Raw genomic sequence first — 57,671 nt, forward strand, 5'->3', positions numbered from 1 at the left:
CAAGGTGTGGTAATGGTGACTATCGGTTCATTAATGTGCTGGTGGGTAACCAGAGAAAAGGCCAGTGATAAGAGCAGTCTGACTACCAACGAATCTCAATAGGCGTTCCAACCTTAACCAGTTTGAGTAACTCATCCATCTCTTGGTTGGTTATTGCAATACAGCCATCCGTCCAGTCGAAACTTTGAATATACTTCGCTGGGCGGGTCTCACCATTCTTAAGCCCATGGATCTTGATGTTCCCACCTGGACTGACGTTAAGTTTGTCAGCATAGGCGACGTCATTTGGATTCGGGTAGCTGATATGAATTGAACGGTAAAAATCCGAGCTATCCATAACAAAATCCAAATAGTAGCGTCCTTCTGGAGTACGTTGGTCACCTTCATAGACCTTATGGCCTTTCGGACGTTTACCAAGTGCGATCCTAAACTCTTTGATAACTTGATTATTGTCGATGAGATACATACGACGTTTCGATTTATCGACTTCGATCAAATCGACACTTGCCCATGTGGGCAGAGTGAAAAAGAGACTAAATAGGCATAACCAACGCGTCAAACTACATATCCTTTAAATCTTGGGGGCGGTATCGACTCAACTAATGAGTGATTCTTATCTTAGTTATTATAGCGATAGTTACTACGATGCAAAATATGGAAACAACATCAACAAAATGTAGCGAGTATCATATCTGCACATATTGCTTTTGGTGATTTGCGAGTCAGTTAACAAGCGATCGCAAATACATTTGATTGCATATTTCTAGCTGTTACTTTTTTAATCGAACTACAATAATAACTCGATTCAGGCTAGGGCTATGTTTCCAAGGGTACTACTAAAAGATATTCTCTCGGCTAGAAACCATCGCTTTCTGGCTAATGCGCTATTTCAGTATTTAGATGAACTACTGGAACCACAGAATATTGGTGTCTTTCTAGAACCGAAAAGCGGCACTGAACTAAACTTTTTGTTTAGTCATGGCAACCCTGCTTCACTATTAAATTACCCGAATACTTTCTGGACTTGGGTTTCGCAATTTGATTCTTCAGATGGTCTTATCCCTTTAGTGCTAAATACTTGTAAGTGGAATTATTCGGAGATTATGGCCGAAGACAGTTATGTGTTTATGCTTGATAATCACCCCAAAAGACGCGCTTATTTGGTGATAGAGAATGCGTCTGCGGAAAAGATAAGTGAGCTAAATCAGCTAAATCAATTGGATGCCTTGCAGATTATTGCTTCTCGTTGGCAGTGTGTTCGTGCCGAGACCGAAGCAGCGAAAGAGTTTAAGCAGCGAGACATCAAAGAAGCTAAGTACCTCGATGTGATCAAGCAGCGCGAGTTGTTTATTGACAACATGAAACTTGTCCAAGAAGTATCGGCGGAGATCGCCAATCCAAAAAACCTTGATGAATTGTATCGCATGGCGGTAGAGGTCATCCGTGAAAAGCTTGGATTTGACCGTGCAGTTTTCATGCTGCTTGATATTAAAAAGCGTTGCTTTAGCGGTACATACGGTACTGATGAGCAGGGCAACACAGTCAGTGAGCATCATACCCAATACGACCTTCATCAACTAGAAGAAACCTACATTGATGCGTTGTTTGAAGGTAAAGCGAATCTGATAGTTGTCGAAGAAGCGCCTTTGTATACGGCAGGGAGTGTTATCGGCCAGGGTTGGAACGGTATGCTGGTTTTGCGTGATGGCGATGAGATCATCGGCTGGATAGCCATGGATAACTATATCCACCGCACGCCTATCACTTCATATCAACGCCAAATGCTTGAATCATTTGGAACCTTGTTGTCACAGATCTATATCCGTAAGCGCCAAGAGCAGAACGTGCGTATGCTACATGCAAGCATGGTTGAGTTATCTCGTTGCATGACCATTAGTGAAGTGTGTAAGTCTGCTGTGACGTTTGCGATTAATCGTTTAGGTATTGACCGTTTTGCCGTTTTCCTCACGGATGAATCTTGTACTTATATGCAAGGGACTTGGGGGACCGACATTCAGGGTAATGTAGTCGATGAGTCCTACTATCGTTCTGAAACCATTAATCGCTCCATTGTTAATGCTGCGCGCGCCAACCCCAACGAAGTGGTGTTTGAAGAGTCCGTACCGATTTACCATGATTTCAATATTGTCGGCTTTGGCTGGACAGCTATGACCATGTTGGTTAGTAACAGTGGCGAACCGATAGCCTTCATTGCGGCAGATAACTTAATTAAACGCTCACCTTTGACTCACCAACTGCGTGAAGTGATCCGTATGTTTGCGTCAAACCTAACTGAAGTCCTGCTTAGAACGCGAGCGCAAGAGGCGATTCATGAGCTGAACAATAACCTTGAGAAAGAGGTGAAGACCAGAACACGAGAGCTGCAAAATGCCAATGAACAGCTTGAAACTATGTCAAAGCTCGATCCTCTGACACGTTTAGGTAACAGGAGAATGCTCGAAGCGTTGTTAGAAGATATCTGCCGTAACACGAATTCGGGCTCTCAATGCTATGGGCTGATTATTGTCGATATTGACTACTTCGGCCTCTACAACAACCAGTATGGACATATGCAGGGTGACATTGCCTTGATGCGAGTCGGTAGCATATTGCAACAGCACACTAAGTCGGATAGTGAAGTCTTTTGTCGTATCGGTGGAGAAGAGTTTGCTTTGTTGATAACCACTCAAAATGCAGAGAGAGTCGAACAGTTAGCAGAGAGTATCCGCCGTAGCATTGAGCTTGAATCCATTCCTCATGAACAGAGCTCGGTGAAAGAGACGCTGACGGTGTCTGTTGGGTATTCGGTTATGGAGCTGAAGCAAAGCGAATTTAGCTTCGACAAACTGTATAGCGCGGCTGACCAATCTCTCTATCAAGCGAAAGATAACGGACGTAACAGCGTGGTTGGTTCGACGCTGATGTTGGTTAACGCCTAATAAAAAAGCCTTGAGATGAAACATCGCAAGGCTTTTACTGTTTATCGTTTAAAGAGGAGGTAAGGGCTCTTTAGCCGTTTTTGTTGAACCTTGGCTCTTGTTTGCTTTCTTAATCAGCTTGATAAGCTTTGCCGCCTTCCAATGGTTACCTTCACTGCCATATTGGCTCTGGTTCATGGCCGTTTGTTCTGCGCGAACTTCTAACACCAAGTTTGGGTCCATTCCTATATTGCTGTCTAACCAATGTTTGATTAGATAGTTGGCTTTGACTTTGTCATCTTGCTTCAGCGCAGTTAGGATCTGTTCGACTTCACTCGTTGTGGATGCAGAGGTGACTTTTGTCGTTTTACGGCTACGCGAGAGAATTAACATGACCAGAGTCGCTAGCCATAACAGCGCAAACAGTGCGGTTAGGTATGGCCATATTCCTCGCTCATACACTGTCACCGTTTCAGGCTTACTGATGTTAGCGGCTGGTGTGGCTAAAGGCTCATTACTTAACCCGCTGCCAGCTGCGATCTGGATATCTAACCCTGGCAAAGTCGCTGTCTTAGTGACACTGTTGCTTGTGTCCCACCAGTTAAGCGATACATCACTCAGGTGAACCTCTCCTTGCTGCTGAGCAATCAACACCTGTTTGACTGTCATCCTTGTTTTACCATTGCCTAAATCTTGAAACTGAGGCTTCTCTTGGTAAACGCGAATGCTCGCAGGGTAGTTCACTTTCAAATTAGGGATATGTTCAGAGGCAAGCCCTTCGACATCTAGGGTAATTTCGCGAGTAAGAGACTCTCCTACGGCGGTTTGATAGCTATCTGTCGAAATGGTGTTACCTGTAGAGTCACCCCAGTGTTGAGTCAAACTTAGGCTTGCTGCAGGTAGCCACTCACCTTGATATTGGCTTGGAATTGGAGATACATGAATTTTGAATTGTTTCGCTGGTGTATTAGCCGAGACTAGCTTAGTAGTACCGCTACGGTTATCGCCATAAACGACGCTACCTTTAAAGCCAATGCCGTTAAGGGTGTAATCGCCTGCTTGATTGGCCGTAACACGGTAGTTTTGGTCAACCACAGTGACTTCAACGCCATCTAACACACTTTGGTACTGATTGGGCTCACCCAAAGCTTCAAGAGATAGCCCAGACTGAGTGTCGCCGATAATCGCAGGTGGCAGGATATTCGGGTTTTGCAGTCGGCGCGGGTCGGCTTTCACGATCAAACGCGTGGTAAGTGTAGCGCTCTCTTTCGGGTAAAGCTCAGATTTGCTCAGTGCACTTTGCAGTTCGACCAAATCGGAAACTTTAGGTTGGTCGGTATCGGCAGAGACTTGAATTGTAATCGGCTGTGATGAGGCGCCATCTACGGTAAATGCAGGGATCGACGTTAGGCCTAATCGTTGAGCCGCTAATGAAATATTCCATTCACTACGCGTCGTACGGTCACCATTGATGATGTTAATCGATGAGCCAAAGCTTGGTCTACCGACATAAAAGTCTTGGTTTAGCGCTGAAAAATCAATGGCATCCGATGAGACTTTTTTGTCCACCACGACTCTGAGTTGGAATACTTCGTTCTTAACGACTTTATTCTTGCTCACCGTCACCTGAATGTTAGTCGCGAAGGCAGCAGGACTGATTAAGACAAACAGTAGTGCGCATAGGCTGGCGAAAAAGAGTTTAGCTTGTTTCTTCATTACCATTTTTTACCTGTATCTTGTGGTGGTTGTTTTTGCTGGGCTTGCAAGATCATTTGCGCTCGTAGTAATCGACTCGGGTCGCGGGCGTTTTCTACTTGCTGCAGCTTTCTTAGTTCAGGGTCGATAGCCTGTTGGTTATCTTGTTGCTGCGCTGACTGCATCTGTTGCTGGGAATCGCTCTCTTCTTTTTGCTCATTGCTCGATTCTTGCTTGGTATTTGTGCTTGCTTGTTCATCAGACTGAGATTGTTGATCTTTCGGTTGTTGATTTTCTTCAGGCTGCGGCTGATTTTTCTGCTCGCTTTGAGAGGATTTGTTTTCTTGGGACGGACTTGACTCTTGCTCTGAGCTCTTATCATTTTGAGAGTCCTGAGAGTCCTGAGAGTCTTGAGACTTGTTATCGTTTTGCTCTTGATTAGACTCGTCTTGCTGTTGCTGTTGCTGTTGCTGTTGCTGTTGCTGTTGCTGTTGCTGTTGCTGTTGCTGTTGCTGTTGCTGTTGCTGTTGGGCTTGTTTCACCACGTCCAAGTTGTGCTTTGCATCTTGATGCTGCGGGTCTTGTTTGAGGATCTCTTGGTAGATCTCCGCCGCTTCATCCAACTGACCATTTTGGGCATAGGCATTGGCTAAGTTGTATCGACCATCAAGGCTTTGTTCATTTTTAAGCGTTTCAATCGCATCTGAGTAGTTCTGATTTTGATACTGAGAAATCCCTTTCCATTGCTGGTCAGTAAACTGCTCGGCAGCATCTGCGAACTTGCCTTGATCAAACATCTGCTTTGCTTGCTGATCGTTATTTATCCAAGGACTAGCCATGGCTGGTTTAGGACTAATTAATGGCAGCCCTAGCAACAACACACTCAAAAACAACCCGCGTCTGAATAGCAGTAAGGCGGGAATGATCAATAAAGGCAGTAACCAAAAACCTTGATTGACTCGCTCTGCGATCTTCTGTCCGCTGTTTTGTTCATTGGTACTATCTAGGTGAGAAGTAATTTGCGTAATTCGTTCCACGTCGCTGTTGGTGACTTGGACTGGGATAAAATCACCATTCAAGGCTGCTGTAAGCGCACGCATGTTATCGAAGTTAGATTTCGCGACCACTGGCTGACCATTTGCGTGGGTCATTAAGGTACCGTCATTGAGTTGGATCGGCGCACCTGAACGGGTGCCCACTCCTAAAATAGACAGTCGCCAGTCAGTACCATTTAGCTGTTTCTCAATCGCTGAGCGCTCCGTATCGTCGATATCATCTGTGATTAACACGATATCTCCAGTCGCAAGACCAGTATTGGTCATCATATTGATAGCCAGCTCAATCCCTTTACTTGCGTCTGCTCCAGGGTAGGGCATGAGTTCAGGGGAGAGATTGGGCAACAAATTGGTAATGGTTTGGCTGTCGCTTGTCATTGGGCTAATTTGGTAGGCATCACCCGCGTAAGCAACCAGTCCCGTCGAACCTTCTTTCCAGTTAGCCAGTAAATCAATTGCTTTGTAACGGGCTTGGGTTAGGCGATTAGGCTTAATGTCGTTGGCGTACATCGACATCGACATATCCATCACCAGTACTCTTGCACTGCTGTTGGCATAACTTGGCAGCTCTTGGGTTTTAAAGCTTGGTCCGGCAAGTGCAACAATCGCAATCAAGCCACTTAATGCCATGACTGACAGCCAGCCTGAGTGACTTTTTTTGGCTTGTACTCCCATCACTTTCGCGAGGTGTGGGGCGATCAAGGTGTGTGAACTCGCCCGTTTTGATAGCCAGATAATAAAGGCGAACCAAGGCAAGCTGGCAATTAACCAGTAAGGGGAGAGGAAAACAAAATCAGACATAATTCCTCCGGACAATCAGTAATAAAGAAAAACACAGCAGCGAAAGAGTAAGCGGCAGTGGGAACCATTCGGTTTGAGGTCTCGACGTTTGCGTTGCTTGGCTAATTGGCTCTAGGCTGTTGATGGTGTCGTAGATGGTTGCCAACTCATCTGCGTTGCGAGCTCGGAAGTATTGCCCGCCGGTGAGTTCGGCAATCTGCTGCAGAGTCTTTTCATCAAGATCTTTGGCGGTGTTGACTTTGCGAGTCATGAAAAACTCTTTGACCATCATTTCACCCGCGCCAACGCCGATGGTGTAAATCGTCGCATTGTATTTTTTAGCAATTTTGGCGGCTTCCAGTGGCTCCAAAACGCCAGAGGTATTGCTACCGTCACTGAGCAGCACCATCACTCTTTGGGGAGCTTCACTATCAACAAAGGTTTTTGTCGCCAGGCCTATACCTTCACCTATGGCGGTTTTATCACCAATAAGGCGTAGTACTAGAGAGTTGACCTGGTCAGCGATGGTTTGTCGATCTAGGGTTAATGGCGTTTGTAGATAAGCGTGGTCGGCAAACAGGACGAGGCCTAAGCGATCGCCTTCACGCTGCTGAACGAAATCACTGACGACGTTTTTTACCGCAGAGAGTCGATCGATATATTGATCGCCGTCTTGCATATCTTCTTGGCTCATTGAATAGGAGAGATCGAGCACTAACATTAAGTCGCGGTGTTTAGGTTGAGTTGTCACCGGATCGCCATACCAAACCGGGCGCGCGAGTGCGGCGACGAGAGCAATCCAAGTGATAGCAACCAGCACTCGTGCTAGCGTGTTGGTTGGTGCAACTGCCGCACCTGATTCAGGTAAGTATGGAAGGCGGACAGGAGCGGTTTGTTTTAAGGGTGGAGCGAAGTAGTAAACGAGCAAAGGCAGTGGAAGTAATAGCCACATCCACCACCACACGAAGCTGATATTAGCCACGAGAAACTTTTCCTTTTTTGGGAGGCAGAGCCTGCTCAACCCATTCATTACAATGTTGAATAAGTTGCTCTGCATTTGGTACTGCCTGATTAGTGTATAGCGCTTGCTGCCACAGGTCGTAGTTGTCGCTAAAGCGAGGAGTCGCTAGTTGGCTATCAAGAAATGAATACCACTCTTTACCTGTGAGCTGAGCAATTTGCTCTCTTGGGAAATAGCACAGCGCCGCTTGTCTCACGAGTTCAATGGCTTCAGAAGGTCGGTTGCCATTCGCAAGTAAGCGTAGTGCGGTTCGTTTTGGAGCCAAGCGCTTTTTGCGCCAGCGAAGGAACATACAGATGATAAGGATAGTCAGCAAAACACTCGCAATCACTGCCCACCAACCCCAAGAGAGTGGTAACCATGACGGAGGCTCAGGTAGGTGCATTGGGTTTAGGGGAAGCGGAGATGTTTGAGTTTCATTACTCATGTTTATAATCCGTGTAACTGTTGAGTAAGAGCTTGCTCACTAGAGAGTGAAGAAAAGCTGATGCCCATCTTTTGAGTGAGTTGTATTAGGTGCTGTTGCTGCTCTGAGAACGCGCGCTCAATACCTTGGCGTGTTTTGTGTGACGAAAAGTCTAACCAACGAGTATCATTTTGATTTGAGACTTGTTCTGTACCACGAAAACGGGTTTGCCCACGTTCTAGAGGATCGCTGATTTGCACCATACGAACGCGATTATGTTGGCAAAGGCGGCTGAGTTTAGGCTCATGTTGGGTCGTTAGGCGAGAAAAATCACTCAATAAAATGATCTCGCTCCCTTTTGGACATAAACGCGCCAGAGCTTGAAGCGCATGGCTAATATCTTGGTCGTTACGAGATGGCTGGTTAATCAAGCTTTGGTGACAAGTGACTAGCGTCTGTAATAGTGCCAGAGCCCCGCGATTTCTCGCCGTTGGCTTCAACTCAATCAACTCGTTTCCCGTATCAATCACTGCTCCAATACGATCTTGTTGCGTGACGCTTAACCAAGCAATTAAGCTCGCCATATGGGCCATTTGTACAGACTTCAATAGTAACTGAGAGCCAAACGCCATGCTGGATGAAAAGTCGAGGTAAAGTACAACGGGCTTTTCGCGCTCTTCGGAAAATAGCTTGGTATGGGGCTTACCCGTGCGAGCCGTGACACGCCAATCAATCGCTCGAATATCGTCACCGGGTTGGTATTGGCGCACTTCGCTAAAATCCATCCCGCGACCCAACTGACGACTTTGGTGCTGGCCAAGCATTTGTGACCACAGACTCTTTGCTGGTGGCATCCATTTGATGCACTGCTGTTTGTAGTAGAGCAACTCGTCTAAGCACAGGTTGACACCATCACTATATGGCGGCAGCTTTTGTTCCATATCATTTAACCCTAAGCACTACCGACTAGAGAAAGAAGCTTGTTGATGACTTGATTAGGATGAACACCTTCAGCCTGCGCTTGGTAGCTCAGCAGTAAGCGGTGTCTAAGTACAGGAAACGCCATAGCTTGAACATCTTCGGGTGAGACAAAGTCGCGTCCATTTAGCCATGCGTGGGCACGGGCACAGCGGTCAAGTGCGATAGTGGCACGAGGGCTCACTCCCATTTCTAGCCATTGCGCGAGTGTGTCGTCATAGTTGCTAGGATTACGAGTCGCGATGATAAGTCGAATGATGTATTGCTCGATAGTGTCAGCCATGTGGACATTGAGCACAGACTGGCGCGCAGCAAAAATATCGGCTTGAGTCAGGGTTGGTGGCGTCGGGGCCTTGTCGCCTTTTGCTTCACCACGGTTAAGGCGCAAAATCTCAAGTTCACTTTGTGCGTCTGGGTAGTTTACATCAAGGTGAATTAAGAAGCGGTCCAATTGCGCTTCTGGCAGAGGATAGGTCCCTTCTTGTTCAATCGGGTTTTGCGTAGCCATCACTAAGAAGAGATCAGGTAGTGCATAAGTATTGCGACCTGCGGTGATCTGCTTTTCTGCCATGGCTTCGAGCATCGCTGCTTGAACTTTAGCCGGTGCACGGTTGATTTCATCGGCTAGTACCAATGAATTGAAAATAGGTCCAGATTGGAAGGTGAATTCGCCTGTTTCCGGACGGAATATATCAGTACCGGTTAAGTCTGCTGGCAATAAGTCAGGGGTAAATTGAATACGGTGAAAGTCGCCTTCAATGCAATCAGCCAATGATTTTACGGCACGTGTTTTAGCAAGCCCTGGGGGGCCTTCAACCAAAATGTGGCCATCGGCAAGTAGTGCGATGAGCAATTGGTTCACCAGTTCGCTCTGGCCAATAACTTGGCTGTTTAAATATTCGCGTAGGTGTTTTAGAGCGTCAGAATTCATGATCGTGTGTCTCCCTATTTTTCACTTAGTATCTGGTGAACGAAAAAAGTTCCACGTTTGAAGTGAGCGGTTAACTGGTTGATGGAAAAATCAACAGTTATTCGATGGGGGCTGTTGATAAATTCCATAGATTCAATTGTTTATGAATTGCGACCCAAAAATCAAGCACGAAATTTACCGCTAAGAGAAATCTTACTTTTCAGTTAATCAATTAGTCAGTGAACTATTTAGTAAAGAAATGTTTGTTTTGTCCGATATAATATATTGGCTGGAAGGTCTATCAAAAGGACGGCACAACTCTTATGTGTCACTGACCACTTATTACCCTTTACGAATCCTAATGCTTGGAAAGGCAGAAGACATGAAACTAACTTCAATTAGCATAAAACAAAAGGTCGTTGCAGGTATCACCTTTGCGGTACTGGCTTCCACGATTATTGTCGGTGTGATGGCTCAACGACAGGCGCGAGCGGTATTAGAACACCGTCTCATTGATATCGAGCTTCCACTGATGCTGGAGCAAATTAATAGCCAAATCGACCGCGATGTTAGCCAACTTTTATCGGCGGCTCACCAGCTTGCCAACAACGAATTTATTAAACAAGCGGTAGACACAACAGACATTGATTCTGAGACAGAACGCCTGCTTATCAAGCAACTTAACAACGTTCGTAGTCAATATCAGCTAAATGACGCGTCAGTAGCTAATCGCGATACAGCATACTACTGGAACCAGAACGGCTTTTTACGTCAACTGAATCAACAGCAAGACGGTTGGTTCTTTGGTTTTACTCAATCAGGTAAAGATACCTCAGTGAGTATTTTCCAAGAAGCCAATGGTGACGTGAAAATGTTCACTAACTACCAACAGCTGAATGGTCACACGATGGCTGGTTTGTCGAAATCGATGGACGATATGGTTTCATTGCTGAACAGTTTCCGTATTCAAGACACCGGTTTTGTATTCCTAGCAGACGCTAACGGTGATATCCAAATTCACCGCGAATCGAACAAAGCGAAATCGACACTATCGAATTTATACGGTTCGGATTCGTCACAGCTGCTTGGGAAATCGGGCTTTAACCTAATCCAAGCCGACTATGAAGGGAAACAAGTATTTGTCGCAAGTACTTATATTCCGACGATGGACTGGTTTGTGGTTGGTGTAGTACCTGTTGATGAAGTCTTTGCTGATCTCAATGCCGTAGCTAAACAGATGATGGTGACGACAGTTGTGGTAGCTGCCCTGTTTATTTTCATGGGGATCTTCTTAGCGAATAGTATCGCTCGTCCAATTCGTGCTATTTCAGCTCGCTTTGCTGACTTAGGTAAAGGTGATGGCGATTTATCTCAGCGCATTGAAGTTAAAGGTAATGATGAGATTGGTCAGCTATCAGAAGGCTTTAATGGTTTTATTGAAAAGATTCATCAATCAATGAAGGAAGTGGCAGAAACAAGTAGTGCGCTTCAGTCAGCGGCTGACGGTGTTTCAAATAAAGCCCATATTACCCATGACAACAGTCAGGCTCAACGTGATCAAACCATCCAAGTGGTGACCGCGATTAACCAAATGGGTGCAACCATCAGTGAAATCGCAAGCAATGCAGCGACGGCGGCAGAAACGGCGTCAGAAGCATCGAGCAACACCCAAATGGGACAAGACGTTGTGAACAAAGCCAAAGATGCGATTAGTCGTTTGGCGGCGGACATTGAGAGCACGGGTCAGGTTGTTGGACAGCTAGCATCAACCACGCAAGATATTGGTTCTATTCTGGGGGTTATACGTGATATTTCAGAGCAGACTAACTTGCTGGCGCTCAACGCGGCGATTGAAGCAGCGCGTGCGGGTGAGCAAGGGCGTGGTTTTGCTGTGGTAGCCGACGAGGTACGTAATCTAGCAAGTCGTACCGCGGATTCGACTGAAGAGATCCAGAAGATGATCAACCAGCTGCAAAGCGACGCTAAAGATGCGGTAACCGCAATGGAAGCAGGTAAGGCGGTAACGGGCGAGGGTGTGTCTGCGTCTGATGAGGCGGTGCAAGTACTGATCAGCATTTCTGAGCGTATTCACGACATTTCAGACAGAAACACTCAAGTTGCTACTGCAACGGAAGAGCAGTCGACCGTGGTACATACCATTAATCAAAACATTGAAGAGATCAATGCGGTCAACGAAGTCACGACAGGTACAGCGGAAGAGCTTGCAGAAGCAAGTGCAGAGCTTAAGGAACTGTCGGTACGTCTAGACAGAATGGTAGGCAGCTTTAAGCTGTAGTGACTGGAATAACTGAGGCTAAATCGGTAAACTTAGCCTCAGTTATTATTTTAAAGGTAAGTGGGATCATGAGTGATTTCGAGAAAGAACTAGAGCAAATGTCTCAAGAGATGGGTGATGAGCCAGAAGTAGCACTGCCATCTTTAGAAGAGCAGCAAGCTATCGCAGCTGAGCTTAAAAAGCTAGAAGCGGAAGGTAAGCTGACACCGGAAGTTCTAGAGCAGTATTTTGGTCAGTTCTACGCGAAGACAGACGCACCAATTCACTAATGCTCGATATGAATTTTAAAAAGCCGCCTTGTGCGGCTTTTTTACTTTTATCTCTTTAACTAAGCGCTTGAGCAGCTTACCACTTGATTGAAATCGAGAGTTAGGTCATTCTGACGGCCATTTTGTAAACTTGATGCCTTACTATGTTTATTCTTTTTCGACTACTAAAGCTTGCGGTTATCTGTGTGGTGTTTTTCACTATTTATGATTTGATTGCGTTTGGTGAAATAACCTGGGTTAGTCGACTTTTTGCTCAGTTTTAACTAACTGGATGGGAAAAGTTTGCTCTCGGGACTAGAGATAACTCTTTGTAAAGACTAGGCTAATAATATCAACCTAATTACATAGAGACAGATAATGGAACAGAAGCTCTATTACTGGCTACACCGAGTTTATATGTGGTGCTTAAAGGTCGCCGCTAAAGTATTACCTATCTCTAAGCCAACACTTTTTCTTGGTAAAGAAGCGCTTAAGCAGCTTTGCCATAGTGTGTCCATTATGGACATCAATAAAGTCTTAATAGTGACAGATAGTGGCCTTGTGAAGCTTAGATTAGCTAAAAAGCTAATTTTTGAGTTTGAACGTGTAGGGGTTCACTGCGAAATCTATGATGGAGTCGAGCCGGACCCAACATATCGCCATGTAGAAGATGGTTTATCTCTTTACCGCCAGCACAGGTGCCAAGCGGTCGTCGCCTTGGGGGGAGGATCCTCAATTGATTGTGCTAAAGTGATTGCGGCGTGTGCTACCAATGATAAGCCCGTTCGACGCTTGGTTGGCTTGCTCAAAGTGTGGAAAGCACCGGCACCGATTTTTGTTATCCCTACTACTGCAGGGACTGGCTCTGAAGTGACGGTGGCCGCTGTTGTTTCGGACCCTGCTACTCACCAGAAAACACCGATAATTGATCCTAAGCTTGTTCCGATTGCCGCGGCATTGGACCCGAGTTTGATGTTAGCGTTACCAGCTCATATCACGGCTCAGACAGGTATGGATGCGCTAACCCATGCCATAGAAGCTTATCTGTCAGATAATGCGACACCAGAAACGGATCGTTACGCGTTAGCCGCCTTTAGCCTCATTGATGATAATTTAGAGAAGGCCGTCAAGTTTGGTCAAAACGCGACCGCTCGGCAAAATATGGCTTTGGCTTCATACTACGCTGGTCTTGCCTTTACCAAAGCTAGCCTTGGCTACGTTCATGCTATTGCGCATACCTTGGGGGCGAAATATGGAACGCCGCATGGATTGGCGAATGCTGTGGTGTTGCCTCATGTTTTAGAGTTTTCAAAGTCTGAGACGAAAGGAAGAATGGCGAAATTGGCCGATACATTAAAACTAACGGATAGTCATGTTTCAGACTCTATCAAAGCTCAGGCTTTTATCGATTACATTAAACGGCTACAGAAAAATCTCGATTTACCGTCTTATTTTGACCATATTCTGCAAGAGCATATTACTGAACTCGCCAAGCAGTCGCTACATGAAGCAAGGTGGAATTACCCAGTGCCGAAATATATGCAGCAAGAAGAATGTGAGCGGTTACTGTTAGCGGTATCGATAGACAAATAAAAAGCCCTTAAGCGGAGACTTAAGGGCTGATTTATTACTTGTGGAAGAGGCTTACTTCACTTTCCATGCGATCGTTTCGCCCGCGCGAATTGGCACAACAATGTCGTTGCCAAATGGCATGCTTTCAGCAACAGGCCATTCTTCTTTCACTAGCGTTACTGTATCTGCGTTGCGCGGTACACCGTAAAAATCAGGGCCATTGTGGCTTGCGAACCCTTCTAGGTTTTCTAGTTTACCTTCTTGGTCGAATACTTCCGCGTATAACTCTAGCGCTGCGTGTGCAGTGTACGAACCCGCACAGCCACAAGCGGCTTCTTTCATGCCTTTAGCATGTGGAGCAGAGTCAGTGCCTAAGAAGAACTTCTTGCTGCCGCTTGTTGCCGCTTCGATTAGCGCAGTTTGGTGGGTGTTGCGCTTCAAAATTGGCAAGCAGTAGAAGTGAGGCTTAATGCCGCCAACTAGCATGTGGTTGCGGTTGTATAGTAGGTGATGCGCAGTAATTGTTGCTGCTACGTTCTCGTTAGCGTTCTTCACAAAGTTAGCTGCATCGGCAGTCGTGATGTGCTCAAGAACAATCTTAAGGTTCGGGAAGTCATTCACGATTGGCGCTAACACTGTGTCTAAGAACTGTTTCTCACGGTCGAAGATATCGACATCGTGGTGAGTCACTTCACCGTGTACCAATAGCAACATACCCACTTCTTGCATTGCTTCAAGAACGTGATAGATGTTCTTTGCCGATGTTACGCCTGAATCAGAGTTGGTTGTTGCGCCCGCTGGGTATAGCTTAGCGGCTACTGCGGCACCAGACTCTTTTGCTTTACGAATTTCTTCTGGAGTGGTGTTGTCTGTTAGGTATAACGCCATTAGCGGTTCGAATTGCTCGCTTGGCTTTTCTGCCATGATGCGCTCGCGGTAAGCAAGAGCCATTTCAGTGTTAGTTACAGGTGGGATGGTATTTGGCATGATTAGCGCGCGACCGTTGTAGCGGCTAATGTCTCGCACGGTATCCTTTAGCACTTCGCCATCGCGTAGGTGAACGTGCCAGTCGTCAGGACGTGTGATCGTAAGTGTTGTCATTTTTGCTCCCACCATATTTTAGGTTGTCTGATTGGAGCCTAAACGCAGCGAAAACTGTGAAAGCAAACGCTTACGCTTAGGCGACAGGATGATAGAGCAATCTGCTCAGTATTTCATCCTCTTTTTCAATGGGAGACTTTAGTTGCCTAAATTATAGGCAATCTTTCACTTACTTTAGTGTCAACCAAAGTGCGTGAATTGATCCTGGTAGGAAGAAGAAGAAAGTCAAAATAAGGTTTATAACAAAGTCTTTGTTTAAACCTTTATCGATAAATACTGCTAATGGTGGAAGAAAGATACATAGCAGGATCATTACTAATTTATTCATATGAACTCCTTTGTGTTAGTTCCCTAATTACAACGATTTTGTGATGTCCATTATCTAGAGCTCGCATCGAAAGTCCAACGCGATAACGTCTAAAGCTTTGATGTTTGCGGAATTCTGACAAATGTCATGTTTCTGAGATAGAACCCTGACATTTACAATACGTTGTTTCAAATTCAAGTCAAGACAGCGTAATGCAGTTGGGTATAATAACTGCACAATAAACCTAGCTTAGGATAAGCAATGTCAGCTCCAGTTCTTTCTCAAATCAACGTGTTTCCTGTTAAATCTGTCGGCGGCCTTTCTGTTTCTACTTCTTGGGTAGAAAAGCAGGGATTGATGTTTGATCGACGTTTTATGCTAGCGCTTTCTGACGGCTCAATGGTCACCGCGAGAAAGTATCCGCAGATGGTAAAGGTGAAGTCTTGCTTAACTCAGGATGGTCTGATTTTTACTGCACAAGGACATTCAGCACTAAGAATTCGTTACAGCGAGTTCAAAATGCAAGAAGCCCCAGCTCAGGTTTGGAAAGATAACTTTGTTGCCTATACCACCACGGATGAAGCGGATGATTGGTTTAGCCAAGTGCTAGGTCAGCGAGTTGAATTATTGTTTACTGGTGAGCAATCAAACCGCGTGCGTGAAAAACTAGGGCACAACGTCAGTTTTGCGGATGGTTACCCAGTGTTAGTGATCAGCGAAGCCTCGCTATCAGAGCTTAACCGTCGTAGCCCAGAAAAACATTCAATGGAGCAGTTTCGAACTAACCTAGTGGTGTCTGGTACTAAGCCGTTTGAAGAAGATAGCTGGAAACGAATTCGAATCGGCGAAGTGGAATTTGAAGCCGTTAAGCCGTGCGAGCGCTGTATTTTGACGACAGTAGACGTCGAGAAAGGGGCGTTTCGTGGTAGTAAAGAGCCACTCAATACTCTATCTCAGTTCCGCGCCAATGAACGTGGCGGTGTCTTCTTTGGTCAAAACCTTGTTGCCCTTAATGAAGGGGTGATTAATCAACACGATACGGTAGAAGTCCTAGAGTACAAAGATAAAGAGTTTTATCCAGATAACGGCAAGAAAACACTAATCATGACTTGCGTTGAGCGTGAAGAAATAGCGCGTGATTTCGTGACGTTCTGGTTGGAGCCTCCTCATGGAGAGCTACCGGTTTATCAGCCGGGTCAACATTTACCAATTACAGTCCCTATCGATTATGAATCTGTGGGGCGCCGCTACACCTTATCTTCGAGCCCTTCACGCCCAGGCCGTTTAGCCATTTCCGTTAAGAGAATTGATGGTGGCCGAGTGTCGAATTGGTTAATCGATAATCTGAATATTGGTGACGAGCTTGTTTGCGAAGAGCCTGATGGCAGTTTTCATTTAGGTGACAAGCATGACCAGCCGTTATTACTGCTGTCAGCTGGCAGCGGCGTCACTCCTATGCTATCGATGCTGCGTTACTTAGCGGATCATTATCAGATGGATGACGTTGTGTTCTACCATCAGTGTCGAAGTGTTGAAGATATTCCGTGTAAAGATGAGCTTGATTCACTGCGTAGCCAATATCCAGGGCTAACGGTACTTATCTCATTGTCACAAGCACCTGCAGATTGGTTCGGCTTAAAAGGGCGTTTAACGCTATCGCACTTGAAACAAATTAAAGATGTTGAGCAGCGTCAGGTGTTTGTTTGCGGCCCAGATGGGTTTATGCAAAAAGCGAAAAATTTATTACTGAAGAAAGGCTTGCCAGAAGAGCACTATCACCAAGAAGCGTTTGGCGTGAGTCAAGTTTCAGCTCAACCACTGAAAGAGCTGACTTTGAGTGTTAATGGCCATGTGTTTGTTGGCGACAATCAAAAAACGCTTTTAGAGCAGGCTGAAGATGCTGGAGCACCAATCGCCAATAGTTGCCGTGCTGGCTTATGTGGAGCCTGTAAGGTGACGGTAGAGTCAGGCAAGGTGCACCAACCGGATGTACCAGCGCTGCAAGATCATGAACGAAATATGGGTATTGTTCTCGCGTGCTGCAGTACACCTGAAACCGATGTTGAAGTTATTAGCTAAATATTAAACATCACCAAATAAAAAAGCCCACCGAGTGGGCTTTTTTGATCTACATGAATACTTAAAGCTGCTTGGCTTTCTCGTACGTTGGCTGCACTTTTTTCGGTTGTTTAAGCTGAGAAAGAATTACCCCAGAAATGACCAATAGACCGCCGACAACATGGTAGTTGTAAACCGCTTCGCCAAGCATTGTAGCGGCTAGCGTAATGGCGACAACAGGCATCAAGTTCATAAACATCGCGCTAGAGTCAGCACCAATAAGATCAATCGCCTTCACCCACATCCAAGGCGCGGCAATCGATGCCGCGAGACCTGCGTAAGCAATCAATGGCATCGCCTCTTTACTTGGTAGCAGCTCATTACTCGTCAACCAAAGTGGGGTTAGCATGATTAAAGCGAGTGCGCCTTGCATATAAACCATGGTCCAGTTAGAGAGCGGCATCTTCCAGCGTTTAAGTAGCACACAGTATGCGCCGTAACAGATAGAGGCAATAACCATGATACCGTCACCTGGTGTTACATCCTGATGAAGGAAAAACAGCACATCCCCTTTACCTAGCATGAACGCAAGGCCCGAAAGCGCGAGCACTGCGCCGACAATACTCAATGCAGAAATAGGTTTCCCGAGCAGAGGGACACTCATAAAGATCGCAATCAATGGCACTAGTGAGGTAATCATTGCCATATTTGACGCGGTTGTGGTCAGCCCTGCGTAATAAGAAAGTGACTGATTGAGTACCATGCCTAACATGGCTAAAAATGCCAGCTTGGCTAAATATGGGCGGATCGTTGCCCAGCGTTTGATCACCTTAGGTAAGCAAAAGGGAGAGAGCAATAAGATCGCCAGAAACCATCGATAGAAACTCATTGCGCTAGGTTCTATTGTCGCTGCAGCCATTTTATTTACGATTGCATTTCCGCCCCAAATACAAACGGTAAAGAGGGGAAGTAGATAGACCATGTGAACACCATCGCAATATTATCGGGAGAACATAGTTTGACAGGTCTATATAATTATATATATCGTTATAAAGACATATTGAGTCATAGGAAGACAAGTTTGAGAAAATCGGTAAAACATCGTCACCCATCCTTATCAATTGATAAAGCACCATCAGATGTGTTTATGAATTTTGAGGCGTTTCTTTCCAATACTGAAACGAGAATGCATAGCCACCCATGGGGTCAGGTGCAACTTATAAGTGGCGGTATCTTGGAAATGGAAGCGGAAGATACTCGTTTTCTGGCGCCTCCTCACTTAGCGATTTGGGTACCTGCTGGCGTTATGCACACCAGTTTTAACCGTAAGCCGATCTCATACTGCTCTCTCAACATTGCGCAAGATTTAACTCAACACTTCCCGGACTGTACCAGCTTGATCAAAGTGACCCCAATCGTATCGGCGATTGTGGATGATTTTCGTCAGCGAGATATCAATGTGGCTCAAAGTGAACAAGACAAACGACTGGTTCAAGTGCTACTAGACCAACTCGCTACGCGAGACACCCAGCATCATTTCCTGCCTTCTACGGATAATAAGTATCTCGCTAAGATCTTAGCGTCGGTAGAAGAGAATCCAATCGATAACACCAGTTTGTCCCAATGGGCTGAGCGAGTACACACTACCGAGCGGACTTTAGCACGTCACTGCCAATCAGAATTAGGCATGAGCTTTACAGAGTGGCGCTTAAGAGTCCGTTATCTGTATTCAATGGATTTGCTTAGAAAAGGACACTCAGTAAAAGAGGTTGCCTTGACGCTTGGTTACAATCAGGCCAGCCCGTTTATTGCGATGTTTAAGAAATACTCCGGGCAAACCCCGGAGCAATATAAAAGTAGGCTGCTTTAGTTTCACAATCACGCCACAATGGATTTCGTTAATGGGCTCCATGGAAGTCGTCATAGGTTTTGGTCTTTCACCAAGTTTGCTAGTAGCTGATTAAGCCAGCTAACGATAGGCTTATTCGCATTCTTATAAGCAACGCTGATCACGACATTTGCATTTGGAACATGTGCCCCAGTTAAGGCTAGTTTTAATGGGACTAAGCCAGTATATCCTGTGTTCATTTGTGCAGACGCAGGTAGGAGCATATTGCTAGTTCGAGCGACTTGCATTGCTAAATTTAAACTGTCTGTTTGCAAGCGAATCTTAGGGGAACGATCCGTATCATTAAAGATTCTATTTAAGTGCGTGTTCTTTTCATCCCACCCCGGCAAAGTCAGAGAAATAAACCCATAGTCCAGCGCATCGTCAACAGAGACGCTGTTAAGTTGAGAAAGTGGGTGATTCTCGGAAGCCAGCATGACAAATTGATCTTTTGCTACCACTTTTTGTGTGATTGATTTTGGGAAATGATCGCTATAATAGTTAACACCCATCAGTACTCGCCCGTCTAAAATTTGTTCTACGGCGTTTGATTCCCAGCTTTTCAAGTACCAAGTGGCGTTTGGTGCCTCTGCCGATAAGCGATTGAATAATTCGGCGCCGAAACGAGATTGGATCGGACGGTTGATACAGATCTGAATTTTACCCTTAAGGTGAGCAGGGTCGAACTTTTGGTTAGCACTGACAGCATAATCAATCTCATCAATGATGGTTGGCAAGCGAGATAACAAATGCTCAGCAAAGCTTGTTGGTTGCAGTTTACCCGCAGAGCGAACAAAAATAGGGTCATTGAGAGTGGTGCGGCATTTACTCAACATACGAGCCACAGCTGATTGTGACAGATCGAGTCGCTCTGCAGTCACATATGTGTTGCGAGTTTCATTCAGGTCAATGAGCATTCTCATTGCTTTAAGGTCAATATTATCAATCATAATGGCCCTATAATATAGTAAGTGAACTGGGGTATGAGAATGGAAATTTTCTTAATGAGACCAGAGTCCTTTCTGGTTTCAATAAAAATATCTACCTAGAAGCGCCAGTCAAAGCCGATAGACATTTTGGTTTCTTCTCCTCTTAAGTGGTCTTTAGCACCACCAGTATTAATATCAGTAACCTTAATGTTGGTATATTTTGCTTCTAGATAAATATTGAAAATAGCATCGCCTACTTTGGTGCGTGTGCCTTGGAGCAATACCAAATCAACCATTTGCATTTCAACACCACCATAACTAGAACCGCCGAAAGCTTGGAACACAGTGTAAAACGTTTCATTCCATGGTTGAAGGCCATAAAGGTTAACAGAAGCCAAGTGTGCATTGTCATCACCGAGAGCATCTTTGACAGAATTTCCATTTATCGCCATTAAGGCAGTCTGACCAGTGCCTGTTGTATATCCACTCATTGAATTTGGAACAAGAGTGCCTTGGATATTTTGCGCGATTTGATCAGTATCAAAATCAACATATGAGTAGTTAACAGACGGGAAAAACATAGTTTTACCATTTGTTGCAGTCAGTGGGAGCATGTATCCCGCAGTGTACATATTAGTGGTATCAGTAAAATAATTATCTAGATATACGCCACCAAAACGAGAATCAAAGTTAGCCAGGCGTAAACGGAAATTTTCTGATTGAGTAAAGTATTCACCAACAACAATGGTTTGAGTTTCAATACCGTCACCACCATATAGGTTATTGAATCCGCCACCAGCAACCAGTTTCACCTCTCCATTGTGATCGGACGCAATACCACCACGCCAAGCAGTGTTACGAGGGTCTGCGTCATGTACTTCTTTTTCGGCGGCAATGGCTGAGTTAGAAAGAGCAAGTGCTGCAATTACACTGAGACTGATGATGGAAAGTTTGTAGTTAGTCATTTTATGTCCTTAGTCGCCAATAAGTTAGCTTGAGTCGATTTTCGTTGTGGAGCTGATTATTCATGACAATTCGACTTGAATTAATAGCCTAAACCGAGTTGTTATGAGTTGATTTTCGACTTGAAGTTGGTGCTTGGAAGGTGGGAAAGTAAATTAAATATAAATCTATCAGTGAGTTATGTTTTTTTTGAGGTTGAAATTATGGATGTCTAAAAAATTAGGAAGAGTCTATATTCCACTTGAAATGTGACTTGGAGCAATTGTCAGTAAGATCAGGTATAGGCTGTTATGAATTAGCGACAGTGGCAGATGTTTGTCTGCCATTGCCCGATATGAATAGATCCAGTTATTTTTGTCGTTTTGCGATTAATGTGAATCGGTAATCGTTAGATGTGAAGTAGTTACGACTGTACTCAAATACTGTGTTATTAGCTAAGTACCCACGAGTACGTTTTTCAATAATCGGTTGAGCAGGATCGATCCCTAACTGATGAGCCACATCTTCTGGTGGAAGGATCGGTACCAGTTCTTGCTCACTTCTATCAATCACCATGCCTTTGGTGTTTTCAATAAAGTCATATTTTGATGTTTGCATCACTTGATACGTAAGATCTGGGAACAGAGCAACAGGCAACCAGGTTTCTTCAACCGTAATTGGGTTGTTGTCGATGAAACGGACACGCTTTACGTAGAAAACCAATTCGCCTTCTTTGATATCTAAGTGCTCAGACATCGCTAAAGAACAGGGCTTCATTTCAAAAGCCAGAACCTCACTGTGGGTAACCACATCCAAATGCGCCCACTTTTCCTGAAAGCTAGATTGCTTATAGATGTCGTAATTGATTTTGTTCTCTTTAACGTAAGTGCCGCTGCCTTGCACGCTTTCAAGTTCATCATTTTCGATCAGTAGCTTCAGCGCTTGTCTAACCGTTACGCGGCTGACAGAAAATACTTCGCGTAACTGCGCTTCTGTTGGAAGTGCTTCTCCAACCTTATATTCACCAGAACTGATCTTTTCTCGTATTGCATCTGCGATTTGGCGATACATTGGGAGTCTTGCCATTTTTGCCTCATTTGTGCGCTAGAACAACTAGACTTTGTTTAACAACCTGTACCTTAAATACGTAAATTTGCTCTATATAAGTCTTGTTCTCAAGGTTAGTGTGAGCGTCGTATCGGTGTTTTGTAGTACATATAATACAAATTAAACGATACATAACAAGCTTTCTTAAAGGATTTACCAATATGATTCAAATACAAATTAAATACAAATGTGTATTGATGAGATCGTGATCACGGATTAAATGTCTTAAAGTTGTATTATTCCTATCGTCGACAGGGACGACTGTCGTACTAATCCGTGACTATGGGACAAAAGGTTATGAAACTTACTACTCTAACGAATAAGTCGCTCGTAAATCTGCAAACTACATTTAGTAGTCGAGAGGAAGCGATTTACGCACTTGCTGACCAACTGGATCAGCAAGGCAAACTGTATAACAAGCAAGAGTATCTTGATGCAGTATTTGCTCGTGAAGATCAAGGCCCGACAGCGCTTGGCGAAGGACTAGCAGTACCGCACGGCAAGACTGACGCGGTTAAAGAAGCTGGCTTCGCTGTAGCAACACTAAAAGAAGACATGAAATGGCAAGGCTTAGATGAAGACGAAGATGTGAATCTTATCTTCCTTATCGCTATTCCAAATGCAGAAGCCGGTTCTACCCACATGCACCTGTTGACCGAACTGACAACCACACTAGTTGATGACGATGTTCGTGAAGCAGTATTAAAAGCAACAACTGCTGATGAAATCTTCGCACTTCTTGATGGCGATAATCATCAAGAAAATAAACAAGACAACCTAGATACAAATGCACCAACAATTGTATGTGTTACTGCTTGCCCTGCAGGCATTGCTCACACTTATATGGCAGCTGAGTATCTAGAAAAAGCGGGTAAAAAGCTGGGTTACAACGTTCATGTTGAAAAGCAGGGCGCTAATGGTATTGAAGATCGCTTAACCGCTGACCAACTTAACAATGCTGTTGCTTGTGTCTTCGCTGCTGAAGTCGCAATCAAAGAGCTAGAGCGTTTTAACGGTATCCCTCGAGTAGAAACTCCCGTCGCAGAACCGATTAAGCACGCCGAGCGTATTCTTAATGAAGCAATTGAAGAATCGAAAAAAGGAAACACTAGCGAGCGAACGGTTGTTACTGATAATCAGCCTAAAAAGCTACCATTAAAAACTGAGCTTAAACAAGCGTTGCTTTCTGGCATCTCTTATGCCGTTCCTCTTATTGTCGCTGGTGGTACTGTTCTTGCGGTCGCTGTTCTTATCGCTCAAATTTTTGACCTTCAAGAGCTGTACGCAACCAAAGACTCTTGGCTATGGATGTACCGTAAGTTAGGTGGTGGCTTGCTAGGTACATTAATGGTGCCTGTACTGGCGGCTTACACAGCGTATTCCCTTGCAGATAAACCCGCACTAGGTCCAGGTTTTGCAGCAGGTATTGCGGCTAACCTTATTGGTTCAGGTTTCCTTGGCGGTGTTGTTGGTGGCTTGATTGCTGGTTATGTCATGCGTTGGGTGAAAGATAACGTTCGTCTTAGCCCTGCGTTTAATGGCTTTTTGACTTTCTACTTATACCCGGTTATAGGCACATTGGTGGCAGGTTCTTTGATGCTGTTTGTTATCGGCAAACCTGTAGCCATGATAAACCAAGGCCTAACGGATTGGTTAAACGGAATGTCGGGTACTAACGCTCTGTTACTTGGCGCAATCATCGGTCTATTTGTATCGTTCGACTTGGGCGGTCCTGTAAACAAAGCGGCTTACGCATTTTGTCTAGGTGCAATGGCAAACGGTGTTTATGGTCCATACGCAATTTTCGGCTCTGTTAAAATGGTATCGGCGTTCACGGTAACGGCTTCAACCATGATTGCCCCTCGCTTGTTCAAAGACTTTGAGATTGAAACGGGTAAATCGACTTGGCTTCTGGGCCTCGCGGGTATCACAGAAGGTGCAATCCCAATGGCGATTGAAGATCCAATCCGTGTTATCGGTTCGTTTCTACTCGGTTCTGTGGTGACAGGTGCGATGATTGGTGCTGCAGGTATTGGCCTATCAACTCCGGGAGCAGGTATTTTCTCTATTTTCCTACTTCATGACGGTGGCTTAGGTGCTTTCTCTGCCGCAGCAATTTGGTTCGGCGCAGCACTAATCGGTACGATTATTTCAACGATTACTCTACTGGTTTGGCGAGGCCACGCGGTAAAAAAGGGTAAGTTTGAAGTGCAAACAGCAGCACAAAACTAACTAAATTCTGAGTTAACTTCATAACTCACTCAATAAATACAACGAACAACTGGCTGTCCTAATTTCTGTGCTCCTAACGTTTTATTTACACTGAGTCTGGGCGTGGATTCTTGCGCCCTGAATTTAGCGGTGGCCAGATTTAACTCCTTGAAAATATTTGATTTAGTCGTGTTTGGGTTTGAACCTTAGTTCTATCTTAGTTCTACTTGAGGCGACACATTTAGGTAAATGATTATGACTACATCACGCGTACATATTACTCCACACATGCATTGGGATCGTGAATGGTATTTCACAACAGAAGAGTCTCGTATTCTTCTAGTGAACAACATGGAAGAAATCATGAACCGTCTGGAGAGCGATCCAGAATACAAATACTACGTTCTAGATGGTCAAACAGCTGTTCTAGAAGATTACTTCGCGATCAAACCAGAGAACACAGAACGCGTAAAAGCATTGGTTGAAGCGGGCAAACTTATTATTGGCCCTTGGTACTCTCAAACCGACACAATGCAAGTTTCTGGCGAGTCGATTGTACGCAACATGATGTATGGCATTCGCGACTGTATGAAATTTGGCGACGCGATGAAGATTGGTTACCTACCAGATTCATTCAGTATGAGTTCTCAGCTACCGATGATCTACAACGGTTTCGATATCATGCGTGCAATGTTCTGGCGTGGTTGTTCAGAACGCCACGGCACCAATAAAACAGAATTCTTATGGCAGTCTAATGACGGCAGTGAAGTGACTGCACAGGTGCTTCCGCTGGGTTACGCGATTGGTAAGTACCTTCCGCAAGATGAAGAAGGTCTGCGTGACCGTTTAGATAAGTACTTCCCAGTGCTAGAAAAACCATCGGTAACCAAAGACATCCTACTGCCTAATGGTCACGACCAAATGCCGATTCAAAAAGACATCTTTGAAGTGATGGACAAGCTTCGCGAAATCTACCCAGATCGTGAATTTTCAATGAGCCGTTACGAAGACGTATTCGAGAAAGTAGAAGCAGCACGCTACCAACTCGACATAATCAAAGGCGAATTTAACGACGGTAAATACATGCGTGTTCACCGTACTATCTCTTCTACACGCATGGATATCAAACTGATCCATGCGGAAATCGAAAACAAGATTGTAAACATCCTAGAACCTCTAGCATCTATCGCTTGGACATTAGGTTTCGAATACCACCACGGTTTGATTGAGAAGATGTGGAAAGAGAGCATGAAGAACCACGCTCATGACTCTATTGGTTGCTGTTGCTCAGACAAAGTACACGCTGAGATCCTAAACCGCTATATCCTAGCGGACGATATGGCGACAAACTTAATTAACTTTTATAAGCGTAAGATCGTCGACCATATGCCAGATCGCGAAGGTTGTGATAAGCTGGCGATGTTCAACCTTTCTCCGTACGAGCTTGAAGAAGTGGTGAACACAACCATCACTATCCGTGCTCAAGAATTTTCTATCTTTGATGAAAACGAAAACCCTGTAGAGTACTTCATTCAAGACAAGCGCCAAATCGACCCAGGTAAAGTAGACCGTCAAATTGTTCACTACGGTAACTACGACCCATTCATGGAGTTTGATATTCAGATTAAACGCACTGTGCCTGCGATGGGCTTCACCACGTTACACATCCAAGGCAACGAGAAGGGCGCAGTTAAAGTCGCTGAACAGAAAGACTACTTGCTAGAGAACGAATACTACCGAATCAATGTAAACGACAACGGTACTCTGACTATTATCGATAAAGAGACAGGGCAAGTGTTCGATCAAGTACTTCGTTTAGAAGACGGTTCTGATGACGGCGATGAGTACGATTACTCACCATCTCGTCAAGAGTGGCTGTTGTACTCAGACGAATTCCCGGTAGAAACATCGATTGACCACCAAGGCTTTCAATCGGTAGCGAACATCGCGTTCCGTATGAACGTGCCAGCAAACCTAGCAGAGCGTGAAGAGCGAACGGGTCAAAATGGTTTTGTTGAAGCGCAATGCCAAGTGGTACTGAAACAAGGCTCTCGCCGTATTGAAGTCCGTATGGAGCTTGATAACCAAGCCGACGACCACCGTGTACGTGTGCTAGTACCAACGCCATTCGTTTCTGAAACGGTTGTTGCTGATAACCAGTTTGGTTGTATTTCTCGACCAACCAACGATCCTGCAATGGAGGTATGGGAAGAAGAGAAGTGGAAAGAAGCGCCAGTTCCTGTATATCAGTTAATGAACTTTGCAGCGTTAGAAAACGGCAAAGCGGGTATAGCGATCATGTCGAATGGTCTGCGTGAATTTGAGGTTATTGCATCTCAAGGTGATGAGAAGAGAGATACTTTCGCACTGACACTATTCCGTGGTATTGGCGTGTTGGGTAAAGAGGAATTACTGCTTCGTCCAGGTCGCCCTTCAGGAATTAAGATTCCAACGCCTGATTCACAAGTGCGCGGTAAGTTAGTGTGTGAATTCACGCTGTGTGGTTTCACCGGTAACCACATAGAAGCGAACATCATGGCCCAAGCACGTGACAATGTTACTCCAATCGAATGTTACAACAAGATCCCTTATAACGCGATGAAGCTAAATGTGGGCGAGCAGAATCTACCGCTTAACTTTAGTCTACTATCAAAGCAGCAATCAGGTGCGGTGTTAAGCGTATTGAAGAAAGCAGAAGATGACGAAGCCTTGATAATGCGAGTCTACAACCCGGCAGAAAACGAATCAGTGTTAGATTCAATCTCCTTTACTCAAACGGTGACAAGCTGGAAAGAGACAAGCATGGACGAGCGAGTTCGTGAAGGTGATGTAGCAACTGAAACCTTCGGTGAGCTAGCACCTTGCCAAGCGAAAACATTCCAAATCAAATTCTAATTTCAATAACCTGCTCACCTAGGTGGGCGGGAATGGTGAACGACAATGAAAATTGTAATTGCCCCTGACTCATTTAAAGAGTCACTCGACGCCCACCAAGTTGCGTCTTGCATTGAGCGTGGATTTGCAGAAATTTTCCCCTCCGCTGAGTTTGTGAAATTACCACTAGCTGATGGTGGTGAAGGTACCGTAGACGTGCTGTTGGCAGCGCTCAACGGTAAGAAAGAATTTGTTCTAACAATGAATGCTCTCGGGCGTGAATGTACGGCTTATTGGGCATCTTTAGAGCAGTTTATTGATGGCAAACACGTAAAAACCGCCTTGGTAGAGTTTGCTCAAGCATCGGGATTAGATCGATTAACTGTAGAAGAAAGAGCACCGTTAGTGACATCTTCTTTTGGTACAGGGTTATTGATAAAAGATGCATTAGATAAAGGTGTTGATCAAATTATCATTGGCTTGGGCGGCAGCGCAACCAACGACGCGGGTGCAGGCATTTTACAAGCGTTGGGAGGTAAGTTATTAGACAAGCAAGGCAACGAGTTATCTCGTGGCGGCGCAGAGTTAGGCCAGCTAGCTAACATCGTTCTTGATGGACTGCACCCTAGATGTAAAGAAGTGACGTTCGTAGTCGCGTGTGATGTGAATAATCCATTGTGTGGTCAAAGCGGAGCGAGTGCCGTGTTTGGTCCGCAAAAAGGCGCATCACAAATTCAAGTTCAACAACTTGATGCTGCTATTGGGTACTTTGCCGATATCGCTCAAGCGCAGACAGGCGTTAACCATCGCGACAGTGCAGGTTTTGGGGCTGCTGGTGGTGCGCCTTTAGGGCTAAGCCTAGCATTCAATATCCAAATTAAAGCGGGTATTGAGATGGTATTGGATGCTTTAGACGCGGACAAGGTACTTAAAGGCGCATCATTGGTCGTGACTGGTGAAGGGCAGATGGATAACCAAACCCTGCAAGGTAAGACTCCTTTTGGTATCGCTCAGCGTGCTCAAAAACTGCATATCCCGACCATCGGTATCGCAGGTTCATTGGGTAAAGATGTTGAAAAGCTTTACAGCTCAATGTCTAGCCTGTTTGGAACCGTACGTTCCCCTCAGCCTTTGTCTCAAGTGCTTGTTGAAGCGGAACAAAACCTGATTCGTTCCTCTCGAAACGTTGCAGCGACTCTGCAATTAGGTCAACAAATTCTATCTGTTCAAACGCCCGTGCAACGTAAAGGCAAGCCGTTAGCAACATCAGAAAACAGTGAGAACCACTATGCAAACTAATCTATTCAAGCTTGATAACGTTATTCAAAACTATGTTTGGGGTAGCCAAGTGGCTATGAATGATCTGTTTGGTATCGAAAATCCAAACAAAGAGCCACAAGCCGAAATTTGGATGGGTGCTCACCCAAATGGTTGTTCAAAAATTGCTGAGAACGGCGAGTTACTTTCTGATTTTATCAAGAAAGATCCTATTTCAGTATTGGGTGACTACACCGTGCGGCGTTTTGGTAGTCTACCTTATCTGTTCAAGGTTTTGGCCGCTGATAAAGCACTGTCTGTACAGGTCCACCCTCGCAGAGACAAAGCTCAGCTTGGCTTCTCAAAAGAGAACGATTTAGGTATTGAGTTAGCGGCTTCTAACCGTAATTACCGAGACGATAATCATAAACCAGAACTAGTTTACGCGCTGACTTTCTACAAAGCGATGAACGGATTCAGGCCTGTAGCCGAAATTATTTCTTTGTTTGAACAGGCGAACATTGCAACGCTAAGCGAAGATTTAGCCGCACTTAAGGCTTTACCAACATCTCAAGGTTTGAAGCAGTTTTTTACTGTGGTGATGAGCCTTTCAGGTGATGATAAATCAACCGCGTTGAACGAGTTAAAAATTGCAATGGAACAGCGTCAACGTACAGCAAAAGCCCGTGAAGCTTTTGATCTGATTAAGAGCTTCGTTGACGACTATTCAAATGACATTGGCTTGTTTTCTCCATTGATCCTTAACGTGATTGAGTTAGAGCCGGGAGAAGCAATGTTTCTGCATGCTGAAACACCTCATGCATATGTGCAAGGCACTGGTTTAGAGATCATGGCGAACTCAGATAATGTACTTCGTGCGGGTTTAACACCTAAGCACATGGATATTTCCGAGTTAATTGAGAACACTAAATTTGAGTCTATCAATCATGTAGATTTACGTTTAGCACCGACTAAAATGGACGGTAAGTTAGGTTACGCAATTCCAGTCGATGACTTTGGTTTTGAAGTGCTTGATAGTCTAGAAGAAGAGAGCCGCTCGCAGTATGTCCGTAGTGCAGAAATTCTGTTCTGCATAACGGGTGAAGTCTCTCTCATGTGCGGTGAGAAATCTGTAACACTAAAAGCAGGTGAATCTGCTTTTGTTTGTCACAGCGCAACCCATTACCAATATCAAGGGAGCGGAACATTGGCTCGAGCGTTTAATTAGTCCCCCCGACTTTAACGCATTAATGTGATGCTTTATTGGTGAAATCTCAGAGTGTAACTTCTCTGATTTGCCCATAGATAGTTGCTATCTATGGGCTTTTTTGAACAATATGAATAGGAACTTTCGGGAGTAAAGTGTTTACCCTCTTAACCTCAACTTATTTGTAGTGTTAGCAGGACGTAATCCAATCCACCCTTAATCGCAGCCACCTGAGCGTCATTACACTCCTCATCAGTCACTTTCGGGCTATCTGGGTATACTTCCGTTGTAGTGCCATATTGGCAGGTTGTGACACCGCCACACAGGCCAAGCTTCACCATTGGGTAGTTGATTACGCCATGCTGCACGACAGCAGAACCGATTATCTCACCGTTATCATCAGCAGGGGCGATGTGAGTCACCTTGCTAACAGATTCAATGACGGCAGCTTGGAATTCCGATTGCGGGTTTTCAGTATCACCAACCGTGTAGAAACCGTCTGGGATCATACCTTCGATGTATTCAATACCATCGCGTGCAGCGAGAGCAGGGCGGAATTCTGTTTCGTCAGTATCGGTTGTTTCGTGCAAATCAATATGAACCAGAACCTCTTTGCCTAATGATGCGACAAGCTTCATCAGATTTGCTGACTCTTCAGCAGGAGAGTCTTGGTAGAACGAGCGATTAGGGTCTAGCGCTAGCGGGTTCCAGCGGTTGATTGTTTCATATCCCCAAGGGCTGATACATGGCGCGATGACAATGTTGAAATGCTCTGCGTAACGTTCCATTTCATTAGCTGCGAACTTTAGCGCGCCATGAACACCACTGGTTTCGTAACCATGCACACCACCAGTGACCAAAACGATAGGCTTATCGGCATTCCAGTTGTTCGATTTAATACAGAATAAAGGGTAACGCGCTTCGTCGTACGAGAGTGCGCCATACTGCTCAACAACGAATTGATCGCTCAGAGCTTTAATCTTAGGGACGACTTCTTGCTGATATTCGCGTTTTATCGTGGTCTGCTCACGCCAAGCAATTCGTTCTGCCTCGCCCCATTTCTGACCTGGGGTACCGATAGGATAAGTGTAAGTACTGCGCATTACCTTGCCTTTGTAGTTATGGTGAAAAACGTCAAACAGCATAGAGTGGGCGACCGCGACAGGCAAATGTTATCGACCACAGTGAAAAAGATTAACCGTGCATTGACATCAAGTATGTTTCCGCTTGCCTGTTGTGGTGTTACATTTAGAAACATTAATACCTATCTTGAATGAGAAACGAAAAATGGCAGGCGCAAGCTTATTAACCTTGTTAGATGATATTGCTACGGTATTAGATGACGTAGCGCTCATGTCTAAAGTCGCTGCAAAGAAAACAGCCGGTGTTTTAGGTGATGATCTGGCTTTAAATGCGCAGCAAGTTTCTGGTGTGACAGCTGAAAGGGAAATTCCCGTCGTTTGGAGTGTGGCCAAGGGTTCGTTTCGCAATAAATTAATATTGGTCCCTGCTGCATTGCTGATCAGCTCCATTGCTCCTTGGCTGATTATGCCACTGCTTCTGATTGGTGGGTTGTTCTTGTGTTTTGAAGGGGCTGAAAAAGTCCTAGAGAAATTGTTCCATAAGCCTGACCACAAGGAAGAGACGCCAACCGAGCCGACAATGTCCATTGAAGAGTATGAAAAGAACAAGATTGCGGGAGCGATTCGTACCGACTTTATTCTTTCTGCAGAAATTATTGTTATCGCGCTTGGCACAGTGCAAGGGCAAGCAATGACGACTCAGATCTTGGTGGTGAGCCTGATTGCGATTCTAATGACCATTGGCGTTTATGGCTTGGTTGCGGGGATCGTGAAACTTGATGATCTCGGTTTTTACTTAGAACGTAAATCTCAAGGAAAAGGTATAAAGCTGGCGTTAGGTCGAGCTCTGGTAGCATTTGCGCCTAAGCTAATGAAAGCGCTAGCGGTGGTGGGTACAGCCGCGATGTTCTTAGTAGGTGGTGGTATTGTGGTACACAACATTCCGCTTCTACACCACTGGATTGAACCAATCATCATGGAGATCCCAAATATCTCTATCGCTAAGGCACTATTACCTTCGCTTCTTAACGGATTGTTGGGGTTGGTTGCGGGATTAGTGGTCGTCGCGGTGTGGGCTCTGTTCTCTAAAATCAAAAAAACGTAACTGAGCGACTGATTGGAATGTACTCACTTATCGAGATTAGAGTGAGTACATTCAGTCTTGCTCTTCTGATTGGCTAATTTGAGTGATAGCTGAAACAAGAAGATCCGTCGTTTGCGCGCCGGAAATAAGATGTTTTCGATTGATGATAATGGCAGGAACGGCGTTGATTCCCGCTTCAAGCCATTGTTGTTCGGTGGATGCGACCGCTTCTGCCCACGATTGATCGTTAATCACACTTTCGACGACTTTTGCATCTAAACCAACAGACTCGGCGCAAGTAATCAGCATGTCTGGATCATCGATGTTTTTCCCTTCAGAAAAGTAGGCTTGGAACAGACGAAGCTCTAAGTCGAATTGTTTACCTTCACTTTGTGCCCACATTAACAATTGATGCGCTTTTCGTGTGTTATAGATGCGCATTTCATCATGAAAGCGAAACTTGAATCCGACTTCTTGCCCGAGAGAGGTCAAGGTATCACGGGCTGCAATGCTGGCTTCATCTGTTGTACCGTATTTCTCTTTAAGGTGCTCACGTAGGTTCTGCCCATCAGAAGTCATGGCCGGATTAAGCTCGAACGGGTGCCACTGAATCTCAGCTTCGACGCTGTCTGACAATGTCTTTAGTGCTGCTTCAAGGCGTTTATAGCCAATGATGCACCACGGACACACGACATCAGAAACAATATCAATACGCACTTTTTTCATCTGCAGTTCCTCGCACGGCAATGATTAAAGTATAAATGTGCCGCGTCGAGAATTTTACTAAACCGATCACTTTTTCAATATTTGTAGCCCGAAATTCGGGTGTCGCTATCGTCTAAACGATGAATTTATTGAGTATCGCATCTTGTTCACGGATATTCTCTGTTTGAGCTTGCATCGCAATGTTGGCGTTATCAGCAGCGTCGGATACTTGAGTAGAAAGATCTTTTATCTTCACTGTGTTGCTGTTGATCTCTTCGGCAACAAGGCTTTGTTCTTCTGCAGCCGAGGCAATCTGGATATTCATATCACTGATTTGTTGAATTGCATCGCGGATACTTTCGAGTGCTACGTTTGCTTCTTGCGCTCGTTCGACAGCAGTACCGGCTGTGGCTTTACTCATATTCATTGCATTGGCAACGGAACTAGCACCTGCTTGGAGCTGTTCGATCATATTTCTGATTTCGGTTGTCGACTCTTGAGTACGCTGCGCCAGTGTTCGTACTTCATCAGCAACCACCGCGAAACCACGGCCCGAATCCCCTGCGCGGGCAGCCTCAATGGCGGCATTGAGAGCGAGTAGATTGGTTTGATCGGCAATATCATTGATTACTTTCAAAATGGTTTCGATGTTGTCGGTGGCTGACTCAAGCACTTTAACTTCTTCGACGGCTTCATCAATTTTCTGTGACAGGTTATCAATTGCGCTGGTGGTTTCGCTCACAACCGATGTCCCTAGGCTGGTCGCTTCATCGGCTTCTCTGGCTGATGCTGCAGCGCCTTGCGCATTGTTGGCAACATCACCCGATGTGGTTGCCATTTCATGCATCGCCGTTGCCAACTGTTCGAGTTCATGAAGTTGCTCTTGCATAGCCGAAGCGGATTGTTGAAGTCCTTGCGAGGTCATTTCTGAACCGCGTAGGATTTCAGAACCAATGGCCTTAGATTGAGTGATTTGTTGCTGTAGTGATTGAGTAAATTCATTAAAGCCGGAGGCGAGAATTGAGAACTCTTTATCAGTGTCTGTGTTCAAGCGTTGGGTAAGATCCCCTTCACCAGAGGCGACATCTTGAATGGCATTACTCAATACATCTAATGGTCTCATCAAGGTACGAATAAGGATCAAAAGGATTACGATACTAATAATGAGTGCGATGATTGAATAAACGATGGAGCTATTTCTTAGATCGGCAAGGGATTGATAAGCAATGCTTTCATCGAGTAGGACACCGATATACCAGTCTTCTCCTGGGACTTTAGAGAAATCCAGAGTGTACTGTTGACCCTCTATATTGACTTGCTGCGGTTCATCTTTAATAGGCGCGTCACCTAAAAAATCCTTCATTGGTTTGCCGTTAAATTCGGTGGTTGGGTGAGCAATGGTGGTGCCATCGCCGGCGACAATGAACACGAAGCCTGCATCAAACAGCTGGACCTTATTTACCACTTCTGCCAAGGCTGCCAAGCTCACATCATAGAAGATTGCGCCGATGAACTGGCCGTTGTCACGTACTGGGGTTGCGATGGAAACCAAAATCTCGCCGGTTGCCGAGTCAGCATAAGGAGCCGTAATGACAAGCTTGCCTGAGTTTTTGGCGTCTATGTACCAAGGGCGAACACGCGGGTCCCAAGTTGGTCCGGGGTTCCATGAAGGATCATTATTGATGTTGGAGCCATCTTTTTCGAAGCCTAGCCCAGCCAGTAAGAAAGTCTCCTTAACGACGGGGCGAGTCAGAACCGCCGTCATCGCTTCAGGGGAAAGGTTTACCTCAAGCATACTGGTGGCGTATGAAGCGATCGCTTTACGGCTGTTTATCTCTGCGGCTGTCGTGTCGCGAACTCCGTCTACAATTTCAGTGACACTTGAAGTAACTTGAGTCTTGATTTCACGTTGGACGGTATAGTATTGCTGAAGGGTCAAAAGAGTAACCGTCGCCAAGAGTAGTACTGAAGACGCGGCCACAATCTTATGGCTGAATTTCATCTCAGAGTCCTTTCTATAGATTAAGTGGCTATTTATAGATCTATAGTTATGAAATGAAGGTTCGGCCAGAAAATATACAACTTTTCTACGAATTAGCGGCCTAAAATCGCTTTTTCTAATCCACTAAAGAGAGAATCGTTTCCTTCAAACAGTGCTTCTACAACAGCAGGACGTTTTTTGCCAGATTGCATTTGCTTGTTTGCTTCACGAACTCGAAGTACCAGTTGCAACTCACTTGAAAGAGGGGATTCACCGTTATATGTCCACTGAGCAATCTGCTGGCTGAGTTTGCTCTCTTTTAATGCTGGACGAAGATCAACGAGTTCGTATTGCAGGACCGTGAGTAAGTCGATTTGTTTATCACGCGCAGCCGGGATATCACGTAAACGGTTTAGTAGAGCGGTCATTAGTTCGTTCGACTTAATTAACCCAGCTTGCTTTGGTAGCGACAATGATACGCGGGAAGACAGTTCAACGTTGTCTACTAGTGTATTAGGAGTGTACGTAATCGAAGTCAATGTATCGAAAGGTAGCCAAAAGTACTGATTGGGTTCAACCGCGAACTCATGTTTACCGAGTTTCACCAAAACCAAACCTTGTCTGACACAAATCAGTCTGTGTTTTAGAGATTTTCTGCGTGGAGTACAAATAAGAAAATCATTGTGTTCGGCTTGGTATGAAATCGCGTAGTGCATGGTGTCGCTCATCAGTTTTGGGGCGCTAAGGTTAACGTTTCTTGATGAAAAAGCCAACTTTGAGTAATCAATGCGTCAAAAAGCGATAAATGCTCTGGTCTGACCTTGTGAAATCTGCGAGAACTATAGCTGCCAAGAGACGTTTCTATGCGTAGAATAGTCGCGCTTTCTATTTACTGACTAAAATAATGACGACAAACACAGACCCATTTATTGAAATTCGTCCATATAATGACGAAGAGATTCCAGCGGCGATTGATCGCTTAGTTAATGATGAAGAATTCATTAGCGCAATCCTACAGCACCGTTTTTCTAATCACGCAGGTTGGTTTAAAGCCCTAATGTCACCTGTAGTGAAAGTCTACTTGAAAATGAAGTGGTCAAAACTGAACTCAGTTGAAGCGATTCAAGCTGAAGTGAAGAAGTATTTGGACCAAACTCTGAAATCAACCACAAACGGTGTGACTTTTAGCGGACTTGATAAGCTTGACTCTGAGCAGGCGTATTTGTTTGTTTCCAACCACCGTGACATTGCGATGGACCCTGCGTTAGTAAACTTTGGTCTGTTTCAAAATGGGCACAAGACGGTTCGCATCGCAATTGGTGATAACTTATTGAAAAAGCCATGTGCGACGGAATTAATGAAGCTTAATAAGAGCTTTATTGTAAAGCGCTCAGCGAAGGGCCCACGCGAAATGATGAAGGCGTTGGGAACTTTGTCAGGTTATATCAAGCATTCACTGGATACGGGACACTCAATCTGGATTGCTCAGAAAGAAGGTCGTGCTAAAGATGGCAACGATTTTACGGATCCAGCAATCCTTAAGATGTTCCATGTTGAAGGTCGTAAGCAGAAAGTAGCATTTGCGGACTACGTTAAGTCTCTGAGAATCGTGCCAGTATCGATTTCCTACGAAAATGATCCATGTGATATCGCTAAAGCGTTAGAGCTGCATGCGAATGAGTCGGTTGGTAGCTACGAAAAAGGCGAATTTGAAGATATCGAAAGTATCATTCAAGGTATTGTGGGTGATAAAGGCCGTGTTCATGTCGCATTTGGTGACGTAATTGAACAAGACTTTGAAACCCCGGAAGCTTTGGCCCAAGAGATCGATCGTCAAGTGCATGCGAATTACAAGTTGTTTCCAATTAACCAACTGGCAGCGGGCAATGAGCAAGTTGATGAGCAAGTTAAAGCCAAGCTTGCTGATAAGCTTAATATACTCCCAGAAGGTGCGCAGCCTTACTTGGTAGCAAGTTATGCAAACCCAGTAAAGAATCAGCCAGCATAGATTAGCTCATTCATTTCGAAAAAAGCCTCACGAATCAGTAAGGCTTTTTTATTGGCTGACGCTTCAACTTATGGGGCGACAGCGCCACCTAAGTTGAGGTTTGTCGGCCACTTTGTAATGCGGTTGCCACCAAGAAAGATATTGCCTTTTACGGTCATGGTATCTGGAAACTCGGTGATCTTTGATCCACCGAGATAAAGATCCCCGTCAATGGTGATTCCTTCGGGTAGGGCCTCAAGGGGGGTACGGATGACACTAAGATCGCCTTTCACTCTTAATCGTGGTGGTAATGACTGTAATGGAGTATCAGTAAAATTGAGGTAACCACCCACTTTAACCCCTCTAGGCCACTTCTTGATGTTCGAGCCAAGTAGATTGGCAAAGCCTCTGATATTGACTCCCTTCGATATCTTTTCTAGCTGGCTATTGGACGCATTAAGGCTACCTTGAATATCCATACCTTCAGGTAGACGTTTAATGGTCGTTTTAGCAATGTTCAAATTGCCCTTAATGACGAGTCCGTCAGGAAGTTCAGTGTAAGGCTTATTGCGCAGGTCAAGGTTGCCATAATTGTCGAGGTGATTGAGAATTCGAAATTGATCGAGTGGCACAGCTATAGCGGCAATACTAAAACTGAGCAAAAAGAGAAAACAAAAGGAACGTGGCATAGTTCAATCACTTAGAGAGTTCGTAATCAATATGAGTTCTAACAGAGGTAAGGTCAAATTTTCTATGCGACAGGAACAAAAAAACGGGCTCGAGTGCCCGTTTTGGAAAGCGTTCAGAATTGAATTAACGAGCTAGAGCACGAGTTTTTAATTCAAAAATTAACTTTTCTGCGCTGACTTCAAACTGGAAACGTGCGGTAACTTCCGTTGCGTCTTCCTCAATAGAAGTCACTTCGTATTTAACGCCTGCACATACTTCTTCAGCTAGTGCGACATATTTTGCTAGCTCAGCTTCAATTAAAGCTTTGCCGGTTGCAAAAATCGTCACTTCAGCCACATCATCACCTTCTTTGATGATAAAGCCCATTTCACCTGCGCAACCACATGCTTCGCATACTTGTTCTTGTTCGGTGGTCATCTCAATATCCTCTTACAAATAATGAGGTCATTTTAACGAGATTTTTGAAGCTTATCCATAAAAACGATAGCACATAGTTTCATGCCTAAATCAGTATGCTATGTTGTCTTTCGATTAATAATTCACCACCAATTTGCGAATAGCTCCTATTTACATGTGATGAAGATCAATAAATTACGAAAATTCATGTCATAATTCATCCAGAATGCCATTCAGTTAGTTGTCAGGGTTAGCATTTTGTAAGATTATCGGTGACTCATTATTATATAAACAATAGATAAAGTCTTATTATTCTATAAAGCATGCAAATGCATGCAGTTATGGAAAGTTAGTTTACGCGACAGTTAGATGGTGCGTACGGTTTAATTGTGATACTGTCTTTTGCATTGAGATTGATAATTCATCTCGTTTAACAAAATGTCATTGGACAAGGAAGCTAATTAATAAGGCGTCGATAATAAACTCATGAAGAGTTAGACGGATTTACAGAGAGAAGAGCCTGAACATGCCAAAGCGTAGTAAAGAAGATACCGAAATCACGATTCAGAAGATCATGGATGCAGTAGTTGATCAGCTATTGCGTCTTGGCTATGACAAAATGTCATACACGACTTTGAGCCAACAGACTGGTGTATCTAGAACGGGGATTAGCCACCACTTTCCTAAGAAGACGGATTTTACCGCTGCATTAGACGGACGCATCTTCAAGATGTTTGTTGAGCACGTAGAGTTTAATAAAGGTCTAGAAGAGTTTTCTTCAAGCTGGGTTGCGGCTTTAGACAGTGAAGAATTCCTAGCAATCCTACGTCTACTATTCCACCATATCGTGACGTCTCAAAGCACACATGAGTTCGCAAGCAACGGTATCGATCGTCTATACAAGATGACAGAAAGCCAGTTTGGTGAAGGCAGTGCTAAAGAGCTTGAGTGGTTGATTGGTAAATCAATCATCCGTATGGCTCAGTAATGACCAATAAAAAAGCCTTCTTCGGAAGGCTTTTTTATTATTTCAATTTTGTGTTTGTAACTAGATGGACATGTTTAGAGTTTTCTAAATTGTGTGACCAGTTTGCCTTGTGAACTTAAGTCTCTTACTAGCCCTTCACACTCTTCTTTAGTATCGCCTGCCAATATATTGGTTGCGGCGCATACGTCACTGATCGATTGTACACTGGAGTTCATCTCGTCGGTTACTCTGGCCATTTCTTCAATTGCTGTTGCTATCTGGCTATTCCTATCCGAGATGTCGGTGACTTGGCTAAGTAGTGAGTCCAACTTTTCTCCCGATGTTTCAGCGCATTCGACACAGACATCTGACAGCTGAGTGCCTTCGTTCATCGCTTGAACGGCTTTTTCCGTACTGCTCTGTATTTGCTTGATGATATTTTGGATTTCTTCTGTTGATTCCTGACTTCGCTGGGCGAGTTTTCGAACTTCATCAGCGACGACGGCAAATCCTCGACCTTGTTCACCAGCGCGAGCAGCTTCGATAGCGGCGTTGAGCGCGAGTAGGTTGGTTTGTTCAGCAACCCCTTGGATGATGATCAGCACTTCACCTATGGTTCGGCCATGCTCAACCAGCTGTTGAATCACATCAGAGGCGACGCCCAACTGTTTGGAAAGCTCATTAATCGAGCTGATAGTTTGGCTTACTGACGACCGGCCTTCGTTGGCGGCGGTATTCGCTTGGTCGGTAACATCGGATGCACTTTGAGCGTTTTGAGCAATCTCATTTGCTGTCGAGTGCATTTCATTGATGGCAGCGGCCACTTGCTCTGTTTCTGACGTTTGGCCTGTTAAGTTCTCTGCGGTTGTTTCGCAGTTATGGGCTGATGAACTGGCCGCCTGTACGACTTGCTGATTGGAGTCTTGTATACGCCCAACGATAGAGTTGATCTCAGACTGGCGCATCTTAAATGCTAACTGGATCTCGGATATATCATCGACCCTATCATTGTAAAGCAGCTCCATGAGTGGATTATCAAATACTTTTCGAGCATCGCCTGATAACTGCTCGAGGCGTCGAGTTTGAACGAAAGCAAGAGCGGTACTGATTATGAAAAATGCCCAGATGGCCATGAGCGGTGAAAAGGTAGCAATAAGGCTTGATGCGATCGCCACGACTAAGAATGAAAGAGATAAGCGTTGCCATAATCGAGTGCGCGGCAGCTTCAATTTTAAAGGAATCTTACCTTTGTTTAATTGCGCATAGAGTGCTTCTGCATTTTTAACATGCTCGCGTTTAGGAGCTAAGCGAACGGATTGATATTCGATGGCCTTGCCATTTTCTTTTATCGGAGAGGCAAATGCGTCCACCCAATAGTGATCGCCATTCTTACAGCGATTTTTGACTATTCCCATCCATGAGTTGCCCTGTTTTAAATAGGTCCACATATTTTCAAATGCTGCAGGGGGCATGTCAGGGTGACGGACTATGTTATGAGGCTGCCCAACGAGCTCTTCTAATGTATAGCCAGCGACATCACAAAAGTCTTTACTGGCATATGTGATGTGACTTGATGGCTTAGTAATTGAAAGCAAATTGAACTCGGGCGGGTAGGTGATTTCTTTTTGAGTTACGGGTTGATTTACACGCATAGCTCCAATTCCTTGTTCTATTTTCAACTTGATTCGAGCGAATTAGATTAAGTATATGTACAACTCAGAATACTTGACAAAATTACTCGGGTTTTTCCTGCTTTTTTTTCATTGAACCCTGAAATCTACAATTCCTCGTCTACCATTAAACTTATTAATGAGATTTGTTTCATGTCATTGAGGATGTGTATCCGTTGAAATAAGGGAGTGTTTTTCATGCCACATGGGTCTTCAATTAGTTCATATGCAAGTGCTGATAGCCTGTTAAAGCTTCATGATTTAAACGAGGCGGACTTAGCGCTAATTCGAAAGTTTGGTGACATGATGGTGCCAAAACTGGATGACTATGTACGCCATTTTTATGATTGGCTCGAAAAGCAGCCTGAGTATCAACAGTTTTTCTCTGAGCAAGTCAAGTTGAAGCGTGTGCAATCTGCACAGGTCAAATATTGGGAGACTTTTTTTGCGGCAAAGGTTGATGATATTTATATAAAAGAGCGACGAGAAGTTGGGGAAATTCACGCACGGGTTGGTTTGCCATTACCCACCTATTTTGCTGGTATGAATATCTCGATGGTTATTTTTACCAAGCGAATGTACGACGGCAGCTTATACAGTGATGAATACAGTTCGTTAGTTACTGCGTTTACCAAGCTTCTGCACCTTGATACCACGATCGTGGTTGATACTTACTCTCGATTAATTAATAAGCGGATTGCTGAACAAAGCGAAGCGTTATTGGCAATGTCCACACCAGTAACCATGGTTTGGCAAGACATATTAATGCTTCCCATTGTCGGAATCATCGACTCTAAGCGAGCTCAAGACATCATGACTGCGGTGTTAAATAAAATTTCAGAGCACCGAGCCAAAATTTTCATTATGGATATTTCTGGTGTGGCTGTGGTGGATACAGCGGTAGCGAATCACTTTATTAAGATTACCAAAGCGACCAAGTTGATGGGGTGCGATTGTTTAGTCTCAGGTGTGTCGCCAATGATTGCTCAGACTATGGTTCAACTCGGTATTAATGTCGGAGAAGTAAAAACCAATGCCACACTGCGTGATGCGCTAGAAAATGCTTTTGAAATAATGGGTCTGAATGTCCAAGCGTTGAAACAATTTTCTGAGCGATAGAGGATATATGACCAAGTCTATTTCAATCAGTCGATTGAGCAACGTTTTAGTTGCAACGGTTCAAATCGATCTTAGCTCAGAGGTGTTAGATAACTTCCGTGCAGATCTGTTGAACAAGGTTCGAGAGCATGCCATCAAAGGAGTGCTTATTGACCTCTCTGAAGTTAAAACGCTTGATCGTATGGACATGGACGCGTTGCTACAAATAGTAACGACGGTTGAGGTAATGGGGCGAGGATGCGCATTTGTTGGGATCAGGCCTGGGATTGCCATGGCCTTAGTTAACATCGGTTATGAGACTGAGAATCTCCATTGTGCTCGCAATATTGATGATGGCTTAGAGATGATAGGGCATTTGCGTGGAATCGAACAATGTGATTGAAGAAACGATTGAGACTTATCGAATTTATAGTGAGTCGGATGTTATGAGTGCGGTGATCGCGATTTTTTCATTGGCGCAGAACAAAGGCTTTTCAGAAACTGAAGTGAGTGAAATATCCACATCCGTCTCTGAGTTAGCGATGAATATCGTTAAGTATGCCCAAGAAGGCATTATTACTGTTTGGAGCATCGAACAATCAGAAAGACAACAAGGGATTAAAGTTGTCGCTAAAGACGTAGGTCCGGGTATAGAAGACCTTTCAACTGCATTAGAAGAACATTTTTCGACAGGTTCCTCATTAGGGTTAGGGCTTCCAGGTGTACGGAGAATGGTTGATGAGTTTGATATTGAATCTGAGCTAGGCAAGGGAACTCAGGTAACGTTCATTAAGTGGAAAACCTAATATGGGATTCGAATTCAGTGTTTATTGCGTTCCTTATCAAGGAGAACCAGAAGCGGGAGATGGCTATTATGTGCATCAGTTAGGGGATGACCTGATCGTAGTGATTATAGATGTTCTTGGCCACGGCCCTAAAGCAGCAAGCCTAGCTCGGATGATTGAATCTAAGCTAGCGGAGATTGCGTGCAAAGATATCAAGTGGATGACGTCCACTTTACACGAACATTTGGTGGGGTCGCTTGGCACTGCTCTTACCGTGGTTTATTTCGATTGTGCCTCCAAACAAGCTACAGGCATTGGAATTGGGAATACGCTGGTTCGTCAGTTAGGTCATAGCTATCGTTCGTTTGCCGCTCAACCTGGCATTGTTGGTGAGTTACTACCTACTTTACGACCTTTTGAGTTTCAGTTTGATGTTGATGAAACGTATCTATTCACTACCGACGGGGTAAAAGAAAACATTGATCGAGCTGAAATGGAGTTTGCAAATGGTAAAGCTCTTGATTATCTCTCCTCATTTTTTGTTCAGACGTTTAGTAAGTCCTTCGATGATGCAACAGCCATAGTTGTTAGGTATTGCCATGACTAATTCTTTCCAGTTCAGGGTTGATAATAGCAACGTAGCTCGTATTTCTTTTCGTAGAAAGCTCGTATCGATTCTCGAGATTTTGGGATATAGCTTTCAGGCTAGAGACCAACTGATCTTCCTTAGTGGCGAAATCATGGTGCGCTTATTTGATGATGATGCAACGCTTTGGGTGCACGCGTCATTGGAGTCTGATGGGGTCAAAGTTGTTTGGTCATACGAAGGTTCAAATCATAAGCTCCCTGATGTATCTGTCCCTCTCTTGAAATTGTCGCGTAATGGAGAAAGTTTAGTTTGGAACATTGAATCTTTAGTCTCTATGACACCAGCGTTAACTGATAAATTATTGGCGATATTAAGCGAAAAGTCGCGCGATGAGCTGATGGAAGAGTTGCAGGATACTAATCGACAATTGGCGCTTCATCAGGAAGGATTGGAGCATGAAATTGAGTTAAGAACCAGAGACTTACAGGCGAATGAAGCGTTGTCCCAAACCATTATCGAAGGGGCGCCCTCTAGTGTCGCTATCATTGATAGTCAGCAACGCATCATCCTATGGAATAAGACGGCTGAAGAGACATACGGTTACTCCTTTGATGAAGTGGAAGGCACAAATCTGTGCGAGCTTTTGCAAATCGACCTGCCAGACGAGTTACGTGACGTGTTAAGTGGAGAGCTCTCCATTAAAGACCAAAGCAAAGTGAGTGGTGGGTTCTTTGAGGTAGAAACGTACACATCGAAAGGGCATATGATTCCTATTGACCTTGGGATCACCATTTTCTTGTTTGATGAACAGTGCCGCGCCGCAATGTTTTTACGTGATGTGACATCTAGAAAAATTGTTGAAGATGAATTGAATAAAGCACGTTCGAAGGCAGAAGAAGCGGTTGAGGTGAAATCGATGTTTTTGGCTAACATGAGCCATGAAATTCGAACACCGATGAACGCCATTATTGGTATGTCTCACTTAGCGTTAAAAACAGAGTTAACGCCAAAACAGCATGATTACATTTTAAAGATCCACAACTCTGCTTCCCTGTTGCTTGGCATTATTAATGACATTTTGGATTTCAGCAAAATTGAAGCGGGTAAGCTGTCGATTGAGCACATTGAATTCCATCTTGATGATGTACTGCATAATGTCTCTATGGTGACAGGACAAAAGGCATTTGAAAAAGGGCTTGAGCTGATATTTCAAATAGACCGAAATGTTCCCAAAGTACTGTTTGGCGATCCATTACGCTTAGGGCAAATCATTATCAACTTGGTGAATAATGCGGTGAAGTTTACTGAGCAGGGTGAAATCACCGTTCATGTCAGCAAAAAGCCTTATTCCGAAGAGAAGATCGAATTGGACTTTACTGTTCAAGACACTGGTATCGGGATGAGCCCTGAACAATCTGATAAGCTATTTAGTGCATTTACCCAAGCCGATGGTAGTACCACGCGTCGTTATGGTGGTACCGGGCTTGGCTTATCAATATGTCGCCGTCTGGTCGAGTTGATGGGGGGGACCATCCATGTTGAGAGTGTCGTTGGGCAAGGAAGTCAGTTTAAATTTAATGTCTTAACTGGCTTTTTTGACGGTGATGAAGTTAGGTCGCATGTAGTTCCTTCTACCCTTAATGATGTTAAAGCCATGGTGGTGGATGACAATGAACATGCTCTTTTGGTGATGGAAGACCTACTCGATGTTTTGCCTAATCGACCGAGTTTAGTCTCTAGTGGTGAGTTAGCGATTGAGGCACTAGTGGAAGCGGCGAAGCAAGATCAACCTTACAATTTAGTGTTCATGGATTGGAAAATGCCCACCATGAGTGGGATTGAAGCAACGCAAAAAATCCGACAAACACTTCCTTCGGAGCAACAACCTAAAATCGTCATCGTGACCGCGTATGACAAAGAAGATATCTCTCTCGATCTTGATGACCTCGATATTGCGGGATTTTTGTCAAAACCTGTTGGGCAGTCTTATCTCTTTGACTTATTGATGGACCTATTTGGACCTAAGCTGCAAGAAAATGCTAAGAGTCATTCAAAACAGCGTACTAAAGACAGTTCCTTAAGAGGTTTAAACGTCTTGCTGGTGGAAGATAATGAGATCAATCAGCAGATCGCGGTTGAGCTGATGGAAGAAAAAGGGCTGAAAGTGACGGTAGCCAACAATGGTCAAGAAGCTCTAGATATTCTTGAAGAAGTCTATCAGCAAGAAAATCCGCCCTTTGACATAATATTTATGGATTTACAAATGCCGGTTATGGATGGCTATCAAGCGAGTAAGCGCATACGAGCCGACCAGCGCCTTGATGACGTGCCATTAGTGGCAATGACAGCGCACGCAATGATTGAAGAGCGTGAACGCTGTTTATCTATAGGGATGAACGATCATGTTTCTAAGCCGATAGATCCTGAAGTATTGTTTAGCACCATTAAGCGTTGCTGCTCGGATTTTCAGGCGTTACCCGCTGCTGAAGAGAAGGTTGAGGCAGTAGCGGATGAACCCGTTGATGACGTTGGCAATAAGGCGGTAACTTCATTGGAGCAAGTCGAATCCCTTGATCTTAAAAGTGGGTTACTGAGAGTGGCGGGTAATGAAGCACTTTATCGACGATTACTGTCTCAGTTAATCGACAAAGAGCATGACTTTGTCTCTAGGCTCGATATCGCTTTGGAAAAGCAAGATTATGATTATGCGAGTTTAATTACCCATACGCTAAAAGGCTCAGCGGGCAACTTGGGTATGGTACGTTTATTTGATATTGCCGCTCGACTAGAGCTTCAACTTGGCGATACTGAGCAACGAAATGAGATTGAAGCGACAAAAAACGAGCTAGAGCAATATATCAGCCCATTTTTACGGCAAGTGTGTGAAGGATTGGGACGATTGTACCCGTCAGAGATCCGTAACAATCTAGACGATGATAGCGTTGCTTTGATTTTGCAATTAGACATGCTGCTAAATGAATTTGATGCGAGTGCCATAGAGTTTCTTGACGAGCACTACCTCCGCTTCAATACTTTACTTGAGTCAGAAGCGTTTGAGATCTGCTGCCGTCATATCAATGATTGTGATTTTCTCTCTGCGAGCATAGCGTTAAGGAAAGCAGCCAGCATCTATCCGATTGATTCGGAAAAGATGTTTGGAGGTTCAAATGGATGAATTGAACTCTAGTGTATTAGTAGTAGACGATAATGCGGAAAACAGAGTGCTATTGAGCGGCTTGTTGAAACCGTATTTCAAAGTCCTTGTTGCCGTGAATGGCGAGCAAGCACTAAACCTTGCCTCGGCGAAACTGCCGGATATTATTTTACTCGACATCATGATGCCGGAAATGGATGGTTATGAAGTGTGTCTTCGCTTAAAAGCAAACCCTCTGACCGAATCTATACCCGTTATCTTTTTAACCGCAAAAACCCAAATAGAAGATGAGCAGCGTGGGTTTGAGGTTGGAGCGGTTGACTATATTCTAAAGCCGATCAGCCCGCCAATCTTACTGACCAGAATTAATACTCATTTGAAATTACGTGGTGTTATGGATGAGTTATCGCACCAAAATGAGGTCTTAGAAGAAAGGGTGAAAGAACGTACCCATGAGTTAGAGACTCTGCAAGATGCAACCATCGGTGCCATGGCGTCACTGGCAGAAACTCGAGATAACGAAACAGGTAATCATATTCGTCGCACCCAAAATTATGTGCGCATCTTAGCTGAAGAGTTGCGGCGAAAAGGTCACTACCCAGATGAACTTTCTGCAGAGTCGATTGAGCTGCTTTATAAGTCAGCACCCCTGCATGATATTGGTAAGGTGGGTATTTCGGATAGTATCTTACTTAAACCCGGTAAACTAACCGATGAAGAGTTCGACATCATGAAGAGTCATACTGCGTTAGGGCGTGAGGTTTTGCTCACTGTTGAATCTTCAATCGACTTCGAGTGTGATTTCTTAACGACAGCGATTGAGATTGCATTCAGCCATCAGGAAAAGTGGGATGGTAGTGGCTATCCAGAAGGGCTATCTGGCTATAATATTCCATTGAGTGCCCGTCTAATGGCGATTGCCGATGTGTATGACGCATTGATTTCTGAGCGGGTTTATAAGCCTGCTTTTTCTCATGATAAAGCAGTGAAAATTATTGAAGAGGGTTCAGGTTCTCACTTTGAACCATTATTGGTTGAATCGTTTCTGTCTATAGAGAAGAAATTTAGAGAAGTCGCCTCAACGTATAGAGATGAGGGCTTCGATGATGATTCGTTCAACTTAAAAGCCAGCGGAGATGAATAAGGTTCAACTCTGAAATAAGTGGTCTTACCTACTGATGAATTGAAAGAAAAATGTGAATCGCCGTACCTGGTGTTATAACGTTCTGTTACACTCAACCAATAAACTAGACAAATAGGAGTAGGTGTACGCATGTCTTTTCCGGTACTTATATGCGATGACTCCGCTTTAGCGAGAAAGCAAATGGCTCGCTCACTGCCTGCTTCGCTGAATGCTGATATAACGTTTGCTGTTCATGGTTTGGATGCATTAGAACAGCTAGAAAACAACGATTTTAAATTGATGTTTTTGGACCTAACCATGCCCGAGTTGGATGGCTTTGGTACCCTTGAAGAGATTGGCAACAAGGGTCTTGATATCCCGGTTGTTGTTGTATCCGGTGATATTCAACCCAAAGCCAAAGAGCGCGTGATGGCTTTGGGTGCGAAAGCATTTATTCAAAAACCTATCAATAAAGAAGCGCTTAATGCCGTTCTTAAAGAACTTGTCGAGCCAGCTAGTCGCCCACAGATCGTCACACCTGTCGCAATCGATCTACCCATTCTTCGTCGCCGTGATATTTATATGGAAGTGGCGAACGTTTCCATTGGCCGCGCTGCAGATGCCCTAGCACGTCATTTCGATGTATTTGTGCATTTACCGCTACCTAACGTGAATATCTTTGAGGTGAGTGAGCTTCATATGGCATTGCGAGACTTGGCAGAGAATGACCAAGTCTCAGGCGTTTGCCAAGGTTTCAGTGGTGAGGGGATAGCAGGGGAAGCTCTGGTTCTTTTAAGCGATTCCAGCGTTTCTGATCTTAAAAAATTGATGAAAGTTCCAGCTGACAGTGAAGAACTCGAAGAACTTGAACTTCTGATGGATGTGTCGAATATCCTTGTTGGCTCATTTCTTAATGGTCTCGGTGAACAATCAGAAGTACGATTCTTTCAAAGTTCACCTGTGCTGTTAGGACAGCACATCTCAATTGATTCGGTTATCCAATCGACCAGTGGTTCATTCCAAAAAACCATGACATTTGAGGTGAGTTACAATATTGACGGCACTAGCATAAGGTGTGATTTATTGTTTATGTTTGTGGATGAATCTTTGCCATTACTTGATAACAAATTGTCGTACCTAATGGAGGACTTTTAATGTTGAATCTTCCTGCTGAATTTGAGCAATTCCACTGGATGGTGGATATGGTACAAAACGTCGATCTGGGTTTGATTGTTATCGACCGAGACTATAAGGTTCAAGTGTGGAATGGTTTTATGACCCACCACAGTGGCGTACAGTCTCATGATGCGATAGACAAAACACTGTTTGAGCTGTTTCCCGAAATCCCGCAAGATTGGTTTAAGCTAAAAACCAAACCGGTTTATGACTTAGGATGCCGAAGCTTTATTACCTGGCAGCAGCGACCATACCTATTTAAATGTCGCAATGTGCGCCCGGTAACGCAACAAGCTGATTTCATGTACCAAAACATCACCTTGAATCCTATGCGAACTCCAACGGGTGAAATTCGCTCGTTGTTTTTGTCGATTCAAGACGCCACCGCAGAAGCTCTCGTTTCCAAACAACAATAAATTGTAATCAGCGCCAAGGTAATCCTTGGCGTTGTTGTCTATGCTGTAAGCAATTTCTACAAAAGTGTACCTACATGGAACGACTACCTACTCGTTTATATACCGCTCAGCAAGTTAAGCAGGGTGAGCACTTGGCTGCGCAGCAAGCCGGCGTAGAAATGTATGCCCTAATGCAACGTGCAGGGAAGGCAGTTTACCAACATATTCGAAATCAATACCCTGACATTAAACACCTCTCTATCTTGTGCGGTTGTGGCAATAATGGTGGAGACGGCTTTGTTTTGGCAAAGTTGGCGCAGAAAGATGGCCTAGGTGTGCAGCTGTATCTTTATGGGGATGATGCCAAAATATCGGGTGATGCGAAAAAAGCCAAACAAGAGTGGTTAAACGGTGGGGGTGAGATTAGCTCGATAGATAGCTTTAATGCAGGAGATGCAGAGCTTATCGTTGATGGATTACTTGGAACGGGTTTAAGTGGCGATGTTCGCGAACCGTTGCAGGCGCTCATTGAAAAGGTCAACGAAACGAATCTCCCTGTCGTATCGATAGATATCCCTTCAGGTTTGTGTAGCGATACTGGCTCGATATTGGGCGCTGCCATATCAGCGAGTTCAACGGTTACTTTTATCGGGGTCAAGCAAGGGCTGATGACGGGATACGCTCGAAGCGTAGTTGGCGAGCTACATTTTGCAGGCCTAGAAGTGATTGACGAGTTTGGGCAGATTGTCCCTTACTCCGCTATATCGCTTAGTCCCGAGTTGGTGAAGCACTTGCTACCGAAAAGATGCCCGACGGCGCATAAAGGTAAGCATGGGCGCTTACTTTGTATTGGTGGTAATGAAGGTTACTCTGGCGCAATTCGGCTATGTGCCAGCGCAGCGGCCAGAACGGGAGCGGGGCTAATTCGAACTTTGTGTCATGAAAGTTCGACATTGGCTCTGCAAGTCGGGTGCCCAGAAGTGATGACTCGCTCATGGAGTGGGGAGAGCTCCTTGCTGAATGAAGCGCTTCAGGCAACAGATGTGATCGCACTTGGTCCAGGGTTAGGCACCGATAGTTGGGCTCAAACGCTAATGTCTGCCTGCAAGGAGATCTCTAAACCTAAAGTGTGTGATGCCGACGCTCTGAACATGCTCGCGAACATACCTTATGTTGATCAACAAAGAGTGATCACTCCGCACCCGGGAGAGGCCGCGAGACTACTAGGCTGTAGCGTGGTAGCTGTGGAGCAAAACCGTTTTCAAGCTGTGACCGATCTTCAGAGTAAATATGGCGGTGTCGTCGTCTTAAAAGGGGCTGGGACGCTTATCTGCGATGGTCATGATATTTATGTTTGCAATGCCGGTAACCCAGGCATGGCTACTGGCGGTATGGGAGATGTTCTCACAGGGATTATTGCCGCAATGCTTGCCCAAGGGCTATCGTTATCGGATGCTGCGAAAGTAGGAACTCTGATTCACAGTACGGCCGCTGATAAGCTCGCAAACCAATATGGCCAAATAGGCCTGCTCGCCAGTGATGTAATACCGGAAGCGAGGGCCGTGATTCATCGGTGGTTGAATGGAAACTACTGATCGAAAAGTGAACTTTTTTTACTGGTTTCTGTGACTTCGATTGTTATTTCATAGTATTTCGTTACAATGCTCGTTCTTTCCTGAGTTGTGCATCCGTATTTGCGCAGAAAAGGACACGAACTCTCGTCTTTAATCTTTGAATTCTCATTAAGGACTCGTTTTAAATTGCATGTGTTGCTTGGTGTGCAACACCACTGTAAAGGATATTTTAATGCCTATTATTACTCTTCCTGACGGCAGTCAGCGTCAGTTCGACAACCCAGTTTCTACTCTTGATGTTGCTCAATCTATCGGTCCTGGTCTTGCGAAAGCAACCATCGCTGGTCGTGTAGATGGCAACCGTGTTGATGCATGTGATCTTATTGAACAAGATGCAAGCCTTGAAATCATCACAGTAAAAGATGAAGTAGATGGTCTAGAAATCGTTCGTCACTCATGTGCTCACCTGCTAGGTCACGCGATCAAGCAGCTTTACCCTGAAGCAAAAATGGCGATCGGTCCAACTATCGATAACGGTTTCTACTACGATATCGATCTTGAGTACTCTTTAACGCAAGAAGATCTAGAGAAGATCGAAAAGCGTATGAAAGAGCTTGCTAAGACTAAATACCAAGTTATCAAGAAAAAGGTAAGCTGGCAGGAAGCACGCGATGCATTTGAAGCTCGCGGTGAAACATACAAGATGGAAATCTTGGACGAAAACGTCTCTCGTGATGATCGTCCGGGCCTATACCATCATGAAGAATACATCGATATGTGTCGTGGCCCTCACGTACCACATATGGGTTTCTGTCAGCACTTTACGCTACTGAACGTAGCCGGTGCATACTGGCGTGGTAACAGTGACAACAAGATGCTTCAACGTATCTACGGTACTGCATTCCATGACAAAAAAGCGCTTAAAGCACACCTAACTCGCCTAGAAGAAGCGGCGAAGCGTGACCACCGTAAGATTGGTAAGCAACTAGACCTATTCCACATGCAGCAAGAAGCACCGGGTATGGTGTTCTGGCATCACAATGGTTGGTCTATTTTCCGTGACCTAGAAGTATTTGTTCGCGAAAAACTGACAGAGTACGGCTACCAAGAAGTAAAAGGTCCACTTATAATGGACCGCGTTCTTTGGGAACGTTCTGGTCACTGGGACAAGTATGCAGAAGCAATGTTTACGACTTCTTCAGAGAACCGTGAATACGCGCTTAAGCCAATGAACTGTCCAGGTCACGTACAGATCTTTAACCAAGGTCTAAAATCTTACCGTGATCTACCACTGCGTATGGCAGAGTTTGGTTCATGTCACCGTAACGAGCCATCTGGTGCACTACACGGCATTATGCGTGTACGTGGTTTCACTCAAGATGATGCTCATATCTTCTGTACTGAAAGTCAGATTCAAGAAGAAGTGACTAGCTGTATCAAGATGGTGTACGATACGTACCAAACATTTGGTTTCGACAATATCGTTGTTAAACTGTCTACGCGTCCTGAAAAGCGTGTTGGTTCAGATGAGATCTGGGATCAATCTGAAGAAGCGCTTAAGCAGTCTCTTGAAGCGATGGATATCGCATACGAAATTCAAGAAGGCGAAGGTGCGTTCTACGGTCCGAAGATTGAATTTACTCTTCATGACTGTTTAGATCGTGCATGGCAATGTGGTACAGTACAGCTGGATTTCAACTTGCCAGGCCGTTTAGGTGCAACCTACGTTGATGAAAATAACGAGCGTCAAACGCCAGTTATGATTCACCGTGCGATTCTAGGTTCACTAGAGCGTTTCATTGGTATTTTGATTGAAGAATACTATGGCTTCTTCCCAACTTGGTTATCGCCAGAACAGGCTGTAATCATGAACATTACTGATAAACAGTCAGATTATGTTCAGGAAGTGGCACAAAAACTACAAAAATGTGGAATTAGAGCTAAAGCGGACTTGAGAAATGAGAAGATTGGCTTTAAAATCCGCGAACACACTTTGAAGCGTGTACCGTTTATGCTTGTTTGTGGCGACCAAGAAATGGAAGCTGGCGAAATTGCAGTACGTACTCGTAAAGGCAAAGATCTCGGCAAGTTTAAAGTGGATGACTTTATTTCATACATCCAAGACGAGATTTCAAGCCGTAAGCTCAATCTGGAGGAATAAACTATTAAAGGCGGAAGACGCGGCCAAGTACCGGCCAAACAAAATGCTCATCGTTTAAACGGTGAAATTCGTGGCGTTCGTGAAGTTCGTTTAACTGGCGCTGATGGTGAATCAGTTGGTGTTGTTTCAATTCAAGAAGCGGTAGCAGCAGCTGAAGAAGCAGGTATGGATCTGGTAGAAATCAGTCCAAACGCTGAGCCACCAGTATGTCGTGTAATGGACTACGGTAAATTCCTCTTTGAGAAGAGCAAGTCTGCTAAAGAGCAGAAGAAGAAGCAAAAGCAGGTTCAGATTAAGGAAGTAAAATTCCGTCCTGGAACTGATATTGGAGACTATCAGGTAAAACTACGCAACCTGACGCGTTTCCTTGAAGAAGGCAACAAAGTGAAGGTAACAATTCGCTTCCGTGGCCGAGAAATGGCACACCAAGAGATCGGTGTCGACGTTCTAAATCGTCTTAAGGAAGACACTGTTGAATTAGCAGTAGTGGAATCTTTCCCTAAGAAGATCGAAGGTCGTCAGATGATCATGGTTCTTGCCCCTAAAAAGAAGTAATTAACGGCTTTGCAAGTAATAAAACTCAGCTGCCGTAAGGTGGCTGAGTTTTGTTCGCCCTAATTACTATTGTTTAATACAACTCAACAATGCGGAGTTATTCATCATGCCTAAGATGAAAACCAACAAAGGTGCTGCTAAGCGTTTTAAGAAAACTGCTGGTGGTATTAAGTTTAAGCACGCTACTAAACGTCACATCCTGACTAAGCGTACTACTAAGAACAAGCGTCAGCTTCGTCCAAATGCAATCCTTCCTAAGTGTGAAGTGGCTGCAGTTGCTCGTATGCTACCATACGCATAATTCTTTTTAGTTTATCAATCGTTTAGTTTAGGAGAAGCATAATGCCTCGCGTAAAACGTGGTGTACAAGCTCGTGCACGTCATAAGAAAGTTCTAAAACAAGCTAAAGGTTACTACGGTGCACGTTCACGTGTTTACCGCGTAGCTTTCCAAGCAGTTACTAAAGCTGGTCAATACGCTTACCGTGACCGTCGCAACAAGAAACGTCAATTCCGTCAACTATGGATTGCACGTATCAACGCTGCATCTCGTCAGAATGGTCTATCTTACAGCCGTTTCATCAACGGTCTTAAGAAAGCATCTATCGAGATCGACCGTAAGATCCTTGCTGACATCGCGGTATTCGACAAAGCTGCATTCGCAGTTCTAGTTGAAAAAGCGAAAGCTGCTCTTTAATTAGAGTTAGTGATTAGGATTAAGGAAAGGAGAGCTTCGGCTCTCCTTTTTTATATCTGAAATATCTCTCTATAAGCTCGATAGCGGGCTTTTAACGCCGCTAGCCCCCCTTTCTAATACATGAGTATAAATCTGCGTAGTACGCACGTCGCTGTGTCCTAGCTGCTCTTGTACGGTTCTGATATCTGCACCTGATTCTAATAAATGTGTTGCGAAGCTATGTCTTAGGGTGTGGCAGGTGACATGTTTATCAATGCCCGCTTCTTTAGCCGAACGTTTAACAGCGCGCTGAAGTGCCACTGCGTTGATGTGGTGGCGTCGCACTAAACCTGTCTCTGGATCTGTCGATAGCTTGTTTGAGGGAAATAAGTAGTGCCACTTGAACTCAAGCTCTGCCCCTTGATATTTCTTCTGCAATGATTGGTTAAGCCAAACGCCAGCGTATCCTGGTGTATTCATATCTTTTTTGTAATAGCGCTGTGCCAAAGCTTGTTGCTCTTTGAGCATTGGGACTAACTCTTTTGCCAACGTAACAACTCGGTTCTTGCCGCCTTTTCCTTGCCAAATTCGCACTGCTGAATAATCGTAATCTATATCGTGTACTCGTAGCCGAACTGCCTCCATCACACGCAGTCCAGAGCCGTACAAAAGCATAATGTGGAGCTTGTACCTTGGGTCGATGTGTTTAAGGAACTGTCGAGTCTCGTGCTTGGTTAATACCACCGGAAGTTTTCGATCGAGTAGCGACTTCTGAAACTTCATATCGTTTTCTAGTGGAGTCCGATAAAAATCGCGATAGAGAAAGTTAATCGCGTTTAGCGCAAGAGCTTGAGTCTTCGCGGCCACTTTATCGTGGAGAGCGAGGTGTGTTAGGAATTCTTCAACACTTTTCTCATCGAGCTTCGAAGGATGCGTCATATGGTGGAACGTAACAAATCGACTAATCCAGTTAATATAAGCATCGATGGTCTTAGTCGCATAGTGACGCGCTCTCATGTGTTCTTTAATGCTCAATATAAACTGATTCTTCATCGCGATGACCTAATGTGGCTAAGTAAGTTAGTCACCATGTTTGGGGCGCTCAATGAATTCAAGTGCCTAGCGCTGCACGTTTTCAATAACTGGTCCTCTCGCACTCAGTTTCATCCTAAGTGATGGATAGTTACCGATTGAACTGTGAGGCATGTCTGTACGGTTCCATATGAATACAATTGTGACAGTGTTACCATTTGCAAACTTTATACGATTTTTCAATGAATTATTTCTTATCGCCCGATGAAAAGTCGAGGTGAATAATCACAACAACTAAGGATGTTAACTGTGAAAAAGGCACTCGCTTTAGTTTTGTTCGCAACCATTGCATACGGCCCTCTCGTGGCAGCAGAAACTAAAAAAGAATCGGTGGCGCAACTACTTGATGCGATGAAGATTGAAGACCAAATGGTGGGGGGCTTTGAAGCCATGCTTCCCGTTATTCACCAGCTAGCCGCTAAGCTTCAGCTCGACCAAGCCGAAACAGAAGAGCTAAAAGATATATATCGTGATTGGTTCAATAACGATTTCGACAAGTTTTATATCAGCACGCAGATCGCCGATCTTTATGCGGATACTTTCACCCATGATGAAATCAAAGCGATCACAGAGTTCTACTTAACGCCAGCAGGCCAGAAACTGGTAGAGAAGTCACCAGAGCTTGCGAAGTTGGGCGCTCGATTCGGCATGGAAGAGGCGCAGCGTAAACAGCAGCAACTGCTTGAGAAGTTGGGTCCATTTATTGAAAAGCACTCTCCAGAACAGTAATTAGACAATAAATCATTTGATAAAGCAGTAGATTGGATATGGATGATAAAAGTCAGCAGTTTTTACAACAATACCTAGATACTCTGCCAGCAGACAAAGCGAACAATAGTCCGTCTTGCAGTGCAGACTACTTTTGTGCCGATGAATACAATGCCAACTTATGCGCAGAGCTGATATTACGCGGTGAAAAACGGGCGTCGTGTAGTATGGAGTATTGGTACAGTCATGAAGGTGAGCCTGTGCCTGAGGTAGGGCACCTTCAGGTTGTACTTAATTGGAAGGGAGATCCGGTATGTATTATTGAACTTACCGATGTCTCCACAGCTATGTACTGCGATGTGACGGCGGAGTTCGCTGCAGCAGAGGGCGAAGGAGAAAAAAGCCTAGAGTGGTGGCGTGAAGCTCACTGGAAGTTCTTTTCTCGTGAATGTGAAGAACTCAACATTGAACCAAGTGAAGAGATGCTGTTAGTGCTTGAGCGCTTTAAAGTGGTCTACTCCTAGATTGCTGGGACACAATGATAAACTAAGCAAAAAGGCTCGATGTCCATCAAGCCTTTTTTCTATTTTTCGTATGTCTACTTAGCTAGCAATATTCATTGTCAGGTTTAGGTCGAGAGACAATTTAGAAAGTTTGTCTTTCAATATCTTACGCGTCTTTTCTAGCTCAGCGACTTGCACCTGTTTACCTTGAGCATGAACATCCAATTTTACGCGCAGCTCTCGGCCTACCTTAGTAACGCCCGCGACTTCAAGGTTTTGTGTTACTTGCTTATCTAAGGCAGACACTTCTGCGTCTACGGTGTCACAAATTGTCGCGCTAGGCTTCATCATCAGAAGTTCACGTAGCGCATCACGCAACATCTCATATGGGACTTTAATGAAGTAGAACGACATAAGTAACATCATCATTGGGTCCGCATAAACTGCATATTGTGACAATGGAGAAAGAGTAATCAACCACGCTGCGATAAAGCCAAGTGTTACTGCGACACTCAGTAGGGTATCCATCTGCCATTGTTTCGTTTCGGCTTCAATCAAACCTGATGAAAAGCGTTTAGACTTCTTAGCGATATGCCACCAAGCATAACCACAACCGATAACGTTTACTGCGCCAAACAATGTAGCGATACCGACATCGACTTCACGACCTCCTGCAAAAAGAGAAGTTACTGCAGAGTAAAGCGAATAAGCGACAATCGCGAGAATGACACTGCCTTTGATAGCGATAACGATAGGTTCAAGAACCGATTTACCAAATGGAAATTGACGTTTAGAAGGTCGTTCAATAAATCGAGAGACAGCCAGTGACAATAAAGTTAACAGTAAACTGACTAGGGAGTAGACACCATCGAAAACAATAACAAGTGAGCCAACAAGCAAACCGAGTACTAAACCACCGCCCGCAAAGCCTGATGCTAACAGCGCTGAGAAGGTAAGTATTCGTTTTTCATTTAAGCTTGTCCTAGCACACATAAAGGTATCTCTTCTATAAACACCCTTATAGTTTTCTCATAATCAGAGAATTATACAAACTAAATCTAGATTGATGGATAGTGCAAAAACTGAGTTTTATGGATAACTCTATATTAATCAATGGGATATGGTGATATCTCAGTGTCAATAAAAATGACGCTGACTGATGTTTAATCTATTAGAAACTTATCTTAGAAATCAAAAAGATACTCGTTAAGCTTATCGGCAAGCCATGACATACCAGGGTGCTCAGTCATACCTGCAGAAGTAAACATACAGTAATCTTCTTGTGTTAAGCCATAGGTATGCTTGATTACCGCAAGCTTCTGGCTTCTTAATAAATGACGAATAAGGGGCTCTGGCAGTACGCCCCAAGCGTCCTCTTCCAAAATAGTATTGAGCATGTAATCGAAGCTTGAGAAGCCAATATGTCTGAGGGAGAAAGGCTGCAGTTCAGGGTTATCTTTTTCGTTCAAATAAACCATTACGGCTTGCATCGCGTTACGTAATTCATCGTCTGACACACGTCTTAGGCGCGCAAGTGGGTTAATTGAGCGGCACACAGACATCAGACGAATCTTACCAAGAGGCTGGAAGGTGATAAGCGGATCGTCAATACGTTCATAATCGACACCAAACGCAAAGTCGACCTGAGAAGTTGCGACTAAGTTAGTCAGGTCGCCACTAGAGGCAAGCACAATGTTGAACGCGGTTGCAGGGAAGCGGTTGTTGAGTCGGTGTGAAAGGTCTTGCCACAGTTCGTCAGGT

Annotated in this window: 52 protein-coding genes (2 of these 52 cut by a window edge); 29 read left to right on the forward strand and 23 right to left on the reverse strand. The window is 44.5% G+C overall.

Features of this window, described 5'->3' with window-relative positions; all coding sequences use genetic code 11:
* Window positions 1-102: the end of an aromatic amino acid DMT transporter YddG gene (gene yddG, locus ACHUFZ_RS03680; protein WP_394125936.1), read on the forward strand. 822 nt of this gene lie to the left of the window's left edge; only the last 102 of its 924 coding nucleotides appear in the window; its start codon lies off the left edge, out of view; the stop codon is at window positions 100-102.
* Here the strand turns inward: yddG and ACHUFZ_RS03685 are convergent.
* Entirely contained in the window at window positions 83-466 is a 384-nt protein-coding gene (locus tag ACHUFZ_RS03685) for a L,D-transpeptidase family protein (protein ID WP_394126365.1), read from the reverse strand. The genes yddG and ACHUFZ_RS03685 overlap by 20 nt on opposite strands.
* Before the next feature lie 352 nt (window positions 467-818).
* Here ACHUFZ_RS03685 and ACHUFZ_RS03690 point away from each other — a divergent pair, with 352 nt between their 5' ends.
* Window positions 819-2,939, forward strand: a complete 2,121-nt coding sequence (locus ACHUFZ_RS03690) for a sensor domain-containing diguanylate cyclase (RefSeq protein ID WP_394125937.1) — start codon at window positions 819-821, stop codon at window positions 2,937-2,939.
* A gap of 48 nt (window positions 2,940-2,987) precedes the next feature.
* Here the strand turns inward: ACHUFZ_RS03690 and ACHUFZ_RS03695 are convergent, their stop codons facing one another.
* Genes ACHUFZ_RS03695 through ACHUFZ_RS03720 form a run of 6 tightly spaced genes read right to left on the reverse strand, consistent with a single transcriptional unit; the run spans window position 2,988 to window position 9,784 of the window.
* Window positions 2,988-4,634 carry a BatD family protein gene (locus ACHUFZ_RS03695; RefSeq protein ID WP_394125938.1) on the reverse strand — a complete coding sequence of 549 codons (1,647 nt, stop codon included), beginning with the start codon at window positions 4,632-4,634 and terminating at the stop codon, window positions 2,988-2,990.
* Window positions 4,634-6,469, reverse strand: coding sequence for a vWA domain-containing protein (locus ACHUFZ_RS03700; protein WP_394125939.1), 1,836 nt, complete (start codon window positions 6,467-6,469; stop codon window positions 4,634-4,636). The genes ACHUFZ_RS03695 and ACHUFZ_RS03700 overlap by 1 nt, the downstream gene beginning before the upstream one ends.
* Entirely contained in the window at window positions 6,462-7,430 is a 969-nt protein-coding gene (locus ACHUFZ_RS03705) for a vWA domain-containing protein (protein ID WP_394125940.1), read from the reverse strand. The genes ACHUFZ_RS03700 and ACHUFZ_RS03705 overlap by 8 nt, the downstream gene beginning before the upstream one ends.
* On the reverse strand, window positions 7,423-7,896 hold the full coding sequence (locus ACHUFZ_RS03710) for a DUF4381 domain-containing protein (RefSeq protein WP_394125941.1): 474 nt from the start codon (window positions 7,894-7,896) through the stop codon (window positions 7,423-7,425). Before ACHUFZ_RS03710 ends, ACHUFZ_RS03705 begins: the two co-directional genes overlap by 8 nt.
* 2 nt (window positions 7,897-7,898) lie before the next feature.
* Entirely contained in the window at window positions 7,899-8,816 is a 918-nt protein-coding gene (locus ACHUFZ_RS03715; protein ID WP_394125942.1) for a DUF58 domain-containing protein, read from the reverse strand.
* Window positions 8,817-8,827: 11 nt separating this feature from the next.
* Window positions 8,828-9,784: an AAA family ATPase gene (locus tag ACHUFZ_RS03720; protein ID WP_394125943.1), complete on the reverse strand. Its 957-nt coding sequence runs from the start codon at window positions 9,782-9,784 to the stop codon at window positions 8,828-8,830.
* 361 nt (window positions 9,785-10,145) lie between these two features.
* On the opposite strand from ACHUFZ_RS03720, the gene ACHUFZ_RS03725 reads away from it, so the two are divergent.
* The 3 genes from ACHUFZ_RS03725 (at window position 10,146) to ACHUFZ_RS03735 (ending at window position 13,900) form a co-directional block, all read left to right on the forward strand.
* A complete protein-coding gene (locus ACHUFZ_RS03725; protein WP_394125944.1) occupies window positions 10,146-12,059 on the forward strand; it encodes a methyl-accepting chemotaxis protein in 1,914 nt (637 codons plus the stop codon).
* Window positions 12,060-12,127: 68 nt separating this feature from the next.
* Entirely contained in the window at window positions 12,128-12,328 is a 201-nt protein-coding gene (locus tag ACHUFZ_RS03730) for a restriction endonuclease subunit S (RefSeq protein ID WP_394125945.1), read from the forward strand.
* 357 nt (window positions 12,329-12,685) lie between these two features.
* Window positions 12,686-13,900 carry an iron-containing alcohol dehydrogenase gene (locus ACHUFZ_RS03735; RefSeq protein ID WP_394125946.1) on the forward strand — a complete coding sequence of 405 codons (1,215 nt, stop codon included), beginning with the start codon at window positions 12,686-12,688 and terminating at the stop codon, window positions 13,898-13,900.
* A gap of 51 nt (window positions 13,901-13,951) precedes the next feature.
* On the opposite strand, the gene pyrC is transcribed toward ACHUFZ_RS03735, so the two are convergent.
* Both pyrC and ACHUFZ_RS03745 read right to left on the reverse strand, forming a co-directional pair.
* The gene (gene pyrC / locus ACHUFZ_RS03740) at window positions 13,952-14,980 is read right to left on the reverse strand and encodes a dihydroorotase (RefSeq protein WP_394125947.1); all 1,029 of its coding nucleotides are present in this window, start codon (window positions 14,978-14,980) and stop codon (window positions 13,952-13,954) included.
* Between the two features lie 169 nt (window positions 14,981-15,149).
* Complete coding sequence (locus ACHUFZ_RS03745) at window positions 15,150-15,308, reverse strand: YqaE/Pmp3 family membrane protein (RefSeq protein WP_004411392.1); 159 nt, start codon at window positions 15,306-15,308, stop codon at window positions 15,150-15,152.
* A 240-nt stretch (window positions 15,309-15,548) separates the two neighbouring features.
* On the opposite strand from ACHUFZ_RS03745, the gene ACHUFZ_RS03750 reads away from it, so the two are divergent.
* A complete protein-coding gene (locus tag ACHUFZ_RS03750; protein ID WP_394125948.1) occupies window positions 15,549-17,366 on the forward strand; it encodes an MOSC N-terminal beta barrel domain-containing protein in 1,818 nt (605 codons plus the stop codon).
* Window positions 17,367-17,427: 61 nt separating this feature from the next.
* Here ACHUFZ_RS03750 and ACHUFZ_RS03755 read toward each other — a convergent pair whose 3' ends face one another.
* The gene (locus ACHUFZ_RS03755) at window positions 17,428-18,327 is read right to left on the reverse strand and encodes a DMT family transporter (protein WP_394125949.1); all 900 of its coding nucleotides are present in this window, start codon (window positions 18,325-18,327) and stop codon (window positions 17,428-17,430) included.
* A gap of 99 nt (window positions 18,328-18,426) precedes the next feature.
* Between ACHUFZ_RS03755 and ACHUFZ_RS03760 the strand changes: the two genes are divergently transcribed.
* Window positions 18,427-19,215, forward strand: a complete 789-nt coding sequence (locus ACHUFZ_RS03760) for an AraC family transcriptional regulator (RefSeq protein WP_394125950.1) — start codon at window positions 18,427-18,429, stop codon at window positions 19,213-19,215.
* 50 nt (window positions 19,216-19,265) lie between these two features.
* On the opposite strand, the gene ACHUFZ_RS03765 is transcribed toward ACHUFZ_RS03760, so the two are convergent.
* From ACHUFZ_RS03765 to ACHUFZ_RS03775, 3 genes are all read right to left on the reverse strand, one after another.
* The gene (locus ACHUFZ_RS03765) at window positions 19,266-20,183 is read right to left on the reverse strand and encodes a LysR family transcriptional regulator (RefSeq protein WP_394125951.1); all 918 of its coding nucleotides are present in this window, start codon (window positions 20,181-20,183) and stop codon (window positions 19,266-19,268) included.
* A gap of 95 nt (window positions 20,184-20,278) precedes the next feature.
* Window positions 20,279-21,127 carry a hypothetical protein gene (locus ACHUFZ_RS03770; RefSeq protein WP_394125952.1) on the reverse strand — a complete coding sequence of 283 codons (849 nt, stop codon included), beginning with the start codon at window positions 21,125-21,127 and terminating at the stop codon, window positions 20,279-20,281.
* 346 nt (window positions 21,128-21,473) lie between these two features.
* Window positions 21,474-22,190 (reverse strand): GntR family transcriptional regulator, encoded by a 717-nt coding sequence (locus tag ACHUFZ_RS03775; protein ID WP_394125953.1) that lies wholly within the window; start codon window positions 22,188-22,190, stop codon window positions 21,474-21,476.
* Window positions 22,191-22,508: 318 nt separating this feature from the next.
* Between ACHUFZ_RS03775 and mngA the strand changes: the two genes are divergently transcribed.
* From mngA to manA, 4 genes are all read left to right on the forward strand, one after another.
* Window positions 22,509-24,443, forward strand: a complete 1,935-nt coding sequence (mngA, locus tag ACHUFZ_RS03780) for a PTS 2-O-a-mannosyl-D-glycerate transporter subunit IIABC (RefSeq protein WP_394125954.1) — start codon at window positions 22,509-22,511, stop codon at window positions 24,441-24,443.
* 234 nt (window positions 24,444-24,677) lie between these two features.
* On the forward strand, window positions 24,678-27,317 hold the full coding sequence (gene mngB / locus ACHUFZ_RS03785; protein WP_394125955.1) for a mannosylglycerate hydrolase: 2,640 nt from the start codon (window positions 24,678-24,680) through the stop codon (window positions 27,315-27,317).
* 45 nt (window positions 27,318-27,362) lie between these two features.
* The gene (locus tag ACHUFZ_RS03790) at window positions 27,363-28,595 is read left to right on the forward strand and encodes a glycerate kinase (protein WP_394125956.1); all 1,233 of its coding nucleotides are present in this window, start codon (window positions 27,363-27,365) and stop codon (window positions 28,593-28,595) included.
* A complete protein-coding gene (gene manA, locus ACHUFZ_RS03795; protein ID WP_394125957.1) occupies window positions 28,585-29,781 on the forward strand; it encodes a mannose-6-phosphate isomerase, class I in 1,197 nt (398 codons plus the stop codon). The genes ACHUFZ_RS03790 and manA overlap by 11 nt, the downstream gene beginning before the upstream one ends.
* Before the next feature lie 152 nt (window positions 29,782-29,933).
* Here manA and ACHUFZ_RS03800 read toward each other — a convergent pair whose 3' ends face one another.
* Window positions 29,934-30,863, reverse strand: a complete 930-nt coding sequence (locus ACHUFZ_RS03800) for a M14 family metallopeptidase (RefSeq protein WP_394125958.1) — start codon at window positions 30,861-30,863, stop codon at window positions 29,934-29,936.
* 184 nt (window positions 30,864-31,047) lie between these two features.
* Between ACHUFZ_RS03800 and ACHUFZ_RS03805 the strand changes: the two genes are divergently transcribed.
* Window positions 31,048-31,947 (forward strand): DUF808 domain-containing protein, encoded by a 900-nt coding sequence (locus tag ACHUFZ_RS03805; protein ID WP_394125959.1) that lies wholly within the window; start codon window positions 31,048-31,050, stop codon window positions 31,945-31,947.
* Between the two features lie 51 nt (window positions 31,948-31,998).
* Here ACHUFZ_RS03805 and ACHUFZ_RS03810 read toward each other — a convergent pair whose 3' ends face one another.
* From ACHUFZ_RS03810 to ACHUFZ_RS03820, 3 genes are all read right to left on the reverse strand, one after another.
* On the reverse strand, window positions 31,999-32,652 hold the full coding sequence (locus tag ACHUFZ_RS03810; protein ID WP_394125960.1) for a DsbA family oxidoreductase: 654 nt from the start codon (window positions 32,650-32,652) through the stop codon (window positions 31,999-32,001).
* A gap of 112 nt (window positions 32,653-32,764) precedes the next feature.
* The gene (locus ACHUFZ_RS03815) at window positions 32,765-34,633 is read right to left on the reverse strand and encodes a methyl-accepting chemotaxis protein (RefSeq protein WP_394125961.1); all 1,869 of its coding nucleotides are present in this window, start codon (window positions 34,631-34,633) and stop codon (window positions 32,765-32,767) included.
* 92 nt (window positions 34,634-34,725) lie between these two features.
* Window positions 34,726-35,328: an AraC family transcriptional regulator gene (locus ACHUFZ_RS03820; RefSeq protein WP_394125962.1), complete on the reverse strand. Its 603-nt coding sequence runs from the start codon at window positions 35,326-35,328 to the stop codon at window positions 34,726-34,728.
* Window positions 35,329-35,516: 188 nt separating this feature from the next.
* On the opposite strand from ACHUFZ_RS03820, the gene ACHUFZ_RS03825 reads away from it, so the two are divergent.
* Window positions 35,517-36,620: a 1-acyl-sn-glycerol-3-phosphate acyltransferase gene (locus ACHUFZ_RS03825; protein ID WP_394125963.1), complete on the forward strand. Its 1,104-nt coding sequence runs from the start codon at window positions 35,517-35,519 to the stop codon at window positions 36,618-36,620.
* A gap of 68 nt (window positions 36,621-36,688) precedes the next feature.
* Here ACHUFZ_RS03825 and ACHUFZ_RS03830 read toward each other — a convergent pair whose 3' ends face one another.
* Both ACHUFZ_RS03830 and ACHUFZ_RS03835 read right to left on the reverse strand, forming a co-directional pair.
* A complete protein-coding gene (locus ACHUFZ_RS03830; RefSeq protein ID WP_394125964.1) occupies window positions 36,689-37,288 on the reverse strand; it encodes a hypothetical protein in 600 nt (199 codons plus the stop codon).
* A gap of 124 nt (window positions 37,289-37,412) precedes the next feature.
* Window positions 37,413-37,706: a DUF406 family protein gene (locus ACHUFZ_RS03835; RefSeq protein ID WP_394125965.1), complete on the reverse strand. Its 294-nt coding sequence runs from the start codon at window positions 37,704-37,706 to the stop codon at window positions 37,413-37,415.
* 505 nt (window positions 37,707-38,211) lie between these two features.
* Here ACHUFZ_RS03835 and ACHUFZ_RS03840 point away from each other — a divergent pair.
* Window positions 38,212-38,673 carry a TetR/AcrR family transcriptional regulator gene (locus ACHUFZ_RS03840; protein WP_053438890.1) on the forward strand — a complete coding sequence of 154 codons (462 nt, stop codon included), beginning with the start codon at window positions 38,212-38,214 and terminating at the stop codon, window positions 38,671-38,673.
* A 74-nt stretch (window positions 38,674-38,747) separates the two neighbouring features.
* Here the strand turns inward: ACHUFZ_RS03840 and ACHUFZ_RS03845 are convergent, their stop codons facing one another.
* Window positions 38,748-40,304, reverse strand: a complete 1,557-nt coding sequence (locus tag ACHUFZ_RS03845) for a methyl-accepting chemotaxis protein (RefSeq protein ID WP_394125966.1) — start codon at window positions 40,302-40,304, stop codon at window positions 38,748-38,750.
* Between the two features lie 216 nt (window positions 40,305-40,520).
* Here ACHUFZ_RS03845 and ACHUFZ_RS03850 point away from each other — a divergent pair, with 216 nt between their 5' ends.
* The 13 genes from ACHUFZ_RS03850 to rplT all read left to right on the forward strand — a co-directional run bounded on the left by ACHUFZ_RS03850 (window position 40,521) and on the right by rplT (window position 53,628).
* The gene (locus ACHUFZ_RS03850) at window positions 40,521-41,441 is read left to right on the forward strand and encodes a protoglobin domain-containing protein (RefSeq protein ID WP_394125967.1); all 921 of its coding nucleotides are present in this window, start codon (window positions 40,521-40,523) and stop codon (window positions 41,439-41,441) included.
* Window positions 41,442-41,448: 7 nt separating this feature from the next.
* Window positions 41,449-41,823: an STAS domain-containing protein gene (locus tag ACHUFZ_RS03855; protein ID WP_394125968.1), complete on the forward strand. Its 375-nt coding sequence runs from the start codon at window positions 41,449-41,451 to the stop codon at window positions 41,821-41,823.
* A complete protein-coding gene (locus tag ACHUFZ_RS03860) occupies window positions 41,801-42,226 on the forward strand; it encodes an anti-sigma regulatory factor (RefSeq protein WP_394125969.1) in 426 nt (141 codons plus the stop codon). The genes ACHUFZ_RS03855 and ACHUFZ_RS03860 overlap by 23 nt, the downstream gene beginning before the upstream one ends.
* A 1-nt stretch (window position 42,227) precedes the next feature.
* Complete coding sequence (locus tag ACHUFZ_RS03865) at window positions 42,228-42,812, forward strand: SpoIIE family protein phosphatase (RefSeq protein WP_394125970.1); 585 nt, start codon at window positions 42,228-42,230, stop codon at window positions 42,810-42,812.
* Window positions 42,805-45,969 (forward strand): hybrid sensor histidine kinase/response regulator, encoded by a 3,165-nt coding sequence (locus ACHUFZ_RS03870; protein ID WP_394125971.1) that lies wholly within the window; start codon window positions 42,805-42,807, stop codon window positions 45,967-45,969. The genes ACHUFZ_RS03865 and ACHUFZ_RS03870 overlap by 8 nt, the downstream gene beginning before the upstream one ends.
* A complete protein-coding gene (locus ACHUFZ_RS03875; RefSeq protein WP_394125972.1) occupies window positions 45,962-47,092 on the forward strand; it encodes an HD domain-containing phosphohydrolase in 1,131 nt (376 codons plus the stop codon). Before ACHUFZ_RS03870 ends, ACHUFZ_RS03875 begins: the two co-directional genes overlap by 8 nt.
* A gap of 129 nt (window positions 47,093-47,221) precedes the next feature.
* On the forward strand, window positions 47,222-48,226 hold the full coding sequence (locus ACHUFZ_RS03880; protein ID WP_394125973.1) for a response regulator: 1,005 nt from the start codon (window positions 47,222-47,224) through the stop codon (window positions 48,224-48,226).
* Window positions 48,226-48,663 (forward strand): PAS domain-containing protein, encoded by a 438-nt coding sequence (locus ACHUFZ_RS03885; protein WP_053438899.1) that lies wholly within the window; start codon window positions 48,226-48,228, stop codon window positions 48,661-48,663. The genes ACHUFZ_RS03880 and ACHUFZ_RS03885 overlap by 1 nt, the downstream gene beginning before the upstream one ends.
* A 74-nt stretch (window positions 48,664-48,737) precedes the next feature.
* Window positions 48,738-50,237, forward strand: a complete 1,500-nt coding sequence (locus ACHUFZ_RS03890) for an NAD(P)H-hydrate dehydratase (protein ID WP_394125974.1) — start codon at window positions 48,738-48,740, stop codon at window positions 50,235-50,237.
* A gap of 211 nt (window positions 50,238-50,448) precedes the next feature.
* Window positions 50,449-52,377 carry a threonine--tRNA ligase gene (gene thrS, locus ACHUFZ_RS03895; RefSeq protein WP_004411423.1) on the forward strand — a complete coding sequence of 643 codons (1,929 nt, stop codon included), beginning with the start codon at window positions 50,449-50,451 and terminating at the stop codon, window positions 52,375-52,377.
* A gap of 3 nt (window positions 52,378-52,380) precedes the next feature.
* Window positions 52,381-52,932: a translation initiation factor IF-3 gene (infC, locus tag ACHUFZ_RS03900; protein ID WP_126572354.1), complete on the forward strand. Its 552-nt coding sequence runs from the start codon at window positions 52,381-52,383 to the stop codon at window positions 52,930-52,932.
* Between the two features lie 106 nt (window positions 52,933-53,038).
* On the forward strand, window positions 53,039-53,233 hold the full coding sequence (gene rpmI / locus ACHUFZ_RS03905; RefSeq protein WP_004411425.1) for a 50S ribosomal protein L35: 195 nt from the start codon (window positions 53,039-53,041) through the stop codon (window positions 53,231-53,233).
* A gap of 41 nt (window positions 53,234-53,274) precedes the next feature.
* Window positions 53,275-53,628 (forward strand): 50S ribosomal protein L20, encoded by a 354-nt coding sequence (gene rplT / locus ACHUFZ_RS03910; RefSeq protein ID WP_004401084.1) that lies wholly within the window; start codon window positions 53,275-53,277, stop codon window positions 53,626-53,628.
* A gap of 69 nt (window positions 53,629-53,697) precedes the next feature.
* On the opposite strand, the gene ACHUFZ_RS03915 is transcribed toward rplT, so the two are convergent.
* On the reverse strand, window positions 53,698-54,660 hold the full coding sequence (locus ACHUFZ_RS03915) for an integron integrase (protein ID WP_394125975.1): 963 nt from the start codon (window positions 54,658-54,660) through the stop codon (window positions 53,698-53,700).
* Between the two features lie 279 nt (window positions 54,661-54,939).
* Between ACHUFZ_RS03915 and ACHUFZ_RS03920 the strand changes: the two genes are divergently transcribed.
* Together ACHUFZ_RS03920 and ACHUFZ_RS03925 are read left to right on the forward strand one after the other, a co-directional pair.
* Complete coding sequence (locus ACHUFZ_RS03920; protein WP_394125976.1) at window positions 54,940-55,428, forward strand: DUF2059 domain-containing protein; 489 nt, start codon at window positions 54,940-54,942, stop codon at window positions 55,426-55,428.
* A 38-nt stretch (window positions 55,429-55,466) separates the two neighbouring features.
* Window positions 55,467-55,931, forward strand: a complete 465-nt coding sequence (locus tag ACHUFZ_RS03925; RefSeq protein ID WP_394125977.1) for an ASCH domain-containing protein — start codon at window positions 55,467-55,469, stop codon at window positions 55,929-55,931.
* Between the two features lie 78 nt (window positions 55,932-56,009).
* On the opposite strand, the gene ACHUFZ_RS03930 is transcribed toward ACHUFZ_RS03925, so the two are convergent.
* Window positions 56,010-56,903: a cation diffusion facilitator family transporter gene (locus ACHUFZ_RS03930; protein WP_394125978.1), complete on the reverse strand. Its 894-nt coding sequence runs from the start codon at window positions 56,901-56,903 to the stop codon at window positions 56,010-56,012.
* A 191-nt stretch (window positions 56,904-57,094) separates the two neighbouring features.
* A protein-coding gene (locus ACHUFZ_RS03935; protein ID WP_394125979.1) for a LysR family transcriptional regulator crosses the window boundary here: on the reverse strand, window positions 57,095-57,671 show its 3' portion. 302 nt of this gene lie beyond the right edge of the window; only the last 577 of its 879 coding nucleotides appear in the window; the start codon falls outside the window, past its right edge; its stop codon occupies window positions 57,095-57,097.

This window comes from Vibrio hepatarius (assembly GCF_043642085.1).
GTDB classification, from domain to species: domain Bacteria; phylum Pseudomonadota; class Gammaproteobacteria; order Enterobacterales; family Vibrionaceae; genus Vibrio; species Vibrio hepatarius_C.

What these genes read in the sequence shown, in the direction of transcription:
- ACHUFZ_RS03685 (WP_394126365.1), bottom strand. Translation starts at nt 466, where the DNA reads ATGTATCTCATCGACAATAATCAAGTTATCAAAGAGTTTAGGATCGCA.
- ACHUFZ_RS03690 (WP_394125937.1), top strand. Translation starts at nt 819, where the DNA reads ATGTTTCCAAGGGTACTACTAAAAGATATTCTCTCGGCTAGAAACCAT.
- ACHUFZ_RS03695 (WP_394125938.1), bottom strand. Translation starts at nt 4,634, where the DNA reads ATGAAGAAACAAGCTAAACTCTTTTTCGCCAGCCTATGCGCACTACTG.
- ACHUFZ_RS03700 (WP_394125939.1), bottom strand. Translation starts at nt 6,469, where the DNA reads ATGTCTGATTTTGTTTTCCTCTCCCCTTACTGGTTAATTGCCAGCTTG.
- ACHUFZ_RS03710 (WP_394125941.1), bottom strand. Translation starts at nt 7,896, where the DNA reads ATGAGTAATGAAACTCAAACATCTCCGCTTCCCCTAAACCCAATGCAC.
- ACHUFZ_RS03715 (WP_394125942.1), bottom strand. Translation starts at nt 8,816, where the DNA reads ATGGAACAAAAGCTGCCGCCATATAGTGATGGTGTCAACCTGTGCTTA.
- ACHUFZ_RS03720 (WP_394125943.1), bottom strand. Translation starts at nt 9,784, where the DNA reads ATGAATTCTGACGCTCTAAAACACCTACGCGAATATTTAAACAGCCAA.
- ACHUFZ_RS03725 (WP_394125944.1), top strand. Translation starts at nt 10,146, where the DNA reads ATGAAACTAACTTCAATTAGCATAAAACAAAAGGTCGTTGCAGGTATC.
- ACHUFZ_RS03730 (WP_394125945.1), top strand. Translation starts at nt 12,128, where the DNA reads ATGAGTGATTTCGAGAAAGAACTAGAGCAAATGTCTCAAGAGATGGGT.
- ACHUFZ_RS03735 (WP_394125946.1), top strand. Translation starts at nt 12,686, where the DNA reads ATGGAACAGAAGCTCTATTACTGGCTACACCGAGTTTATATGTGGTGC.
- pyrC (WP_394125947.1), bottom strand. Translation starts at nt 14,980, where the DNA reads ATGACAACACTTACGATCACACGTCCTGACGACTGGCACGTTCACCTA.
- ACHUFZ_RS03745 (WP_004411392.1), bottom strand. Translation starts at nt 15,308, where the DNA reads ATGAATAAATTAGTAATGATCCTGCTATGTATCTTTCTTCCACCATTA.
- ACHUFZ_RS03750 (WP_394125948.1), top strand. Translation starts at nt 15,549, where the DNA reads ATGTCAGCTCCAGTTCTTTCTCAAATCAACGTGTTTCCTGTTAAATCT.
- ACHUFZ_RS03755 (WP_394125949.1), bottom strand. Translation starts at nt 18,327, where the DNA reads ATGGTCTATCTACTTCCCCTCTTTACCGTTTGTATTTGGGGCGGAAAT.
- ACHUFZ_RS03765 (WP_394125951.1), bottom strand. Translation starts at nt 20,183, where the DNA reads ATGATTGATAATATTGACCTTAAAGCAATGAGAATGCTCATTGACCTG.
- ACHUFZ_RS03770 (WP_394125952.1), bottom strand. Translation starts at nt 21,127, where the DNA reads ATGACTAACTACAAACTTTCCATCATCAGTCTCAGTGTAATTGCAGCA.
- ACHUFZ_RS03775 (WP_394125953.1), bottom strand. Translation starts at nt 22,190, where the DNA reads ATGGCAAGACTCCCAATGTATCGCCAAATCGCAGATGCAATACGAGAA.
- mngA (WP_394125954.1), top strand. Translation starts at nt 22,509, where the DNA reads ATGAAACTTACTACTCTAACGAATAAGTCGCTCGTAAATCTGCAAACT.
- mngB (WP_394125955.1), top strand. Translation starts at nt 24,678, where the DNA reads ATGACTACATCACGCGTACATATTACTCCACACATGCATTGGGATCGT.
- ACHUFZ_RS03790 (WP_394125956.1), top strand. Translation starts at nt 27,363, where the DNA reads ATGAAAATTGTAATTGCCCCTGACTCATTTAAAGAGTCACTCGACGCC.
- manA (WP_394125957.1), top strand. Translation starts at nt 28,585, where the DNA reads ATGCAAACTAATCTATTCAAGCTTGATAACGTTATTCAAAACTATGTT.
- ACHUFZ_RS03800 (WP_394125958.1), bottom strand. Translation starts at nt 30,863, where the DNA reads ATGCGCAGTACTTACACTTATCCTATCGGTACCCCAGGTCAGAAATGG.
- ACHUFZ_RS03805 (WP_394125959.1), top strand. Translation starts at nt 31,048, where the DNA reads ATGGCAGGCGCAAGCTTATTAACCTTGTTAGATGATATTGCTACGGTA.
- ACHUFZ_RS03810 (WP_394125960.1), bottom strand. Translation starts at nt 32,652, where the DNA reads ATGAAAAAAGTGCGTATTGATATTGTTTCTGATGTCGTGTGTCCGTGG.
- ACHUFZ_RS03815 (WP_394125961.1), bottom strand. Translation starts at nt 34,633, where the DNA reads ATGAAATTCAGCCATAAGATTGTGGCCGCGTCTTCAGTACTACTCTTG.
- ACHUFZ_RS03820 (WP_394125962.1), bottom strand. Translation starts at nt 35,328, where the DNA reads ATGCACTACGCGATTTCATACCAAGCCGAACACAATGATTTTCTTATT.
- ACHUFZ_RS03825 (WP_394125963.1), top strand. Translation starts at nt 35,517, where the DNA reads ATGACGACAAACACAGACCCATTTATTGAAATTCGTCCATATAATGAC.
- ACHUFZ_RS03830 (WP_394125964.1), bottom strand. Translation starts at nt 37,288, where the DNA reads ATGCCACGTTCCTTTTGTTTTCTCTTTTTGCTCAGTTTTAGTATTGCC.
- ACHUFZ_RS03835 (WP_394125965.1), bottom strand. Translation starts at nt 37,706, where the DNA reads ATGACCACCGAACAAGAACAAGTATGCGAAGCATGTGGTTGCGCAGGT.
- ACHUFZ_RS03840 (WP_053438890.1), top strand. Translation starts at nt 38,212, where the DNA reads ATGCCAAAGCGTAGTAAAGAAGATACCGAAATCACGATTCAGAAGATC.
- ACHUFZ_RS03845 (WP_394125966.1), bottom strand. Translation starts at nt 40,304, where the DNA reads ATGCGTGTAAATCAACCCGTAACTCAAAAAGAAATCACCTACCCGCCC.
- ACHUFZ_RS03850 (WP_394125967.1), top strand. Translation starts at nt 40,521, where the DNA reads ATGCCACATGGGTCTTCAATTAGTTCATATGCAAGTGCTGATAGCCTG.
- ACHUFZ_RS03855 (WP_394125968.1), top strand. Translation starts at nt 41,449, where the DNA reads ATGACCAAGTCTATTTCAATCAGTCGATTGAGCAACGTTTTAGTTGCA.
- ACHUFZ_RS03865 (WP_394125970.1), top strand. Translation starts at nt 42,228, where the DNA reads ATGGGATTCGAATTCAGTGTTTATTGCGTTCCTTATCAAGGAGAACCA.
- ACHUFZ_RS03870 (WP_394125971.1), top strand. Translation starts at nt 42,805, where the DNA reads ATGACTAATTCTTTCCAGTTCAGGGTTGATAATAGCAACGTAGCTCGT.
- ACHUFZ_RS03875 (WP_394125972.1), top strand. Translation starts at nt 45,962, where the DNA reads ATGGATGAATTGAACTCTAGTGTATTAGTAGTAGACGATAATGCGGAA.
- ACHUFZ_RS03880 (WP_394125973.1), top strand. Translation starts at nt 47,222, where the DNA reads ATGTCTTTTCCGGTACTTATATGCGATGACTCCGCTTTAGCGAGAAAG.
- ACHUFZ_RS03885 (WP_053438899.1), top strand. Translation starts at nt 48,226, where the DNA reads ATGTTGAATCTTCCTGCTGAATTTGAGCAATTCCACTGGATGGTGGAT.
- ACHUFZ_RS03890 (WP_394125974.1), top strand. Translation starts at nt 48,738, where the DNA reads ATGGAACGACTACCTACTCGTTTATATACCGCTCAGCAAGTTAAGCAG.
- thrS (WP_004411423.1), top strand. Translation starts at nt 50,449, where the DNA reads ATGCCTATTATTACTCTTCCTGACGGCAGTCAGCGTCAGTTCGACAAC.
- rpmI (WP_004411425.1), top strand. Translation starts at nt 53,039, where the DNA reads ATGCCTAAGATGAAAACCAACAAAGGTGCTGCTAAGCGTTTTAAGAAA.
- rplT (WP_004401084.1), top strand. Translation starts at nt 53,275, where the DNA reads ATGCCTCGCGTAAAACGTGGTGTACAAGCTCGTGCACGTCATAAGAAA.
- ACHUFZ_RS03915 (WP_394125975.1), bottom strand. Translation starts at nt 54,660, where the DNA reads ATGAAGAATCAGTTTATATTGAGCATTAAAGAACACATGAGAGCGCGT.
- ACHUFZ_RS03920 (WP_394125976.1), top strand. Translation starts at nt 54,940, where the DNA reads ATGTTAACTGTGAAAAAGGCACTCGCTTTAGTTTTGTTCGCAACCATT.
- ACHUFZ_RS03925 (WP_394125977.1), top strand. Translation starts at nt 55,467, where the DNA reads ATGGATGATAAAAGTCAGCAGTTTTTACAACAATACCTAGATACTCTG.
- ACHUFZ_RS03930 (WP_394125978.1), bottom strand. Translation starts at nt 56,903, where the DNA reads ATGTGTGCTAGGACAAGCTTAAATGAAAAACGAATACTTACCTTCTCA.